Source organism: Rhodococcus sp. NPDC059968 (assembly GCF_042738615.1).
Taxonomy (GTDB): Bacteria; Actinomycetota; Actinomycetes; order Mycobacteriales; family Mycobacteriaceae; genus Rhodococcus_F.
This window is the reverse complement of record NZ_JBHWUE010000023.1, coordinates 57,672-111,961: the sequence shown is the minus strand read 5'-3', so window position 1 is coordinate 111,961 and position 54,290 is coordinate 57,672. Positions and strand designations below refer to the sequence as shown.

55 protein-coding genes and 1 pseudogene (1 of these 56 only partly in view) are annotated in these 54,290 nt (G+C 68.0%); 19 read left to right on the top strand and 37 right to left on the bottom strand.

Annotated features, from left to right (window positions below):
- Positions 1-317: 317 nt before the first annotated feature.
- Together ACFWAY_RS20295 and ACFWAY_RS20290 are read right to left on the bottom strand one after the other, a co-directional pair.
- A pseudogene (locus ACFWAY_RS20295) lies at positions 318-839 on the bottom strand (TIM barrel protein); the annotation flags it as partial.
- A 5-nt stretch (positions 840-844) separates the two neighbouring features.
- Positions 845-1,900 carry a Gfo/Idh/MocA family oxidoreductase gene (locus ACFWAY_RS20290; protein WP_378511844.1) on the bottom strand — a complete coding sequence of 352 codons (1,056 nt, stop codon included), beginning with the start codon at positions 1,898-1,900 and terminating at the stop codon, positions 845-847.
- Positions 1,901-2,087: 187 nt separating this feature from the next.
- Between ACFWAY_RS20290 and ACFWAY_RS20285 the strand changes: the two genes are divergently transcribed.
- Positions 2,088-3,068, top strand: a complete 981-nt coding sequence (locus tag ACFWAY_RS20285) for a LacI family DNA-binding transcriptional regulator (RefSeq protein WP_378511848.1) — start codon at positions 2,088-2,090, stop codon at positions 3,066-3,068.
- 15 nt (positions 3,069-3,083) lie between these two features.
- Here the strand turns inward: ACFWAY_RS20285 and ACFWAY_RS20280 are convergent, their stop codons facing one another.
- Complete coding sequence (locus ACFWAY_RS20280; protein ID WP_378511843.1) at positions 3,084-3,449, bottom strand: VOC family protein; 366 nt, start codon at positions 3,447-3,449, stop codon at positions 3,084-3,086.
- A 9-nt stretch (positions 3,450-3,458) separates the two neighbouring features.
- Positions 3,459-4,379, bottom strand: a complete 921-nt coding sequence (locus ACFWAY_RS20275; RefSeq protein WP_378511842.1) for a LysR family transcriptional regulator — start codon at positions 4,377-4,379, stop codon at positions 3,459-3,461.
- 154 nt (positions 4,380-4,533) lie between these two features.
- Between ACFWAY_RS20275 and ACFWAY_RS20270 the strand changes: the two genes are divergently transcribed.
- The 3 genes from ACFWAY_RS20270 to ACFWAY_RS20260 all read left to right on the top strand — a co-directional run bounded on the left by ACFWAY_RS20270 (position 4,534) and on the right by ACFWAY_RS20260 (position 7,602).
- Entirely contained in the window at positions 4,534-5,844 is a 1,311-nt protein-coding gene (locus tag ACFWAY_RS20270; RefSeq protein WP_378511841.1) for a CitMHS family transporter, read from the top strand.
- Positions 5,845-5,911: 67 nt separating this feature from the next.
- Positions 5,912-7,285 (top strand): acyclic terpene utilization AtuA family protein, encoded by a 1,374-nt coding sequence (locus ACFWAY_RS20265; RefSeq protein ID WP_378511840.1) that lies wholly within the window; start codon positions 5,912-5,914, stop codon positions 7,283-7,285.
- Positions 7,282-7,602: a hypothetical protein gene (locus ACFWAY_RS20260; protein WP_378454596.1), complete on the top strand. Its 321-nt coding sequence runs from the start codon at positions 7,282-7,284 to the stop codon at positions 7,600-7,602. Before ACFWAY_RS20265 ends, ACFWAY_RS20260 begins: the two co-directional genes overlap by 4 nt.
- A 4-nt stretch (positions 7,603-7,606) precedes the next feature.
- Here ACFWAY_RS20260 and ACFWAY_RS20255 read toward each other — a convergent pair whose 3' ends face one another.
- The 7 genes from ACFWAY_RS20255 to ACFWAY_RS20225 are packed head-to-tail and all read right to left on the bottom strand — an operon-like array spanning position 7,607 to position 14,028.
- Positions 7,607-9,001: an AMP-binding protein gene (locus ACFWAY_RS20255; RefSeq protein WP_378511839.1), complete on the bottom strand. Its 1,395-nt coding sequence runs from the start codon at positions 8,999-9,001 to the stop codon at positions 7,607-7,609.
- Positions 8,994-9,596: an energy-coupling factor transporter transmembrane component T family protein gene (locus ACFWAY_RS20250; protein ID WP_378511838.1), complete on the bottom strand. Its 603-nt coding sequence runs from the start codon at positions 9,594-9,596 to the stop codon at positions 8,994-8,996. Before ACFWAY_RS20250 ends, ACFWAY_RS20255 begins: the two co-directional genes overlap by 8 nt.
- A complete protein-coding gene (locus ACFWAY_RS20245; RefSeq protein WP_378454593.1) occupies positions 9,593-10,273 on the bottom strand; it encodes an energy-coupling factor ABC transporter ATP-binding protein in 681 nt (226 codons plus the stop codon). Before ACFWAY_RS20245 ends, ACFWAY_RS20250 begins: the two co-directional genes overlap by 4 nt.
- Positions 10,270-11,397 carry a thiolase family protein gene (locus tag ACFWAY_RS20240; RefSeq protein WP_378511837.1) on the bottom strand — a complete coding sequence of 376 codons (1,128 nt, stop codon included), beginning with the start codon at positions 11,395-11,397 and terminating at the stop codon, positions 10,270-10,272. Before ACFWAY_RS20240 ends, ACFWAY_RS20245 begins: the two co-directional genes overlap by 4 nt.
- Positions 11,394-12,515 (bottom strand): class I adenylate-forming enzyme family protein, encoded by a 1,122-nt coding sequence (locus ACFWAY_RS20235; protein ID WP_378511836.1) that lies wholly within the window; start codon positions 12,513-12,515, stop codon positions 11,394-11,396. Before ACFWAY_RS20235 ends, ACFWAY_RS20240 begins: the two co-directional genes overlap by 4 nt.
- Positions 12,512-13,096 (bottom strand): biotin transporter BioY, encoded by a 585-nt coding sequence (locus tag ACFWAY_RS20230; protein WP_378454590.1) that lies wholly within the window; start codon positions 13,094-13,096, stop codon positions 12,512-12,514. Before ACFWAY_RS20230 ends, ACFWAY_RS20235 begins: the two co-directional genes overlap by 4 nt.
- A 41-nt stretch (positions 13,097-13,137) precedes the next feature.
- Positions 13,138-14,028, bottom strand: a complete 891-nt coding sequence (locus ACFWAY_RS20225) for a DMT family transporter (RefSeq protein ID WP_378511835.1) — start codon at positions 14,026-14,028, stop codon at positions 13,138-13,140.
- Between the two features lie 83 nt (positions 14,029-14,111).
- On the opposite strand from ACFWAY_RS20225, the gene ACFWAY_RS20220 reads away from it, so the two are divergent.
- Positions 14,112-15,050 carry a LysR family transcriptional regulator gene (locus tag ACFWAY_RS20220; protein WP_378511834.1) on the top strand — a complete coding sequence of 313 codons (939 nt, stop codon included), beginning with the start codon at positions 14,112-14,114 and terminating at the stop codon, positions 15,048-15,050.
- Between the two features lie 41 nt (positions 15,051-15,091).
- Here the strand turns inward: ACFWAY_RS20220 and ACFWAY_RS20215 are convergent, their stop codons facing one another.
- On the bottom strand, positions 15,092-16,093 hold the full coding sequence (locus tag ACFWAY_RS20215) for a sugar phosphate isomerase/epimerase family protein (RefSeq protein ID WP_378511833.1): 1,002 nt from the start codon (positions 16,091-16,093) through the stop codon (positions 15,092-15,094).
- A 50-nt stretch (positions 16,094-16,143) separates the two neighbouring features.
- Complete coding sequence (locus ACFWAY_RS20210; RefSeq protein WP_378454586.1) at positions 16,144-17,322, bottom strand: Gfo/Idh/MocA family protein; 1,179 nt, start codon at positions 17,320-17,322, stop codon at positions 16,144-16,146.
- Positions 17,323-17,596: 274 nt separating this feature from the next.
- Between ACFWAY_RS20210 and ACFWAY_RS20205 the strand changes: the two genes are divergently transcribed.
- A complete protein-coding gene (locus ACFWAY_RS20205) occupies positions 17,597-18,034 on the top strand; it encodes a PIN domain-containing protein (protein WP_378511832.1) in 438 nt (145 codons plus the stop codon).
- Between the two features lie 116 nt (positions 18,035-18,150).
- On the opposite strand, the gene ACFWAY_RS20200 is transcribed toward ACFWAY_RS20205, so the two are convergent.
- Both ACFWAY_RS20200 and ACFWAY_RS20195 read right to left on the bottom strand, forming a co-directional pair.
- A complete protein-coding gene (locus tag ACFWAY_RS20200; protein ID WP_378511831.1) occupies positions 18,151-19,218 on the bottom strand; it encodes a LacI family DNA-binding transcriptional regulator in 1,068 nt (355 codons plus the stop codon).
- Between the two features lie 77 nt (positions 19,219-19,295).
- Entirely contained in the window at positions 19,296-19,427 is a 132-nt protein-coding gene (locus tag ACFWAY_RS20195; RefSeq protein WP_378511850.1) for a hypothetical protein, read from the bottom strand.
- Positions 19,428-19,538: 111 nt separating this feature from the next.
- On the opposite strand from ACFWAY_RS20195, the gene ACFWAY_RS20190 reads away from it, so the two are divergent.
- Positions 19,539-20,792 carry an acyl-CoA dehydrogenase family protein gene (locus ACFWAY_RS20190; RefSeq protein WP_378511830.1) on the top strand — a complete coding sequence of 418 codons (1,254 nt, stop codon included), beginning with the start codon at positions 19,539-19,541 and terminating at the stop codon, positions 20,790-20,792.
- Here the strand turns inward: ACFWAY_RS20190 and ACFWAY_RS20185 are convergent.
- Complete coding sequence (locus tag ACFWAY_RS20185) at positions 20,750-21,793, bottom strand: helix-turn-helix domain-containing protein (protein ID WP_378454582.1); 1,044 nt, start codon at positions 21,791-21,793, stop codon at positions 20,750-20,752. The genes ACFWAY_RS20190 and ACFWAY_RS20185 overlap by 43 nt on opposite strands.
- 302 nt (positions 21,794-22,095) lie before the next feature.
- Between ACFWAY_RS20185 and ACFWAY_RS20180 the strand changes: the two genes are divergently transcribed.
- On the top strand, positions 22,096-23,592 hold the full coding sequence (locus tag ACFWAY_RS20180; protein ID WP_378511829.1) for an aldehyde dehydrogenase family protein: 1,497 nt from the start codon (positions 22,096-22,098) through the stop codon (positions 23,590-23,592).
- Between the two features lie 368 nt (positions 23,593-23,960).
- Here ACFWAY_RS20180 and ACFWAY_RS20175 read toward each other — a convergent pair whose 3' ends face one another.
- Positions 23,961-24,659, bottom strand: coding sequence for a GntR family transcriptional regulator (locus tag ACFWAY_RS20175; RefSeq protein ID WP_378511828.1), 699 nt, complete (start codon positions 24,657-24,659; stop codon positions 23,961-23,963).
- A 93-nt stretch (positions 24,660-24,752) separates the two neighbouring features.
- On the opposite strand from ACFWAY_RS20175, the gene ACFWAY_RS20170 reads away from it, so the two are divergent.
- A complete protein-coding gene (locus ACFWAY_RS20170) occupies positions 24,753-25,871 on the top strand; it encodes an AbrB family transcriptional regulator (protein WP_378511827.1) in 1,119 nt (372 codons plus the stop codon).
- 207 nt (positions 25,872-26,078) lie between these two features.
- Here ACFWAY_RS20170 and ACFWAY_RS20165 read toward each other — a convergent pair whose 3' ends face one another.
- Positions 26,079-26,567, bottom strand: a complete 489-nt coding sequence (locus ACFWAY_RS20165; protein WP_378511826.1) for an FBP domain-containing protein — start codon at positions 26,565-26,567, stop codon at positions 26,079-26,081.
- Positions 26,568-26,826: 259 nt separating this feature from the next.
- Between ACFWAY_RS20165 and ACFWAY_RS20160 the strand changes: the two genes are divergently transcribed.
- The 3 genes from ACFWAY_RS20160 (at position 26,827) to ligD (ending at position 30,016) form a co-directional block, all read left to right on the top strand.
- The gene (locus ACFWAY_RS20160; RefSeq protein ID WP_378511825.1) at positions 26,827-28,437 is read left to right on the top strand and encodes a serine/threonine-protein kinase; all 1,611 of its coding nucleotides are present in this window, start codon (positions 26,827-26,829) and stop codon (positions 28,435-28,437) included.
- Positions 28,438-28,495: 58 nt separating this feature from the next.
- On the top strand, positions 28,496-28,930 hold the full coding sequence (locus tag ACFWAY_RS20155; protein ID WP_378454576.1) for a PAS domain-containing protein: 435 nt from the start codon (positions 28,496-28,498) through the stop codon (positions 28,928-28,930).
- Positions 28,931-29,044: 114 nt separating this feature from the next.
- The gene (gene ligD / locus ACFWAY_RS20150; protein WP_378511824.1) at positions 29,045-30,016 is read left to right on the top strand and encodes a non-homologous end-joining DNA ligase; all 972 of its coding nucleotides are present in this window, start codon (positions 29,045-29,047) and stop codon (positions 30,014-30,016) included.
- Between the two features lie 399 nt (positions 30,017-30,415).
- Here ligD and ACFWAY_RS20145 read toward each other — a convergent pair whose 3' ends face one another.
- From ACFWAY_RS20145 to ACFWAY_RS20100, 10 genes are all read right to left on the bottom strand, one after another.
- A complete protein-coding gene (locus ACFWAY_RS20145) occupies positions 30,416-31,633 on the bottom strand; it encodes a VWA domain-containing protein (RefSeq protein ID WP_378511823.1) in 1,218 nt (405 codons plus the stop codon).
- Complete coding sequence (locus ACFWAY_RS20140; protein WP_378511822.1) at positions 31,630-32,280, bottom strand: SRPBCC family protein; 651 nt, start codon at positions 32,278-32,280, stop codon at positions 31,630-31,632. Before ACFWAY_RS20140 ends, ACFWAY_RS20145 begins: the two co-directional genes overlap by 4 nt.
- A gap of 12 nt (positions 32,281-32,292) precedes the next feature.
- On the bottom strand, positions 32,293-33,180 hold the full coding sequence (locus ACFWAY_RS20135; RefSeq protein WP_378511821.1) for an AAA family ATPase: 888 nt from the start codon (positions 33,178-33,180) through the stop codon (positions 32,293-32,295).
- A complete protein-coding gene (locus ACFWAY_RS20130; protein ID WP_378511820.1) occupies positions 33,177-34,070 on the bottom strand; it encodes an XdhC family protein in 894 nt (297 codons plus the stop codon). Before ACFWAY_RS20130 ends, ACFWAY_RS20135 begins: the two co-directional genes overlap by 4 nt.
- Positions 34,071-34,098: 28 nt before the next feature.
- Positions 34,099-36,501, bottom strand: coding sequence for an aerobic carbon-monoxide dehydrogenase large subunit (locus tag ACFWAY_RS20125; RefSeq protein ID WP_378454570.1), 2,403 nt, complete (start codon positions 36,499-36,501; stop codon positions 34,099-34,101).
- Positions 36,498-37,082: a (2Fe-2S)-binding protein gene (locus tag ACFWAY_RS20120; RefSeq protein ID WP_378454569.1), complete on the bottom strand. Its 585-nt coding sequence runs from the start codon at positions 37,080-37,082 to the stop codon at positions 36,498-36,500. The genes ACFWAY_RS20125 and ACFWAY_RS20120 overlap by 4 nt, the downstream gene beginning before the upstream one ends.
- Before the next feature lie 2 nt (positions 37,083-37,084).
- Positions 37,085-37,990 carry an FAD binding domain-containing protein gene (locus ACFWAY_RS20115; protein ID WP_378511819.1) on the bottom strand — a complete coding sequence of 302 codons (906 nt, stop codon included), beginning with the start codon at positions 37,988-37,990 and terminating at the stop codon, positions 37,085-37,087.
- A gap of 74 nt (positions 37,991-38,064) precedes the next feature.
- The gene (locus tag ACFWAY_RS20110) at positions 38,065-39,207 is read right to left on the bottom strand and encodes an XdhC family protein (protein WP_378511818.1); all 1,143 of its coding nucleotides are present in this window, start codon (positions 39,205-39,207) and stop codon (positions 38,065-38,067) included.
- Positions 39,208-39,258: 51 nt separating this feature from the next.
- Positions 39,259-41,070 carry a DUF4873 domain-containing protein gene (locus ACFWAY_RS20105; protein WP_378511817.1) on the bottom strand — a complete coding sequence of 604 codons (1,812 nt, stop codon included), beginning with the start codon at positions 41,068-41,070 and terminating at the stop codon, positions 39,259-39,261.
- Positions 41,067-41,993, bottom strand: a complete 927-nt coding sequence (locus ACFWAY_RS20100; protein WP_378511816.1) for a diiron oxygenase — start codon at positions 41,991-41,993, stop codon at positions 41,067-41,069. The genes ACFWAY_RS20105 and ACFWAY_RS20100 overlap by 4 nt, the downstream gene beginning before the upstream one ends.
- Before the next feature lie 125 nt (positions 41,994-42,118).
- Here ACFWAY_RS20100 and ACFWAY_RS20095 point away from each other — a divergent pair, with 125 nt between their 5' ends.
- Complete coding sequence (locus tag ACFWAY_RS20095) at positions 42,119-42,736, top strand: TetR/AcrR family transcriptional regulator (RefSeq protein ID WP_378511815.1); 618 nt, start codon at positions 42,119-42,121, stop codon at positions 42,734-42,736.
- A gap of 23 nt (positions 42,737-42,759) precedes the next feature.
- On the opposite strand, the gene ACFWAY_RS20090 is transcribed toward ACFWAY_RS20095, so the two are convergent.
- From ACFWAY_RS20090 to ACFWAY_RS20080, 3 genes are read right to left on the bottom strand one after another with little or no spacing between them, the layout of a single operon-like run.
- The gene (locus ACFWAY_RS20090; RefSeq protein WP_378511814.1) at positions 42,760-44,574 is read right to left on the bottom strand and encodes a zinc ribbon domain-containing protein; all 1,815 of its coding nucleotides are present in this window, start codon (positions 44,572-44,574) and stop codon (positions 42,760-42,762) included.
- 3 nt (positions 44,575-44,577) lie between these two features.
- Positions 44,578-44,784, bottom strand: a complete 207-nt coding sequence (locus tag ACFWAY_RS20085; RefSeq protein WP_378511849.1) for a hypothetical protein — start codon at positions 44,782-44,784, stop codon at positions 44,578-44,580.
- Entirely contained in the window at positions 44,726-45,163 is a 438-nt protein-coding gene (locus ACFWAY_RS20080; protein WP_378511847.1) for a recombinase family protein, read from the bottom strand. The genes ACFWAY_RS20085 and ACFWAY_RS20080 overlap by 59 nt, the downstream gene beginning before the upstream one ends.
- Positions 45,164-45,376: 213 nt before the next feature.
- On the opposite strand from ACFWAY_RS20080, the gene ACFWAY_RS20075 reads away from it, so the two are divergent.
- Both ACFWAY_RS20075 and ACFWAY_RS20070 read left to right on the top strand, forming a co-directional pair.
- Positions 45,377-45,940 carry an SRPBCC family protein gene (locus tag ACFWAY_RS20075; protein WP_378511813.1) on the top strand — a complete coding sequence of 188 codons (564 nt, stop codon included), beginning with the start codon at positions 45,377-45,379 and terminating at the stop codon, positions 45,938-45,940.
- Between the two features lie 41 nt (positions 45,941-45,981).
- Entirely contained in the window at positions 45,982-46,332 is a 351-nt protein-coding gene (locus ACFWAY_RS20070) for a VOC family protein (RefSeq protein WP_378511812.1), read from the top strand.
- A gap of 6 nt (positions 46,333-46,338) precedes the next feature.
- Here ACFWAY_RS20070 and ACFWAY_RS20065 read toward each other — a convergent pair whose 3' ends face one another.
- The 3 genes from ACFWAY_RS20065 to ACFWAY_RS20055 form a co-directional block, all read right to left on the bottom strand.
- Positions 46,339-46,821, bottom strand: coding sequence for a sigma factor-like helix-turn-helix DNA-binding protein (locus tag ACFWAY_RS20065; RefSeq protein ID WP_378511811.1), 483 nt, complete (start codon positions 46,819-46,821; stop codon positions 46,339-46,341).
- A gap of 125 nt (positions 46,822-46,946) precedes the next feature.
- On the bottom strand, positions 46,947-47,408 hold the full coding sequence (arfB, locus tag ACFWAY_RS20060; protein WP_378454559.1) for an alternative ribosome rescue aminoacyl-tRNA hydrolase ArfB: 462 nt from the start codon (positions 47,406-47,408) through the stop codon (positions 46,947-46,949).
- Positions 47,405-48,397 (bottom strand): alpha/beta hydrolase, encoded by a 993-nt coding sequence (locus ACFWAY_RS20055; protein ID WP_378511810.1) that lies wholly within the window; start codon positions 48,395-48,397, stop codon positions 47,405-47,407. The genes arfB and ACFWAY_RS20055 overlap by 4 nt, the downstream gene beginning before the upstream one ends.
- Before the next feature lie 172 nt (positions 48,398-48,569).
- On the opposite strand from ACFWAY_RS20055, the gene ACFWAY_RS20050 reads away from it, so the two are divergent.
- Together ACFWAY_RS20050 and ACFWAY_RS20045 are read left to right on the top strand one after the other, a co-directional pair.
- A complete protein-coding gene (locus ACFWAY_RS20050) occupies positions 48,570-49,652 on the top strand; it encodes a DUF1524 domain-containing protein (protein WP_378511809.1) in 1,083 nt (360 codons plus the stop codon).
- 104 nt (positions 49,653-49,756) lie between these two features.
- Entirely contained in the window at positions 49,757-50,053 is a 297-nt protein-coding gene (locus ACFWAY_RS20045) for a response regulator transcription factor (RefSeq protein WP_378511808.1), read from the top strand.
- 5 nt (positions 50,054-50,058) lie between these two features.
- On the opposite strand, the gene ACFWAY_RS20040 is transcribed toward ACFWAY_RS20045, so the two are convergent.
- Complete coding sequence (locus ACFWAY_RS20040) at positions 50,059-51,345, bottom strand: lactate 2-monooxygenase (protein ID WP_378511807.1); 1,287 nt, start codon at positions 51,343-51,345, stop codon at positions 50,059-50,061.
- A 103-nt stretch (positions 51,346-51,448) separates the two neighbouring features.
- Here ACFWAY_RS20040 and ACFWAY_RS20035 point away from each other — a divergent pair, with 103 nt between their 5' ends.
- Positions 51,449-52,222 carry a VOC family protein gene (locus tag ACFWAY_RS20035; RefSeq protein ID WP_378511806.1) on the top strand — a complete coding sequence of 258 codons (774 nt, stop codon included), beginning with the start codon at positions 51,449-51,451 and terminating at the stop codon, positions 52,220-52,222.
- A 33-nt stretch (positions 52,223-52,255) separates the two neighbouring features.
- Here the strand turns inward: ACFWAY_RS20035 and ACFWAY_RS20030 are convergent, their stop codons facing one another.
- The gene (locus ACFWAY_RS20030) at positions 52,256-53,185 is read right to left on the bottom strand and encodes an alpha/beta fold hydrolase (RefSeq protein WP_378511805.1); all 930 of its coding nucleotides are present in this window, start codon (positions 53,183-53,185) and stop codon (positions 52,256-52,258) included.
- Positions 53,186-53,234: 49 nt separating this feature from the next.
- Positions 53,235-53,852, bottom strand: coding sequence for a TetR/AcrR family transcriptional regulator (locus ACFWAY_RS20025; RefSeq protein WP_378454552.1), 618 nt, complete (start codon positions 53,850-53,852; stop codon positions 53,235-53,237).
- A gap of 87 nt (positions 53,853-53,939) precedes the next feature.
- Between ACFWAY_RS20025 and ACFWAY_RS20020 the strand changes: the two genes are divergently transcribed.
- Positions 53,940-54,290, top strand: the beginning of a protein-coding gene (locus ACFWAY_RS20020) for a cytochrome P450 (protein WP_378511804.1). 1,008 nt of this gene lie beyond the right edge of the window; the window shows 351 of its 1,359 coding nt (coding positions 1-351); it begins with the start codon at positions 53,940-53,942; its stop codon lies off the right edge, out of view.

Sequence of the window (54,290 nt, the reverse complement as noted above, 5' to 3'; positions counted from 1 at the left end):
CGCCCCAAAGCGTCGCGGTCCACGGTCTCGGCGCGGCCGAAGTTGTGGATCACCTTCGCCGTCGGCGAGCCTGTGTCCGGGTGCCGCTCGTTGTGTGCGAGCTGCAGATACGACACGACCGAGCCGTCTTTGTTCTTCCGCCGCGTCTCCCGCAGGTACATACCTACACAACACCACATCGCATGCGGCTTCACCAGCCGACACGCCGAAAGTCGTGTGCCTACAGATTTTCGCGTTCCACCCACCCTGCACCGCTCTGACCTGCACCTTCATTCCACGGCATGCACGAAAATGCCTACGAACTGCGGAAGTCCGGTCATACGCAGGTGGGGGCTGTCGACCGCCTGGACGAGAGCGAGAGTGTCGGCCGCGGACGCGAATGGGGTACCGGGATGATCGACGGCGAGGTTGAGATTCTCGAGTGTGAACACCCGCCCCGCCTGTTCACCGAGTTCGGCGACCTTCCGCAGAGTGTCGGCGGCGGTGAGCCACATTGTGGGCGTGACCGTTTCGACCGGCCGGACGGGTAGTCCCCGGTTGTCGAGTCCGGTTCCGTGCAGATTCAGCCGCGGGCAGTCGAGCCGTTTCGCGACGTCGAGGGACTGGAGCGCCGTGGTGAGCAGGGCCTCGATGCCGTCGGGTTCGGTGAGGTTACCCTCCAGATAACCGGTCATCGAGGAGAATTCGGCGCCGCTGGCGGCGAGAGCGTCGATGTCCTTGGTGGACCAGTCCCAGATCTCGACCTGGAGTCCGCGCTCGGCGATGCGGTGTACGCGGTCCAGGAACGGCAGGTCGAGGTAGAGCATTTCGGCGCTGGCGGCGAGCGCGTACGTGGCCATCGGTGTCACGCGTCCAGGTCGACGGCGGAGCCGGTCTCGACGCTGCGGATGGCGGCGAGTGCGATCGACAGCGCGGTGCGGGCGTCCTGGCCTGTGACGACGGCCGGTGTGTGGGTGCGGATCGCGTCGACGAAGGCGGTCAGTTCCCCCACGTACGCGGAGTGCAGGAGGTCGGTGTCGCGGCGCGCGGTGTCGGCGTGCAGTCCGTCGGGACCGTAGTAGGTCATGTCGGTGCTGAGCCCACTGCCTGCGGTGACCATGCCGCCGGAGCCGAATACCTCGGCGCGCACGTCGTATCCGTACAGCGCGCTGAAGCTCGCCTCCGCCGTGGCGATGGCACCGTTGTCGAATTGGACGGTCACCACCGCGGTGTCGAGATGACCGGCGTTCTTGGCGTCCGGTCGCACCAGGGCGTCCGCGACCGCGTGCACCCGCACCGGTCGTGCGCCGGGGTTGAGGAAGCAGAGGGTGTCGAAGTCGTGGATGAGCGTCTCGAGGAAGATCGTCCACTGCGGAACGCGTGCCGGATCGGCGGTATAGGGGCCGGGATCGCGGGTCAGCGAACGCAGCAGCTGCGGGGTTCCGACCTTCTGCGCGTCGATCGCGGCGCGGGCGGCGGCGAATCCGGGAGCGAATCGGCGATTGAATCCGACCTGCAGGACGATGCCGGCGTCGGCGGCCGCCGCGATGGCGCGGTCGGCGTCGGCGAGGGTCACTGCCATCGGCTTCTCGACGAACACGTGCTTGCCGGCGGCCGCGGCCGCGACGACCAGGTCCGTGTGACTCCGCGCGGGGGCGGTGATCAGCACCGCATCGACGTCGTCGCTGGTGAGGACGTCGTCGACGGAAGTGGTGGCGAGCGGCGCTCCCAGCGTGGTGGCGAGACGCTGCGCGGACTCGCCGACGGGGTCGCTGACCGCGACGAGCGACGCCCCGGGGACCAGGCGGGCCACGATCTCCGCGTGATTCGAGCCGATGCGTCCGGCACCGATCGTCGCGATGCGTACCGGGTGGGGAGCGGGCGCCGCCGAGTGGACGGTTGCGGCTTCGGTGAGTGACATGGGTGTGCTCCAGTGCAGTGGAAGGGTGGAGGCCGAGGCGAACTAGTACGTTCTAGTTCAAGACCGTAGAACTCATGCGATCATTGGTCAAGAGCAGCTTCGAGCGGAACAGCGCGGGGCCCGGAGGACAGGAGCCGTGCACGTGGTCGAACCGGTGGCGGGATCGACCGGTGGCGCTCGTCCGACGATGGGCGACGTCGCACGCACGGCAGGGGTCTCCACCGCGCTCGTCTCGATCGTGATGCGGGGCGTCCCCGGCGCGAGCGAGGCCACTCGCCGGCGGGTGCTCGAGATCGCCGACGAGATGGGCTACGTGCCGGACCGTCGCGCACAGAAACTGCGCCAGGCCAGTTCCCGGTTGCTCGGCGTCGTGTTCGAACTGCAGCAGCCGTTCCACGGCGATCTCGTCGAACAGATCTACGCGGCGGCCACCCGCCGGGGTTACGACGTGATGCTCAGCGCGGTCGCCCCGAGCCGTGCCGAGCAGGTCGCCGTCCAGGCGCTGATGCGGGAGCGCTGCGAGGCGGCGATCCTCCTGGGCTCCCGATTCGACGCCGACGCGCTCGGCGCGCTGGCCGACCGCGTGCCCTCCCTCGTCGTGGCACGCGCAAGCGGCCTGCCCGGTGTCGGTGCCGTGCGGGGCGACGACGTCGCCGGCATCACCCTGGCCGTCGACCACCTCACCGAACTCGGGCACCGGAACATCGCCCATATCGATGGCGCCGACGCGCCCGGCGGCGCCGACCGGCGGGCCGGGTTCCTGGCTGCGATGGACCGGCACGGACTGTCGGCTTCGGCAACGGTCGTGGCCGGCGGTACAACGGAAACTGAAGGTGCACAAGGCATGCACGAACTTCTGGGGATGCCTGCTCCCCCGACCGCCGTCGTCGCCTTCAACGACCGGTGCGCCACCGGCGTGCTCGACCTACTGGTCCGCCGGGGCCGGGACGTGCCCGCGGACGTTTCCGTCGTGGGCTACGACGACTCCCGCCTGGCGAGGATTCCGCACGTGCAGATGACGACGATCTCGCAGGACGCCACGCACATGGCCGAAGCCGCCGTCGACGGAGCGCTGGCTCAGATCGCCGGCAACAAGGCAGTCGACCTCGTGCTCGCGCCGCACCTCGTCCGCCGCGCGACCACCGGCCCTGTCGCACTCCGCGACTAGATCCTCTGCCCGATGCTAGGACGACGACCACACACCGAGTTCGTTGCCGCTCGGGTCGGTGAAGTGGAAGCGGCGCCCGCCGGGAAAGTCGTAGGGGCCGTTGACGACGGTGCCGCCCGCCGCCCGCACCGCATCCACCGACGCGTCGAGATCCACCGAGTACAGCAGCACCAACGGTCCGCCTGCCGGCTTCCGGTCCGGCACCTGCAGCAGGCCTCCGACCTCCTCCCCGTCCGCACCGACGATGCCCGCGTACTGCGGGCCGTAGGCATTGAACTCCCAGCCGAATGCCGAGCGGTAGAACGCTTCCGCGTCTGCGAGGTCCGTGACCGACAACTCCACGTAGTTCAGTCGATGGTGATCTGCGCGAGAAGGTGACATGCCGGAACTCTAGCCGCAATCAGCTCCTCGATCGGGGGTTCTTTCGGCGAGAAGCATGTTCACGAAACCGCGGGTGCTCGCCGTCTGGGGTCGGCCGGCGACCTGAACCAGCGAGATGGTGCGTTCGACCGTCGGCTGCAGCGGTATGTGGACGAGACCGGCGAACGAGATCATGGGAAGCACGAGTTCGGGCACCGCGGTGACACCGAGCCCGGCCGCCGCCAATCCTGCTACCGCGCCGATGTTCTGCGCCTGCATGACAGGTCCGAGTTCGATGCGTGCGTCCTCGACGGCCCGGCGGACGGGCGCCGCGATGCTGCTCTCGGGTCCGAACGCGATGAACGGTTGCCCGGCGAGATCCGACCATCGGAGTACCGGCCGATCGGCGAAGGGATGTGTCGGCGCGACGGCGCAATAGAAGGAGTCGCTCGTCAGGACGTCCTGCTGCAGGCCGGGCAGAATCCCTGAGGTGGTGACCAGGGCGAGGTCGACCGTGCCCGAGTACACGGCGTCGAGAACCTCCTGACGCAGTCCGTCCCGGATCTGCAGCCGCACGTCGGGGTGGCGCTCGCGGAAGTTCACCACGTAGGGAGGAAGGAACGTGGCCGCGAGCGACGGCAGGCACGCCACCGTCACGATTCCGCGGTCGCCGGTGACGAATCGTTCGATCTGCGTGAGCCCGTCGTCGAAGTCGTGGAGCATCCGCCGGGCGTGCTCGATGATCTCGTGCCCGTGCGTGGTCAGCTCGACCCGGCGGGTGGTGCGTTCGAACAGCGTGACGTCGAGTCTGCGCTCGGCCTCGGCGACCGAGCGGCTCAGCGAGGACTGAGACACGTCGAGTGCGTGGGCCGCCGAGGTGAAGCTCGCATAGTCGGCGATGGCGACGATGCTCCTCAGGTGAGAAATCCCGAGATTGATGCTCATGCGCATCAGTATGGCCGGTATTCATGCGCTGGGCTGCCGTACCCCTCGCCAAGCTGCATCTACGCATTCATGCGTTGAACTCATAAATCGATCATTCATTGATATTTGACGCGCAATTGTGAGGCGCGCGACACTGAGACTCCATTTCGAAGGAGGTCACATGGTTGCCGCGCTCGGGTTCGCCACGATCGCTTGTTTCCTGGCGCTAGCGTTCAGCCGACGAGTTTCGGTGCTCGTCGCGCTGATCCTCGTCCCCGTCGCATTCGCGATCGTGGGCGGATGGGCACCCGACCTCGGGGAGATGGTGGGCGACGGTCTGCTGAAGGTCGCGCCCGTCGCCATCATGATCGCCTTCGCGGTCCTGTATTTCAGTCTGATGGTCGACGTGGGACTGTTCGACCCGGCGATCCGCCGGATCGTCCGGTGGGCAGGTGGCAATCCCACCAAGATCGCCGTCGGAACCGCGGTGCTGACCCTGCTCGTCGCGCTCGACGGCGACGGAACCTCGACCTTCCTGATCACCATCTCGGCGTTGCTGCCCATCTACCAGAGACTCGGGATGCGCCCGGTCGTCCTGACCGGCATCGTCTGCCTGGCCGCGGGACTGATGAACATGATTCCGTGGGGCGGCCCGACCGTCCGCGCCATGGCCGCGCTCGACCTGACCAGCGCCGACATTTTCACGCCGGTCCTGCCCGCGATGGGGGCCGGGGTCCTGTGGGTCCTGTTCGCCGCCTACATGATCGGCCGCACCGAACGAAAGCGGCTCGGCGTCACCGAACTGGCGTCTCCCGGCGCCGGTGGTCCCGGCACGCCGCACGTCTCCGACGCGCCGGTGCGCACTGGCCGCCAACGGGCGGTGATGGCGTTCAATACGGTGCTCACCCTCGTTCTGATCGTGATCCTGCTGTTCCAGCTCGTGCCGCTGGAGGTGGCATTCGCCATCGCATTCGCACTTGCACTCGCCGTCAACCGCCCGAAATGGGACGACCAGCAGGCCCTGTTCGCGAAGCACGGCGGCAACGTCACCATGGTGGTGGCGATGATCCTCGCGGCGGGCGTGCTCACCGGAATCCTCAACGGCACGGGAATGATCACCGCGATGGCGCAGACCTTCGTCTCCTGGATTCCGCAGTCCGCCGGCTCCCTGATACCCGTCATCACCGCGGTCACGTCGATGCCGCTCAGTCTGGTCTTCACCCCGGACGCGTACTACTTCGGCGTCGTCCCGGTGCTCGCGGAAACCACCGCATCGTTCGGAGGCGACCCCGCGGAGATCGGCCGCGCCGCCATCCTCGGCCAGATGACCACCGGATTCCCGCTCAGCCCGCTGACCGCCGCGACGTTCATCCTGATCGGACTGAGCAAGGTGGACCTCGGCAAGCACCAGCGGTTCATCTTCGGCTGGGCCTTCGGGACCACCATCGTGATGACCGTCGTGGCCCTGCTCACCGGGGCCATCTCGTTGTAGTCGTCCACGACACCGCCGCACGCCGGCCCACCCACCACACATCGAACGAGCAAAGGACTTCGAGCCCGTGACACCATCGAGCACCCGCGGCAGCGCCTCGCGGAGCGTGCGACTCGGCGCAGGATCCGGGTTCTCCGGGGATCGCATCGACCCCGCCGAGAAACTCGCCCGGCACGCCGACCTCGACTACCTGATCTTCGAATGCCTCGGCGAACGCACCGTCGCCGCCGGAAACTCTCGCCGGCTCGAGAACCCGGACGAAGGATACGATCCGCTCCTCGCCGCACGCATGCGCGCGGTTCTCCCGCACACGCTCGCGTCCGGGACCACGGTGATCACCAATGCCGGTGCCGCCAACCCTCTCGCCGCTGCCGAACTGGTCTCCGGCATCGCGTCCCGGTTCGCCGACCGGCAGGTGCGCATCGCTGCGATCACGGGCGACGCGGTGCTCGAGCAGGTGCTGCGCCACGACCCCGTCGTATGGGAAACCGGGAGACGCCTGTCGGAGCACGACGAGGCACTCGTCTCCGCGAACGCATACATCGGGGCGGACGCCGTGATCCCCGCGCTCGAACTGGACGCCGACGTCGTCGTCACGGGGCGTCTGGCCGACCCCTCCCTCTACGTCGCCCCACTCGCCCACCATTTCGGATGGGACCTGGCCGATCACGAAACCATCGGCGCCGCAACCGCGATCGGACACCTGCTCGAGTGCGCCGGACAGCTCACGGGCGGCTACTACGCGGATCCCGTCACCAAACCGGTGAAGGGTATGGCCGATCTCGGCTTCCCGTTCGCCGACGTCCTCGCCGACGGATCGGCGACATTCGGCAAACTCGACGGATCCGGCGGCATACTCACCGAACGAACGTGCGCCGAGCAACTCCTGTACGAGGTGGGAGACCCCACGTCGTACCTGACCCCCGACGTCACCGCGGACTTCGGCAACGTGTCGTTCACCAGTGTCGGACCCGACCGGGTCGCCATCACCGGCGCGACGGGGCGACCCCGCCCCGAGCAGTTGAAGGTCACCCTCGGCTTCCGTGGCGGCTGGCTCGGTGAGGGCCAGATCAGTTACGCGGGTCCGCGCGCCTACCCCCGCGCCCGGCTCGCCGCGGATATCGTCACCGAACGACTCGTCGACGTGCACGGTTTCACCGAGGACGCGGTCTCCGTCGAATACATCGGCGCCGGTGCGGCTTTCCGCGGACTCGACATGGACACCGATGCCCACGAGGTTCGCCTGAGAGTGACCGCCCGCGCACGCACCCGCGACGAAGCCGACCTCGTCGGCTGGGAAGTGGAAAGTCTGTACACCAACGGGCCGGCGGGCGGCGGCGGTGCCCGGCGGTCGGCGACCGAGGTACTCGCGATCCGCTCGTGCACCCTGCCCCGCGACCTCGTGTCCACCCGGGTGCATCTCACGGAGGTGACGAAATGACGACGCCCGCAACTGTCCAGAAGATCGACACGCTCGCAGACGTCCGTGCCGGAGACAAGGGGGACACGCTCATCCTCGCTGTGCTGGCCCGGGACCGCGCCGCCTACCGTCATCTCACCCGGAGCCTGACCGAGGACGTCGTCGCCGCCCACTACGGTGAACTGATCACCGGCCGGGCCCGGCGCACCTGCCAGCCGAACCTGATGGCGATGGTGTTCGAGTTGCCCGGCGTCCTCGGCGGCGGCGTCACCGGTTCACCCGCACTCGACGGACACGGCAAGACGCTGGGCTACCACCTGCTGAGCCTCGAAATCTGACGGGCTAGGCGGGATTCCGGTTACGGGAAGCTGCCAGGGTGGCGGCGAGCGCCTGACGATCGAGCTTGCCGCGCGGCGTGCGCGGCAAGCTGTCGACCGCGAGAACCTGAACCGGCATGCTCGGGCTGGGTAACGTGGCGCGCAGATGCCGCCAGATCTCGCTGGAACTCGGCCCGTCGCCGGCCACCACGATCGCGGCGGCCGGTGCCTCGCCCATCCGGCTGTCGGGCACTCCGATGCACGCAGCTTCCGAGATCCCGGGAAGCGCGGTCAACGCCGCCTCGATGGCGGCCGGTTCCACATTGAGTCCCGCCCGGATCACCGTGTCGCTGTCGCGGCCGAACAACTGCAGGCTGTTGCCCGCCACCCGGCCGCGGTCCCCCACCGTCATCCACCCGACGGCGGGGCCGTTCACCACGCCGTCTTCGGTGAGGTAGCCGTCGAACAGCATGTTGCTGCGCACGTGAACCAGGCCCTCGCGGATCTCTGCGTCGACGCCGTCGAACAGTTCGCCTGCCGCATGCTCGTCGGCGGCGCCGAGACCCCGGTCGAACGACACGAAACTGAGTTCGGATGCGCCGTAGAAGTGCACGAGCGACGCATTCGGCAACACCTCCTGCAACGCCTGACGCCCCGTGCGCGGCCACCGGGCCGCCGACGACAGCACCTCGCGGACGCTGCCGACCGGACCGATCCCCGACCGCACCACGTCCCAGGCGATGGTGGGTACCGAGTACAGATGTGTGGCCGCGTCGCGCAGCGAGTGCGTGACCGGTCGCAGATCCACCGTCGCCCCGCGAGTGAGGCCGTGCAGCGCGCCGTACAGGAAATGCGTGTGGTCGAGAACGCCGGGCACCGCCACGCGATCCCCGCTGCCGATGTCGAACGTCGCGTCCGAGCGGTCGAGGGTCGTGGCCCACGATCGCTGGTTGCGCACGAACAGCTTCGGCTCACCGGTGGTGCCGGACGTGATGCCGACCAGCAGTTCGGTGTCGGGATGCGCCCGGTCCGCGGCGCCGTCGGATTCGAGGCTCTCCGCCGTCTCGACGGTCCCGTCGAATCCCAGTCTCCGAAGCCTGGTGTGCTGGTGCGACGCGGCCACCACGGCGCCGGGTTTCGCGAGTTCGAGCACCCGCTTCAGCTGCGCGGGCAGGAGATGCCGGTGCAGCAGCACGACGCTGACTCCCGCGTGCATCGCCGCCGTCACGACCACCAGCGACCCGACATCCGACGTCGGCAGCACAGCCACCCGGTTCATGCCGTCGAGCCCGGCTGCGGCGCGAGTGACCCGCGACCAGAACCGGCCGTAGTCGACGGTTTCGCGCGCGGACACGACCGCTGTCGTCTCCGGGTTCTCGGCGGCCCGTCGGGCGACGCGCTCGGCGAGCAGCTCAGTCATCGTCGACTCCCCGTGCGACGAGGGCGTCGCCCATCGCGTCCGCGGTCCGGAGGGCACGGACCAGAACGGGGGTGGCCAGCGCCGTCATCGACCATTGCAACCCGCGCGCCTTCCGCGCCTGCGCCACCTCCTGCACGATCCCGGTCAGCAGCGGGATACACCGGATCGCCAACGCGAGCAGGAGCCCGATCCGGTCCGGATCGACCCCGAACCTCCGCAGGGGCCCGAGTGCGCGCGACACCGTGTCGAGCATGTCGGTGACCCGGGTGGTGAGCGTGACCAACGCGGCGAGCGCCACCGAGATCAGCAGCACCCCGCACACGACGACCGCCCGCGCGGGCGACGTGATCAGCACCTGGAAGATTGCGATGATCAACAACATCCACACCACCGGACGAAGCTGCGCCACGGCGACCCGCCACGGAATGGCGGCCACCGCGAACAGCAGTCCCACCACCAGGAGGACGACACCGACCTCGAGCGGGGTGCGCACGAACACGGTGGCCGTGACGATCGACGCGATCAACAGCAACAGTTTCACCCCCGCGGGCATCCTGTGCAGGAGCGAGTCGCCCGGACGGTACAGGCCGATCATTCGACCAACTGCCGGTACGCGGGGACGGCGTCGTCCGGGCTGCCGTCGAACGCGACGAGACCGTCGTCGATGACGATGACCCGCTCGAAACTCTCCAGCAACGCCAGTTGGTGGGTCACGACGATCACCTGCTGGTCCATCGAATCGAGCGCTTCGGCGACGACGCGGGCGTTCCGTAGATCCAGCAGCGTGGTCGGCTCGTCGGCGATGATCACCTCGGGCCTGCGGATGAGGACGGCGCCGATGGCGAGCAGCTGCTTCTGGCCCCCGGACAGCAGGTGCGCGGGGTGATCGGCGTGCTGGTCGAGCCGGAACCGCACCAGGATCTCCTCGACGCGCGCGGCGATCTCTGGCTTGCTCAGACCGGACCGGCGCAGCGAGAACGCCAGGTCCTCGGACACCGTGGGCATGACGATCTGGGTGTCGGGGTCGGTGAACACGAACCCGACCTTGCGGCGCACCTGGGCGCCCTTCCTGGCGGCGTCGACACCGTCGACCGTGACGGTGCCGGAGGTGGGCTTCAGCAACCCGTTGATCATGCGCGCCAGGGTCGACTTGCCGGAGCCGTTGGATCCGATGATGCCGACGCGGCGCTCGGAGAAACGGAGGTCGACGCCGCGCAGCACCGGGCGGTCCCCGAAGGCATGGGTCACCGAATCGAAGACGATCTCACTCACGACACGCGCTCCACGAGCATCGCGATGCCCTGCCCGCCGCCGATGGCGCAGGCCGCGAGCCCGAGCGCGGGTCCGTCCTCGCGCAGCATCTGACTTGCCAAGCGCACCAACAAGATCGCCCCCGAGGCGCCCCATGGATGTCCCATGGCGATGGCGCCGCCCTGTGGGCAAATCACGGATTCGTCCAGGCCGAGTTCGTCCGACACCGCCAGCACCACCGACGCGAAGGCTTCGGTGATCTCGACGACGCCCAGATCCGCCACGTCGTGTCCGGTCCTCTTCAGGAGTTTGCGGATCGCGGGTACCGGTCCGAGCCCGGGCAGCGCCGGGTCCGATCCCGCGACGGCGGAGCCGAGGATCCGCAACGCCGGCAGTCCGGCGGCCAGCGACTCGGTCGTCACCGCCAGCACCGCGGCGCCGTCCGAGATGCCGCAGGAATTCCCCGCCGTCGCCGTCCCGCCGGCACCGAAACTGGGGCGCAGCCGCGCGAGCCTGGCCTCGGTCATGCCTGCCCGAATGCGCTGGTCCCGCTCGATGCCACCGACTGGCACGATCTCCGACGAGAAGTCGGCGGCGGCCGCGAGCGTGTGCGACCGCGCCGCGTACGCGTCCTGCCGCTCACGGCTGATGCCGCGCACCCGCGCGAGATCGTCCGCGGCCGCTCCCATGTCGGGGTCGGGGAAGCCTTGCGGCGCAAAGGGAGCGCGGGTGTAGCGCACCGGATCGGCGCCCGACACCGGCGGCCAGAACCGCCACGGCGCCGTGCTCGCCGATTCGACGCCACCAGCCAGAATCAGATCGTCGACGCCGCTGCGCACGCGGAGCGCGGCCTGCATCACCGCGTCGAGGCCGGAACCGCACTGCCGGTCGACGGTGACACCGGGGACCTCCACACCCAGCCCCGCCTGCAGGGCCGCGACCCGCGCGGGATCGCCGCCCGGTCCGAGGCAGTTGCCGAGGACGACGTCGTCGATCTCGGCGTCGATGCCCGACCCCCGCAGCGACGTCAGGACGTCGCGTAACACCGGGGCGGCCAGATCGGTGGTGGTCAGATCGGCGAACCCGTGCCCGGCATTGCCGATCGGCGTCCGACGCGGCGCCACCAGGACAGGGACAGAGCTCATGCCAGCCAGTCTCTCACTCGGCCTCGGGCGACCTTGCCACTGGCGGTCCGCGGCATCGACTCGATCGGCACCCAGCGGCGGGGCAGGGCTTCCTTCGTCAGCGTCCGGCGTGCTCGCGAACGGACGTCACCGATCTCCGCGGTGCCGTCGAGCTCCAGGACGGCGGTGACGGTCTCGCCGAGCACCGAATGCGGCGATCCGACGACGGCCGCCGCGGCGACACCGTCGAGCGTCTCGAGGATGCGCTCGACGTCCTCGGCGACCACCGTGGTGCCGCCGACGTTGATCGCGGATTCACCCCGGCCGCGCAGCGTCAGCTCACCGTCGTCACCGAGTTCGGCCAGGTCACCGACCCCGAACCAGTCCGGGGCTCCGATCACGCTGTACGGCGACCGGACGTACAGCAGACCGTCGCGGATGTCGGCGTCGACACCGTCCAGCAACCGGAGCGGTTCGGGCACCCGGCGCGCCGCGACGAGGGAGAGTTCCGCGGCGCCGTAGTACTCGACGATCTCGATGCCGTCCGCCACCGCGCGGGCGCCGTCGTCCAGGGCGGTGCCGGCGACGATCGCCGTGCGCAGCTTCGGGGCCTTCCCCACCACCTCACGAAGGACGGCGGGAACGGCGTGCACGACCGTCGCCCGGGACGGGTCGTCGGTGACGCATGCGCCCCGCCACAGTGCGTGCACTGCGGCGAACAGGTGCATCGTGGCGTGCAACGGCCCGGTGATCAGCACGTGGTCCGTCGTTTCGATGCCGGTGATCGCGGTGAAGGCGGGGAAGCTGTCGAACCAGGAGGCCGCGGTGCGCGCGAGCGGACGCGGCTTGCCGGTGGAGCCGGACGTCGCCACCAGCAGAAAAGCGGACGGCGGAATCACCGTGCGGTCCGGTCTCGCGTCGGGGTTCTCGACGATCACCGCCGTCCCCTGCCGCTCCGCCGCGCAGACGCAGATCAGGGCATCCGGGACCGGCAGCGTCGACGCGTCGTAGGCAGGCGCACCCGAGCCGTGCTCGAGGATCCATCGGTCGATGGCACCGTCGAGTTCGGCATACGTGTAGGTGCGGTCTTCGAAATCGAGAGCAGGCTGATCGCCGGAGCCGCCGAGTTCGAAACTCACGTACGGATCAGGCCGGGGTACGCGCGATGCACGCTCTTGGCGACCACGGTCGCGACGACGACCTTGAGCAGGTCGCCGGGGATGAACGCGAAGTTGGTGGTGATGGCGGCGCCGACACCCAGATCGGTGCGGAGCAGGAGTCCGACGGTGCCGAAGACGTAGATGACGACGATCCCGCCGAGGGCGTTGATCAGGAGACCGAGCGCGATCGGGTACTTCGGGAGGATCCGAGCGGTGAGGAGGCCGATGACCAGCGTCGCGGGAATCCAGCCGATGAGGTACCCGGCGCTGGGGCCTGCGAGCGCGGTCAGTCCGGTGCGGCCACCGGACAGCAGGGGCAGGCCGATCAGGGTCAGTGCGATGAAGACCGCGACAGCGGCTGTGCCCTTGCGAGCCCCGAGCACCGCGCCGGCGAGGATGACCCCGAGCGTCTGCAGCGTGATCGGCACTCCGCTGAAGCCGACCGTGATGGCGCCGGGCAGTCCCAGCGCCGCGATCAGCGCGGCGAACACTGCGATCTGCGCCATGTCCCGCGCTGAAATACCGAGCCTCGACACCCGAGCGCTCCCGACCTCTGCCATGACGACTCCTCTTGCTTCAAACTTGAACGACGTTCAAGGTATCAGGTCGGCGCGGACAACGGTGCGGCCGACTCCGCGACCTCGCCCTCGTCGGGCGCCGTTCGCGCCCCGGCCCGCGCTGCTCCGATCCCCGCCGCGACCACGAAACAGATCCCGGCCACGGCCGCGTGGTCCGGCACCTGGTGCAACACGACGAGCCCGATGATCAATGCGAACGCCGGTTCCAGGCTCATCAGGGTCCCGAACGCCGCGGTGTTCAGCCGGCGCAGGGCGAGCATCTCCAGCGTGAACGGCACTACCGGCAGCAGTATCGCCAATCCCAGCCCGATGATCAACAGGTCCGGCGTCATCTTCGCGAGCATCGACGGTCCGCCCACCGCAGTCGCGACCAACCCGGCGACCGGCATGGACACCGCGAGCCCGTTGAGACCGGCCACCTCGTCGCCCACGCGCTGGGTGAGCACGATGTAGAGAGCCCAGCACGCGGCCGCGCCCAGCGCGAACAGGATTCCCACCGGGTCGACGCCGCCCGCCCAGGGTTGCGTCAGCAGCAGCACCCCCACGGCTGCCAGCGCCGGCCACTTCAGCCGGCCTCGTCCGTGCAGAACAGCGACGCCGAGGGGCCCGAGGAACTCCAGCGCGCTGGCGGTGCCCAGCGGGATCCGGTCCACCGCCGCCATGAACAGCAATGTGACCGCTGCCGTCACCACCCCGAGCAGGACGCATGCGCCGAGGGACGAACGCGTGAACGCCTTCGGACGAGGGCGAACGATGAGGACGAGCAGGACTCCCGCCCACGCGAGGCGCAGCCAGGCGGCACCCTCGGCACCGACGCGCTCGGACACGCCGACGGAGATCGCGAGTCCGCTCTGCACGCACAGCATCGAGGTCAGCGCCATCGTCGCGCCGACGTGGGTCGAGTTCCTGGTCATGCATGCATTGAATGACACGTCGACCGTTCACGTCCACGTGACTTTCATGGACAAACCATTCAGATATCGCGAACAATGCGAGGGTGGATACCCGACGCCTGCATCTCCTGCTCGAGCTCTCCCGTCTCGGCTCCATGCGTGAGGTCGCCGAGACACACCGGCTGACCACCTCGACCGTCTCCCAGCAGATCGCGGCACTCGCGAAGGAGACGGGTGCCCAGCTCGTCGAACCGACCGGCCGCCGGGTGCGGCTCACTCCGGCCGGTCGCCGGCTGGCCGACCACGCCGTCACCATCCTGGCGGCGGTCGACGCCGCCCGACTCGACCTCGACCCCCACGCCGAGCCGGTCGGCACCCTGCGCGTCGGGGGTTTCGCGACGGGCATCCGGGTGTCGCTGCTCCCGGTCGTCGCCGAACTCGCACGCACCCACACGCAGGTGGACGTGGTGATCAGCGAATACGAGCCGGTCGAGGCGTTCGCGTTGCTCGCCGACGACGAACTCGATCTCGCACTGACCTACGACTACAACCTGGCACCGGCATCCCCTGGCGCCGCTCTCGAGGCAGTCCCCCTGTGGTCGACCCCCTGGGGACTCGGCGTCCCCGCGCGCGGCGACGACGGACCCGCAGACGTCGTGGCCTATGCCGGTTCACCCTGGATCGTGAACTCCCGCAACACCGCCGACGAGGACGCCGTCCGCACCCTCGCCTCGCTCGCGGGTTTCACACCGCACATCGCCCACCAGATCGACAGCCTCGACCTCGTCGAGGACCTCGTCGCCGCCGGCTACGGCGTGGGCCTGCTGCCCGCCGACCGTCCCACCCGCGCCGAGGTCACCGTCCTCCCGCTGGCCAACCCGAAGGTCGTGCTCACGGCCTACGCCGTGACCCGCCGTGGGAGGTCGACCTGGCCGCCGCTGCGGCTGGTCCTCGACCGCCTGGCCGCCGTCACCCGGAACGACGATCAGCCGACGCGACATGACCCGCCAGGCGGATGCACGACGCCCCGCCTGCGGGAGTAGGCAGGCGGGGCGGTTTATCGCGGGAGTGCGCAGGGCGGTTTCTAGCGGGATGCCACGGCGGAAGCCGCGTCCTTCAGGGTGCGGGCCGCAACCTGCAGTCCTTCGAGCTGTCCCAGTTCGACGTCCTCGTGTTCGATGTTGACCGCCATGTCGGGGTCGACCCGCTGCAGCGCGGCGAGGAAACGGGACCAGAAATCGACGTCGTGTCCGCGACCGACGGCGACGAAGTCCCACGCCGAGTCCTCGGGCCACTTGTTGACCACGTGCTTGCCACCGAGCCCGGTGGGGTTCTGGTCGGCCGGGATGCGGGTGAACCGGTCATCGAGAACACCGTAGATCTTGCAGTTCTCGTTGATCCGGGTGTCCTTCGCGGCGGCGTGGAACACGAGGTCGCCGAGCCAGTCGACCGCGGCGACCGGATCGATGCCCTGCCAGAACAGATGCGACGGGTCCATCTCGGCGCCGACGTTCGTCGCACCGGTCTTCTCGACCAGGCGCTTCAGCGTCGGCGGGTTGAACACCAGGTTCTGCGGGTGCATCTCGATCGCGACCTTCACGCCGTTCTCACGGGCGAGCGCGTCGATCTCCTTCCAGAACGGCACCGCGACCTGATCCCACTGGTAGTCGAGGGAGTCGAGATAGCCGCTGTCCCAGGTGTTCACGTGCCATGCCGGCCACTGGCCGCCGGCGTGCGCGGCGGGCAGCCCGGACATCGTGACCACCCGGTCCACACCGAGCAGGCCGGCAACCTTGATCGCGTTGCGCAGGTCCCCGGCGTCCTCGGGGCCCACCTCGGGGTCCGCGTGCAACGGGTTGCCGTTGCAGTTCAGGCCGGCGATGGAGACGCCGGTCTCGTCGAAGACCTTCAGGTATTCCTGCGGTGACACCTCGCCCGAAAGGAGTTCCTTGACGGGCAGGTGCGGGGCGGGCAGAAATCCGCCCGCGTTGATCTCCGCGCCCTCGAGTCCGAGGGACGCGATGGTCTCCAGCGCTTCGCGCAGGCTGCGGTCGTGCAGGACGGCGGTGTACACACCGAGTTTCATGAGGGTTCCTTGCGTGGTGGGAAGAAGTTGCGGTTCAGGGGGTTTGCGGTTCAGCCGATCTTGACGGCTGCCCCGTCGGCGCGGGCGGACTCCGCGACGGCGGTGACGATCTGCATGCCGCGCAGGGCGTGCGCGAAGGTCGGCAGCGGGCCGAGGACGTCGATGCCGGCGATCTGGTCGAGGAACGCACGGGCCTGGTAGGCGAAGAACTCCGCCTTGCCGTGGCCGACGCCGCCGGCATCCATCGGCAGGCCACCCTGGATGTACGGGTGCTGCGGTCCGATGATCACCCGTCGCTGACCGTTCACGGTGCGGTCGAGGCCGTCGCTGGACACCGAGAATTCCGCGGCGCGAGCCAGGTCGAACGCCGCGGAGCCGGACGTCCCGAACAGCTCGAAACCGAGTCCGTCCGGAAGCTGGTGCGCGACACGGGAAGCGGAGAACGTGCCGACTGCGCCGTTCTGGAAGCGCGCCGTGAACGTCGCGAGGTCCTCGTTCTCGACGGGCGCCATCTCACCCGTGGTCTCGGCCTTGGTGTGGCCGTAGGTGACTCCGGCGGGCACGGGACGCTCCGTGATCACCGTGGCGAAGGTCGCGCCGCTGATCTCGACGATCGGGCCGCACACGAATTCGGCCATGTCGAGCAGGTGGCTGCCGACGTCCGCGAGCGCACCGGTTCCGGGACCGCCGCGGTATCGCCAGGTGATCGGCGAAGCGGGATCGAGACCGTAGTCGCACCAGTAGTGCCCGTTGAAGTGGATGATGTCGCCGAGGCGGCCCGTCGCGAGTTCGTCGCGGATCGCCTGGATGGCCGGCGACCGGCGGTAGGTGTACCCGACCGTGGCTATCGTGTCGGCTTCCGCGGCGGCGGCGACCATGGCCTCGGCGTCCGCGATGGACCCGGCGAGCGGCTTCTCGCACAGCACGTGCTTCCCCGCAGCGAGGAGGCCCTCGACGATCTCACGGTGCAACTGGTTGGCGACGACGACGCTCACGGCGTCGATGTCCGGCGATTCGGCGATGGCCTGCCAGCTGTACTCGGCCCGCTCGTACCCGTACCGCTTCGCGGTGTCGTCGGCGACGGCCTGGTTGGTGTCGGCGATCGCGACCAGACGCACGTCGGGGCGGTCGGTTCCGAACAGCGTCGACGCCATGCGATATCCGGCGGCGTGTGCTCGTCCGGCCATGCCGCCGCCGATGACGGCGACACCGATCGAGTTGGAAGTCATGTGTGGAAGCCTTTCGGTGTGATGTTGACCCGGCGGGAGTGCACGTCGGCTACCCGCAGACACCCGCACGGATGAGTGAAGACGCCCTCCGGCTAGTTCGGTCTATTTAACCGGTCTAGTACGACTACTATGAGCTGAGTCACGACACCCTGTCAAGCCCCGACCCGACGGGGCGGCAAACGCGCCGTACCCCTTCACGAACACCCTCCACCGCGCACACTGAATAAACTTTCACTGAACTTGATTTCAATGAATGCCAGTTCAGGAGGGGTGCATGCAGACCATCGTCGCAGAGGGAGGTGTGTCCGGGACCGCGACTGCAATCGCATTGCGCCGCATCGGTTCCGACGTCACCCTCTGCGAAACACACCCCGACCCTCGGGTCGCTGCCCATCAACCTCGCAAGCCTGCGGAACTACACTTCGGACTCCTTGTCGCGACCACCGCGCAGCAGCGAGCTCAGCGAGCTCAGCGATTGCAGCGGCTGATCGCCGTGGAACGCAAGTTCGAACCCCTACCCGTCGACGCAGGTGTCGCCCGAAGCTACGGGCAGCTGGCCGCAGCAGCGCGAGCGTACGGCCGCCAACCTCAGCCCCGAGCCCTCGATCTGATGATCGCCGCCACCGCGCACGCGAACAACGCCCGACTCGTCAACCGCAACGCGGACGATCTTCGCGGCATCGAACACCTGCTGGATGTCGACACCCTCTGAGGACAACCCACGATCGAGGTGGGGTTGCGGTTACTGGGACCCGCTCAGTTTGCCTGAGCACCCTGCCCTTGCCGGCCGAGCAACCCGGCCCGCCGAACATTGACGGCCGTCGCAGGTCAGGACACGCCCGACCGGGCCCCTTCCACCGGTGCGGGCGCGGGCCCGGTGGTACGACGCACGACGAGCCGCGGCCGGAGGACGGTCGCGACCGATTCGGTCCTCCCCCGGTCCAGCCGTTGGATAACCGCGTCGACCGCGGTGGCGGCCTGCTCCCGCGGTTGCTGATTGACCGACGTCAGATCGATGTGCGCGAGCTGGGCGAGCACGCTGTCGTCGTATCCGGAGACCGAGACGTCTTCGGGGATCCGCACGCCCCTGCTCCGTAGTTCGCCGATCAGCCCGATGGCACTCCGGTCGTTGGCCGCGATCACCGCGGTGGGAAGCTGCGACCGCCCGAGCAGAGTCTCCGCGGCGACCGTTCCGGCACTGTCGGTGAAGTCGCCCTCGACCACGTCGATATCGAGTCCGTGACGACGCATCGCACGGGTGTACCCCGACCTCCGGTCGGCCGCAATCGTGCCCGTACCACCGCTGAGGTGCGTGATTCGGCGATGCCCCAGCTCCACGAGATGGTCGACGACGGTGCCGATCCCCTTGCCGTCCGCCGTCCGCACGACGTCGACGGCGCCGTCACCGACGCGGCGACCGACCACGACCACCGGTACCCGTTCCCCGAGCGTGTCGAGAACGTCGGTGCCGAGTTCGGTGCCGAGCAGGATCAAGGCTTCGCACCGGAAATCGAGCAGCGTTTCGACGACTTTCGGTTCGGCGTGCGTGGGAGTCAGCGCACCGAGCACCACCTCGTACCCGTGCTCGTCGGCGGCGGCGACGATGTACTCGACCATCTCGGCGTGGAAGCTGTTGCGAATATCCGCCGACACCCCCACGAGGTGGGTCCGCCGGAGCGACATCAGTGCGGCCGTACGGTTCGGTCGGTACCCGAGCTCGTCAGCGACGTCGAGGACCCGTTTCCGCGTCTCGGCACTCGGTCCGGGCACACGCCGAAACACCATGGAGACCAATGCCTTCGACACGCCCACGCGGTCGGCGATGTCCTGCATGGTGACGGCCTGCCGGGGCATCGGAACGGAACCGCCGCTCCGGGCGTCGTCGTCGCTTCGCATGTGCAGACCCTTTCGCTCACCGAGCACGAGGCCCACCCAGAGTATCCGACATAGACCGAAGTACTAGACCGGGCTACCTACCCGAACAGTCCGGGTGTCACGACGAGAACCAGCCAGCAGAGCGCGGGCGCAACCGCGACGACGACCACGGCAGCGTTGAGGAGGAGCTGGCGGTAGAACGCCCGTCGATCAGGTCCTGGCACAACCATCCAAGAGTCTTGTCGCAACGGTCCAATGTCGAGGGCGGGCGCGGGACCACTATTGAGGTGTCACGCCCGGACGTGTCCGGGGTCACACAATCGACGGAGGATCTGATCCCCATGGCAATCGACTTCGACCTGAGTCCAGACCAGGCGGCCCTGCAGAAGGCGGCGCGAGCCTTCGCCGACGAGCGGCTCAGTCTCGTTGAAGGCGTCATCGCCCCACTTCCGACGCCCGAGGCGCGCTTCGCGGCGATCAAACCGTTCTATCAGGACATGGTGCATGCCGGATTCCTCAAAGCGCTGCTGCCGGTCGAGTACGGCGGCACGGCTATGCCGTCGCTCGATTTCGCCTTGGCGGCAGAAGAACTCACCCGTGCCGACATCAACGTTCCCAGTGCGCTGCTCGGCACCGGATTGGGGCTGCAGCCCATCATCCACTTCGGAACCGCGGATCAGAAGGCCAGGTTCCTGCCACCCTTCGCCGGCAGTGAACCGTTACTCGCGGCGTGGGCGTTCACCGAGACCGCCGGCGGCGCGAACTTCGACAATGCGGATGCCTCGGCAGGTGTGCAGACCTTCGCGCGCCTGGACGGCGACGAATGGGTGATCAACGGGGACAAACACTTCACCACCAATGGTTCGGGGTGGGACGGCAACGGTGCCGCGCTGATCAGCGTTCTCTGCCGTACGGATCCGACGCTTCCCTTGAACGAGTCGATGGCCGTGATCGTCGTGCCCGGGGACACACCCGGGGTCGCTGTCGAGTCCTATATCGACACCATGGGGCACCGTGCCACGGCATCACCTCGTATCACGTTCACCGATGTTCGCGTGCCGGCCTCGAACATCATCGGAAAGCCCGGTGACGGCATGGAGATCATCCGGAAGACGTTCAACTGGACCTCGTCGATCATCGGGGCCGCGTGTGTCGGCCGGATGCGGGCGGCATTCGACTACGCCTTCACCTTCGCGAAGAGCGACAATCGTTCGGGCCCGGTCCCGATCATCGACTACCAGAACGTCGGTTACATGCTGGTCGACATCAAGACCCGCATCGAGGCCGCTCGATACTTCACCTGGAAAGCATGCGACCTCTACGACAAGACCGGCGGCGCCGACGAAGAGCTCGGCCACATGGTCAAGATCTACGCATCCGAACTTGCGGTACAGGTGGTGTACGACACGATGCGTGTGGTGGGAGTGAACTCCTACGGAGACCAGACACCGATCGCCGGAATCATGGAAGACGTCCTGTGCTTCCCGCTCTACGACGGGGGCAACATGGGCGTTCGGCGCCGGCAGCTCCACGCCCTGATGAAGCGGTCGGACTACGATCCGATGCTGTCCGCCGCCGGAATCGTGGCAGGGTGACCTCGTACGAACGGCCGGCCATCCGCTGCTCTGCTCGTGACGCGATATTCCGTGGGGGTGCAACCGAGGCAGTTCTGAAACGTGCGGGTCAGGTGCGAGCTGTCGTAGAAGCCCCATCGCGCAGCGATCTCGCTCACGGTCACCGAGTCGGGCGCCACCGCCAGGTCCTGCATCGCCCCCTGTAGGCGCTCGTCCCGAACACACTCCGCGAACGTGGCGCCGACCGCCTGGAACAGGCGGTGCAGCGTTCGCACCGAGACGGCGGCTTCGCGCGCAGCGGCCTCCGCGGTCACCCGGCCCAAAGGGACGGCTGAGCGAATGTAGCGGCGGACGACCTCGCGGAGCGCCGCATCGCGACCTTCGGTGCGAGTTCCACCAGCCGGGGGCTCGGTCACTGCGGCGAGAACATCCGTGAAAGAACGCTCGAGGGCTCTCACAATGGTCTGGTCGAAGGCGGGGCGCTCCCGCCAGAGGGACGACATCATTGCCCCGACGACGTTTCCCGGTCCGCTCGTCGTGTCGATGGCACGCGCCGTCGCCCCGACCCCCCGCACGTTCGCGCTCCACTGATCCCGGGGAATGCGAAATGACAGCACCCGCCACCTGGCCGCGTCGTCCGGCTCCCGGAACTCGAGGGAGTACGGGCGCGTCGTGTCGAACACGGCATAGCTGCCCGGATGGACGACGCAACGGCGTCCATCCTGCTCTCCGTAGCACGTTCCCTCCAACTGCAGGTTCACGAACAAGGCATCCAGGGGCGCGCGGCGAACTTCCCTGGGACCGTGAGTCAGTAGCTGTGTGCACGAGGAGATCTCAGCGCAATTGGTCTCGACCAGCGCTTCCGAGCGCACCCACCCGGGAATCCCGTCCGGGGTCGCGCTACGGGCAGTCTGGGCACGCCCACGCTGCGGCGACAGTGGAGTGAAGGCTTCACACACGACGTCACCCCAGTAACTCGCCTGATCACGAGTACTCAGACCTGAGGTGGACCAATAGGGCATGACACCTCCCGGTTTCTGGGCAGGGTCACCGGTGCTGGGCAATCAGAACCGGTGCCTGTTGCACTCCAAATTCTGCGCGTTCCGACGGGGTTGTCAAGAAACTGTCCGGTTTCCACACAGATGACGTTCGGCACGGAAGACTAGCGTCGTTCACGAGCCGGCGAATTGCGAACTGCACTGCGGTTCCCGGCAATTGACGATCTTCCGCGCGGAGCGAGAGCCGCGCCACCGTTGCGAGACCACCGATCACATCCCTGCCCACCATCGGCCGACAGGCCGGATACACCATCGAGGAGCACACAATGACAACGACATCACCCGCACTGTCACCCGAAGTCTCCGCCTTCCTGGCGAGCCCTGTTCTCCACCTGATCGACGGCCGGCATGTTCCGTCCGCATCCGGCGAAGTCTTCGCCACCGTCAATCCGTGCAACGGTGACGCCTTGGCACAGGTCGCGTTCGGCGGCGACGAGGACGTCAACCGGGCGGTGTCGGCTGCTCGCAGAGCACTCGACGGACCGTGGGGACGCATGACTCCGGCACAGCGAAGCAAGATTCTCTGGCGGGTCGGTGATCTGCTGGAGGAGCGGGTCGAGGAGTTCGCGCTCGTCGAAGCGCTCGACAATGGAAAGCCTCTTACCTACGCACGTCTGGTCGATGTTCCCCTGTCCGCCGATTGGTTCCGCTACATGGCGGGCTGGCCCACGAAGTTGGAGGGCAGCACAATTCCGGTCACCTCCACCGCAGCGCCCGGCGATTACCTGGCGTACACCGTGCGCGAGCCGGTGGGCGTCGTCGCCGCGATCGTCGCCTGGAACTTCCCGCTGCTGCTGGCGGCCTGGAAGCTGAGCCCCGCACTCGCCACGGGCAACACCGTCATCCTCAAGCCGGCGGAACAGACCCCACTCAGCGCGGCGCTGCTCGGCGACGTGCTCCGCGAGGCCGGTATCCCCGACGGTGTGGTGAACATCGTGCACGGTGACGGAGAGAACGTCGGCGCCGCACTCAGCGCTCATCCCGGCGTCGACAAGGTCTCGTTCACGGGGTCGACCGAGGTGGGACGGCACATCGTCGGTGCCGCGCGCGGCAACCTGAAGAAGGTGACCCTCGAACTCGGCGGCAAATCCCCCAACATCGTCTTCGACGACGCCGACATCGACGCCGCCATCGAAGGTGCGGCAATGGCCATCTTCTTCAACCAGGGCGAGGCCTGCGAGGCCGGGTCACGGCTGTACGTGCAGTCCACGGTGTACGACCGGGTCGTCGAAGGGGTCGCCGAGATCGCCTCCGCGTTGAAAGTGGGCGACAGCCTCGACCCGGACACCCAGATGGGTCCCGTCGTATCGGAGAAGCAACTCGATACCGTTCTCGGATACCTGGACAGCGGCAGGGCCGAAGGTGCCACCGCCGTGACAGGCGGGCGACGGAAGGGCGACGTCGGCTACTTCGTCGAGCCGACAGTGCTCGCCGACACCACACCGAACATGCGGGTGGTGAAGGAAGAGATCTTCGGACCCGTCGTCACCGCGATACCGTTCGACGACATCGACGACATCGTCCGGACCGCCAACGACACCGACTACGGTCTCGCCGCGGGCATTTGGACGTCGGATGTGTCGAAGGCCCACAACGTCGCGGCGGGTATCAAGGCCGGCACGGTGTGGATCAACAGCTACCACGTGCTCGACCCGGCCCTGCCGTTCGGCGGGTACAAGCAGTCCGGTTGGGGACGTGAGCACGGTGCGGCAGTCCTCGACGCATACACCGAGACGAAGACCGTGATCCTCAAGAAGGGGTGATCTTGCACGGGCAGATGCCGTCGCTCCGACCGCGGCATCTGCCCGCGGCGACATCCATCATCACTGAGCACGATCCTCCACCCCCGCGCCATCGCGACGCGACCACACGACCAGTCGACCGAACACCGCCCCGAATAGGAGCAGAGCGACAAATTCCCACAGGCGAGACGCGTCGTCGGGAAGGGGGAGAACAACGACAGCGAACACCGGCAACGCGACGATGTAGGACACAACGATTTTCCAGAGCTGATGCATGAACGAATTCCCGTAGGGTCGGAAGGTCCGTCCAGCATCCGACTGTGAGGCGGCGACCACCAGGCACCACAGGGGTGGGTGAGGCTCACCCCGGGTCGCGATCGCGGCGCCGACTACGCGGTGACCAGGTCGATGGCGACGGCTGACCCCCGCGGATCGACGACCGCGTCGAGGATGGTCTTCTGCGTCTGGGTGAGGTGCTCGGCGCAAGCCGCGGCAGCCGCCGGGCCGTCGCCGGCGAGGATCGCACGGCACATCGAAACGTGCTCCGCCAACGAGACGTCCAGACGGTCCGGGTGGGAGTGGGCGATGTTGCGCAGTCTCTCGGTGTGCGGCCGTAGTTCGGCAATCGATCGGGCCAGTTGCGAGTTCCGGGTGTGCGCGATCACGGCCTGGTCGTAGGTTTCCGTGAGTTCGTAGAAACGATCTCGCCGGGAGTCGGACGGATCCTCCTCGGAGATCGCCCCGAGCGCTTCCGCTACCTCTTCGAACTGCTTCCGGGCCGCGGTGTCCCGGGCGACGGCCTCGGCGACCATGCGCGCCGCGGCCGCCTCGAGCAGGATGCGTAGCTCGAACAGGTCGCGAACACTCTTGATCGAGATTGGAGCGACCCGTGCGCCCTGCCGGTCGGTGAGCGAGACCAGCCCCTCCCCCTCGAGCCGAAGGAAGGCCTGACGCACCGGGGTGCGAGACGCCGAGAACCGCGTGCCCACGTCGATGGCACTCAACGACTGTCCCGGGGACAGGGTTCCGTTCAGGATGCCCTGCCTGAGCTGCACGTATACCTGTTCGCTCTTGTTCTCGCCCGCCATGCATACATCCTAACGTCCGCCGCAGTATGAGCTAAGGTATACACTAATGCGCACCATAGAACAGGGACAGCATCCCGGAGTAGGCGTGCATACGTGAACGACGTGCAGACCCCCGAACGATCCGTGCCGACGCGCGCGTCCGAACTGCGCCGTCGCGGACTCCGATGGGCTGCACTGATCGCACTCTCGGTCGGCGGCTGGGTACTCGGCGAGAGCATCGGACTGACCGCGGCGGGCCTCTTCTCGGCCCTGATCGTCGCGGCGACCCTGGCCGTCACCGGATGGGGTCCGTCCCGAGTGCCGCGCCCGCTGGGAAAGCTTGCGCAGGGCGTGCTGGCGAGCGCGGTCGGGCTGATGGTGCATCGGGACACGATCACCGCTCTCGGCTCGATGTGGGTGCCGGTGGTCTCGATCGCCGCCGCGACCCTCGCGCTCAGCGTGGCGGCCGGCGCCCTGCTCGCTGTGCACCGCGACGTGGACGCGGTGACCGGATCCCTCGCCATGACCGCGGGCGGCGCCACCGGACTCGTTGCGATGGCACGCGAACTCGGCGGCGACGACCGGGTCGTCGCAGTGGTGCAGTATCTGAGGGTGGCGCTCGTCGTCGTGTCGATGCCGATGATCGTCACGTTCGGCTTCCGCGCGGATACCGGTGCGGAAACCGTGACAGGCACCGATGGCGGCGGGTCCGAATGGTATGTGGCCGTGCCATTCCTGGCACTGTTCATCGTGGGCGGCACCGTCGTGGCGTCGCTCGTGCGACTGCCCGCACCCGCGACGCTGGGGCCGCTGGCCGTGAGCGCCGGGTTCGAACTCGGGGGCTGGAGCGACGCGGTCGCGGTTCCGCCGATGCTGATGACGGCCGCATTGATTCTCATCGGCTGGCAGGCCGGGCTCGCGTTCGACCGGGCGAGCCTGCGGGCGATCGGACGAATCCTGCCGTACGCCGCGCTGCTCACTCTCCTGGTCGGGGCGGCGTGCGCCGGCTTGGGCGTCCTACTCTCCCACCTCACCGGTGCGAGCCTCCTCGAGGCCTATCTCGCCACCACACCCGGTGGTCTGGCGGCGGTGCTGGCCGTATCGGCATCCACCGCCTCCAACGTCACGTTCGTCGCGGCCGCCCAGGTGTTGCGCCTGGTCATCATGCTGGTGACCACCCCGATCATGGCGAAGGTATTTGCCCACTTCAGTTCTCGGCGACGACGAGCGTAGCCGGGATCCTCTCCGGACGGGACGGTCCGGCCTGAGTCCGGGCCGTCTCGACCGGAGAGGAGTCCCGTACACCCCGAGTTTCGTTGCAGTGTCTGCGAACTCGGGGTGCGTCGGGGAGCGGGTTCCTCGAATGTCGGCGCATGGCATCTACCTCCGATTCTTGTGAGCAGCTATCGAGCTGCATGGCGGGTCGGCGTCGGGTCGCGGTTAGCCGTAGACCCTCGAGATGAAGGCGTCGAGGTTGTCGCGGACCCGCTCGATCCTCTCCTCGGGCTCGAGATCCTCGCGGTACTGCCTGCCCAGCGCGGGCGACTTCTTCCGGCGCGCGTAGAGCGAGCAGGCGAGATCGGCGCAGATGTAGGTGCCGATCGAGTTGCCCCGGCGACCGGATTCACCCGACTTGCGCGCCGTCATCAGCGAGACGCCGCCATTGGCGTGCGTGGTCATGCAGACCGTGCACATTTGCGCGCGGCGATAGCCGCCCGTTTCGTAGCGCAGCGCGACGCCGACGAGACCACCGTCCCGCGGCACGACGACGTAGCAGCGGCCGGGAAACGACGGGTCACTCCAGCCGAGGAAGTCGAGGTCGCCCCAGGGCCGGTCGTCCAGGTCACGAGGGACCGGTAGGCGCTTGGCGTCGCCTTTGGAGCAGTTAATGAACGACGACCTGATGTCGCGTTCGGTGACGGGTTCCATGACGAGTTGAACTCCTTCTGTCGACGGGTTGGCAAAGCCACGCGACAATACGGTCACCGGCGACGTCGAGCAACGGATTTTCAAAACGCTCCCTGGCTGCATGGGGGAGGTGCGGTGGGTCTCGCGAGCATCCTCTGACGCACTGCACCTCCCTCGTTCGAGCCAGATCTCCCACTGCAGGAAACGAATTCGTCACCCCGGACCGGACAGCGCGGCAACCGCGTGTATCGTGCTGTTTCCGGCTTCGAGGGGAACGGGAATGGCGGCAGGTGCACGGGTCGGCTCGCAGTTCGGGCACTACCATCTCAGGGCTCTGCTCGGCCGAGGTGGAATGGGTGAGGTGTACGAGGCGTACGACACCACCAAGGATCGCACGGTCGCACTCAAGATCCTCGACGTCGACCTCGCGAAAGACCCCACCTACCAGCAGCGGTTCCGTCGCGAATCGCATGCCGCGGCCCGGTTGCAGGAGCCGCACGTCATTCCGATTCACGACTGGGGCGAGATCGACGGCGTGCTCTACATCGACATGCGCCTGGTCGTGGGACAGGACCTGCGTTCGCTGCTCCGGACGCGTGGCCCGATGGGTCCCGCACACGCGGTCGCGATCGTCGACCAGATCGCGGCGGCCCTCGACGCCGCGCACACCGACGGTCTCATCCACCGCGACGTCAAGCCGGAGAACATCCTCGTCACGGCCGGTGAGTTCGCGTACCTCGTCGACTTCGGTATCGCGCACTCGAGTTCCGACCTCCGCCTGACCACCCTCGGCAGCGCCGTCGGCTCCTACGCGTACATGGCGCCGGAGCGGTTCGACAATGCGCCGGTCGATGCGCGCGCGGACGTCTACTCGCTGGCGTGTGTCCTCCACGAATGCCTCACGGGGTCCATCCCGTTCCCCTCCAACAGCATCAGCAGCGCGATCCGAGCCCACCTCACGACGCCGGTGCCCCGCCCCAGCTCGATTCGACCCGACGTGCCCGCCACGTTCGACGACGTGATTGCCCGAGGCCTGGCCAAGGAACCCCGCGATCGGTACCCGACGGCCGGCGACTTCGCAGCCGCCGCCCGGGCCGCGTTGACCGTTCGCGAGCGGAAGACCGAAACCGACATCGCGACCCGCCCGGAACCCTCGCCGGGCATGCGGTCCGAACCGACGCGTGTCGACGACCGCGGCCGTCCCCCCGTCTACCCGCCGACCATGTTCCACAGCGGGCCGCCCGCGCAGCCCCCGGCGGCGCTGTACTACCCCGCGACGCCCTACGCCGCCCCGCCGCCGGCTCGACGGTCGGTGGCCGTGCCGGTGACGGTCACCGTGCTGGTGATAGCGCTGCTGGCCCTCGGCGGGGTGGTCGGATGGCTCGTGCTGGATCGGAACAATCCGGACGCATCCACTGTCGCCGCGGCAACCAGCAGTCGGGTACGGGTCCCGGTCACGGAGGACGTACCGGTCGCATCCGCGACGTCGGCGGCTCCGTCGACGGTCCCGCCTGCCGTGACGACGCCGAGAACGACGACGGCTCCCCCGCCGCCGATCGTCGGCGAGGTGTCGGGCGCCGACGGGCAGGGTTTCCTGCCCCCGTCCGATGCACGGTGCAACTACACCAACCCGGCGGTGTTCATCGGTCGCACCACGAAGTCCCTCGTCGTAGTCTGCGAGACCGGAGTGGGACGGTACTACTACCAGGGCGTACGCATCAGCGACGGCGCCGCCATCTCCGTCGACGACCCCGTCCCGAGCGGTTCCGGCTTCGTCGCCACCGGCGACGGCGGCACTCAGTACCGGCTGACCCCGTCCGCCCTGACCATCGTCAGCGGCGACGGCAGGATCCTCGCGACCGAACCGATGGTCGACTCCGCACACCGTTGAATCGCCGTCTGCGACGAACAACGGGACGAGCGGTCGGAATCGGTGAGAGTATAGGTCTGTGAGCGCACAGGCAGAGCATGAGGAGAGACGTCGCCCGATCCCGGACACTCCGTTGGGCTACCTCGAACAGCTACCCGCCCTTGTCCTGCTCGAACGCCTTCCGGTTCCCGTCCTCGCGGTCGAGAACGACGGCACCGTCGTCCACGCGAACAGTGCCTTCGAGGCGATGCTGGGTCATCCCGTCGCTTCACTGCGCGGGCACCCGGTGTCCGAACTCCTCGACCTGGACGAGGCCCCGACGGGTGCCGACGCGGTCGAACACCTCCGCGAATGCGCCACGACACCCGTCGACCTCGCACACCAGGACGGATCCCGAGTGCGTGCACTCGTCAGCCGCCCCATCCTCCGTCGGCAGGACGATCCGGTGACCCTCGTCTGCTTCCACGACGTCACCGAACAACTCTGGAACGGCGGCCGGGCGCCGGGCTTCTGACCCCGCCCCACAGACGCAAAGACATTCGCCGGAATCCCACGCAATTGCCCGGGATTCCAGCGAAACCGTCTGCAAACGGCGCGGCAGGGATCGAACGCGGGTTAGGTTGACTGCATGGCGACCGGTAAGAGCAAGGCTCCCGCTGTCGAACTGGAGGTCGGCGACCGAACCGTGCGGATCTCGCACCCGGAACGCGTCTACTTCCCCGCCACCGGTGCCACGAAGCTCGACCTCGCGAACTACTACCTGAGCGTCGGCGACGGGATCGTCCGCGCACTGCGCGAACGCCCCTGCATGATGCACCGCTTTCCGGACGGCCTGAGCGGCGAGAAGGTGCACCAGAAGCGGTTGCCGCACGGTGCGCCGGACTGGGTTCAGACGGTGCGGGTGACATTTCCGCGGTACAACCGCCACGCCGACGAACTGTGCGTGACGCACCCGGCGGACGTGATCTGGGCGGTACAGATGTCCACCGTCGAGTTCCATCCGTGGAACTCGCGGCGCGCGGACGTCGAACGTCCCGACGAGTGGCGGATCGATCTCGATCCGATGCCCGAGTGCGGGTTCGACACGGTGCAGCGCGTGGCCGGGGTGGTGCACGAGGTGCTCGACGAACTGGGTGCGACGGGCTGGCCGAAGACGTCGGGCGGAAGCGGCATGCACGTCTACGTCCGGATCCGGCCCGACTGGGAATTCGGCGACGTCCGGCGGGCCGCACTGGCCTTCGCCCGCGAAGTGGAGCGCCGGACCCCGCAGGACGTCACCACCACCTGGTGGCGCAAGGACCGGGATCCGCGCAAGCTGTTCGTCGACTACAACCAGAACGCCCGCGATCACACCATCGCCAGCGCGTACTCGGTGCGCGGTGTGCCCGACGCGACGGTGTCCACACCGGTGACGTGGGACGAGATCGACGACGTGGATCCGCACGAGTTCACCATCGCCACCGTCCCCGACCGCTTCGCGAAACTCGGTGACCTGCACGCCGGAATCGACGACGCCGTGTTCTCGCTCGAACCGCTGCTCGAGTGGGCCGACCGCGACGAGGCCGAAGGCGAATCGGATCCCGGTGGCGCGGAAGACTAGTCGACGGCTTGCCCGCAACGCGACACGCGCCCCGACCGTGCGGCCGAGGCGCGTGTCTCGCATGCCGAACTTTTCCCTACCGTGGCGGCGGGGGCGGTGGCGGCGGAGGCGGTGGAGGGTTGGGATTGCAGAGTTGGCAACCGTCGACCGGCGGTTTGGGAACCGGTGCGTGACAATCGTTCTGACATGGTCTGGCGCCGGCGATTTCGGCCGTTCCCACCAGGGAAATCGAGAGGGCTGCAAGGACCGCCCCGATGGCCGCCGCGATTCTGGCGGGAGTTCTGGTAGTCGACATGTGGGTTCCTCCTGTGAGCTGAAGAGCGGTGTGCACCGTCCATAGAGCTTCGGCGAAGGAAACGACAGGGGCCAGGCACCCTGGGGGTGGAATCGCACCACCCGCTATCCCATGCGGCTGATCACGTCCAGCACGTCGCGGAGCGCGGACACGGAGTGCGCGGGGAGGAAGGCATCGCAGAAGGGCAGCGCAGCCGCCATCGATCCGGCGAGCGGTAAGAAGTCGGGGTCACCGGCACGGGGGTTGAGCCACACCAGCCGATGGGCGCGACGGCGGACCCGGGTGAGGGCATGCGCCAGGCGCTTCGGGTCGTCGCTGTCCCAGCCGTCGGACGCGATGACGACGACTGCGCCGCGCAGCGCGTTGCCGTGCGGGGACGCGAGCAGTTCACTCACGCTGCCGGCGATGTGGGTGCCACCGAATCTGTCGACCACCTTGTCGTTCGCCTTGCGGACCGCGGTCTCGGCGCTGCGGTGGGCGAGCACGGGCGTGAGCCTCGTCAGCGACGTGGAGAACGCGAACACCTCCGGCCTGCCCGCGGTCTGTCGTTGCACCGCCGCCCGCATCAGATGGAGATAGATCGCGGCATACGGCTGCATCGACCGGCTCACGTCGCACAGCATCACGATGCGTCGCGGGCGGTTCCGCGCCCGGCTCCGCGCGAGGACCACCGGCTCCCAGCCCGTGGCCCTCGACCGGTTCATGGTGGCCCGCAGGTCGATACGCCGGCCGCGCCGATGCACTTCGCGACGCCGGGTGCGGCGGGACGGCCACGCGGCGGTGGCCTGCTCCAGCCAGGATCCGAGGAGCCGGAGGTCGCCGGCGTCGAATCGGGCGAAGGGTTCGTCCGCGCGAGCCACGAGCCTACTGGGCAGGGTGTCCGGCACGGCGGTGAGCGCGTCGTGAAGGTCGCCCTCGCCGCTGTCGTCGCCGCCGGTCATCATCGGTCGTGTCATCCAGGGCACGCCCTCGGCGTCCTGCGCCTCACCGGGCCGGTCGCGACCGTCGCGGACAGCGGCGAGGGCCGTCTCCCGTCCCGCAGCGGCCCGCCGCGCGTGCGGATCCACGGACAGCAGGGCGTCCTCGAAGACCGCGGAGAACACGGCGTCGAACGGCGCGAGGTCGTCGACGCGGTTGACGAGCGTCAGACGCGCCGACCAGTACAGCCGCGACCGCGAACGCGGCGGCGACAGATGCAGCGCCTGCACGAACACCGCGGGGCCACTCGCCGAAACCACGACGCCGCGGGAACGCAGCCGGGCCACGAGTGCCACCGCGAACGCCGCGAGATCGACGCCCCGCAGGACGCCCGACGCGCTCATCGCCTGCGGCGGCCCACCACGAGGACGACCACGATTCCGGCGAGGATCGCAGCGAGGATCGGGGCGTACCGTTTCCACGCACCCACACCGGACAGCGCCAGAAGGTCCAGCGGCGCCGGTTCGGCGGCAGGCGGGGCCACGGACAGCGTCGTGGTGCCGGTGGCGTCGGCCGACTCGGGCGCGGCCGCGGGCTGGTCGGCGGGTCCACCGGCGAGCTTCGCTTCCAGTGATTCCGCGAACTGCCCCATGAGTTTCTCCGACACCTGCTGGATCATCCCGCTGCCGAACTGCGCGAGTTTGCCGACGATCTTCATGTCGGTGTCCACGGTGACGCGGGTGCGGTCGCCTGCCTCGTGCAACTGGGCGGTGATGGTCGCGGACGCGTTGCCGGAACCGCGCGAGTCCTTCCCGCGGGCGTCGATCACGGCGCGATGCTCCTTCGGGTCGCGCACGACGAAGGCGGCCTTGCCTTTGAACTCGCTGGTCACCGGGCCGACCTTGACCTTCACCTTCCCCAGGAAATCGTCACCCTCCCGCCCGGTCATCTGGGCTCCGGGTAGCAGGGGGGCAACCTCCTCGAGGTCGCTGAGCACCTCCCACGCCTGCTCGATCGGGGCGCTGACGGTGAACTCGTTGGCGATCTTCATGGCAGTTGCCTCTCATCCGGTGGCCAGGCCGTGCGCGTAGTCGGCGAATGCGTCCTGAACTATTGTGCGGTCGTCCGGGGTCTTCGCGAGGGCACTCAGGCTCTGGATCGCGTCGTCGCGAACCAGATCGGCCACTCCCAGCGCCGCGAGTGCGGACACCCAGTCGATCGTCTCGGCGATTCCGGGCGGCTTGTCGAGATCGAGTTCGCGGGCCCGGCCGACGAAGCCGGTCGCGTGCTCGATGAGGGGCGCCGCAGCCGCGGGCACCGTGCGGCGCACGATGGCGGCCGCCCGCGCCGGCTCCGGATAGTCGATCCAGTGGTAGAGGCATCGTCTGCGCAGCGCGTCGTGGAGGTCGCGGCTCCGGTTGGACGTCAGCACGACGACGGGGTGATGTTCGGCCGTGAACGTTCCCAGTTCGGGGACGGTGACCGATGCCTCCCCCAGGAATTCGAGGAGGAGTGCCTCGAACTCGTCGTCGGCTCGGTCTATTTCGTCGATCAGCAGTACGGGCGGGGTCGGCCCCCGATATCGCACGCAGTGGAGGATCGGACGTTCCAGCAGGAATTCCTCGGTGAACAGGTCGTCCTCGGTGAGGCCGTCCCCCCGCGATTCGGCCAGCCGGATGGTGAGCAACTGCCGCTGGTAGTTCCAGTCGTAGAGGGCCTCGTTCGCGGTGAGACCCTCGTAGCACTGCAACCGGATCAGCGGGGCGCCGAGGACGGTCGCGAGAGCCTTCGCCGCGGTGGTCTTGCCGACTCCGGGTTCGCCTTCGAGCAGGAGCGGGCGGCGCAGGGCTGCCGCGAGATACAGGGCCGACGCGGTTCCGAAGTCCAGGAGGTAGTCCTCGGCATCGAAGCGCCGGACCACGTCCGCCACGTCCTCGAACGCCGCGGTCATACCGCTCCCGTCTGCTGCGCGAACGATGCCCGGCAACCCGGCCCGCAGAACCAGAAGTCCTCACCGTCGCGCCGCAGGTGGGCGGTGCCCGGACCCACGACGACTCGCATCCCACACACCGGATCGATCCCCTCTGTCACCGCCGCCCGCGGACGCGAATCGCCCTCGGGTGCGCGAAGTCCCGCGGTCCGCAGTTCCTGCACCAACTCCGCCGCGATCGACACCGCGATCTCCGCCGACGTCCGCGCCCCGATGTCGAGACCGACGGGGGTGTGCACCCGCGCCCGTTCGGACTCGGTCAGACCGAGGGTGTCGAGGATGGCCCCACCGCGTGTTCGGCTGGCGACGAGCCCGACGTACCCGACCCCCGCGTCGAGCGCCGCACGGATGACCACGGCTTCGGGCCCACCGTGACCGGCGAGCACCACGGCCGTCGTGCCGGAGAACTGCTCGATCCCGGCGTCGTCGTGCTCGACGGTGAATCCCAGCAGTTCCGATATGCCCGCCAATGCCTGCGCGATCGGAGTGGTGCCGAAGATCCGCACCAAGGGGGGTGGCAGTTGCGGCTCCAGGAAGATCTCCATGGCACCGCCGGACAGGCACGGATTCACCACGACGGACGCGCCCGGCATCTCGGGGAACTGCACCGCCCCGTCGGGGAGAACCCGCAACAGCACGCTCTCGTTGGTCGCCAGCACGCCCAGGGCGGCCGTGCGCACCGAATTCTGCGCGCACTGACCGCCGACGAACCCCTCGATCGTCCCGTCCTGCAGGAGGATCGCCTCGTCACCGGTATGACTGGACGTGGGCGGCTGCGCCCGAACCACGGTCGCATGGACGAATGGCCTGCGATCGCGCGTCAGTTGCGCCGCACGCTCTTTCAGATCCATCGGGCCTCCTCGCAGCCGAGCGCGGCATTCAGATCGGGGGTGTCGCGCGGCCCTGCATGGCCTCCCACACCCGGGACGGGGTGAGCGGCATGTCGGCGTGCCGGACACCGAACGGGGCGAGCGCATCCACGACCGCGTTCACCACGGCCGCGGGCGATCCGACCGTCGCGGACTCGCCGATGCCCTTCGCTCCGATCGGGTGATGCGGCGACGGGGTGACGGTGAAGCCGGTCTCGAGCTTGGGAACCTCGAGCGCGGTGGGGATCAGGTAGTCCATCAGTGATCCGCCGAGGCAGTTTCCGTCCTCGTCGAATTCGATGATCTGCATCAACGCCATGCCGATGCCGTCGACGATGCCGCCGTGAACCTGCCCCTCGATGATCATCGGGTTGATGCGCGTGCCGCAGTCGTCGACGGCGAGGAACCGCCGCACCTTCACCACGGCGGTGCCGGGGTCGACGTCGACGACGCAGAAGTACGCGCCGTAGGGGTACGTCAGATTCTCCGGGTTGTAACAGATCTGCGCGTCGAGTCCGCCCTCGATGCCCTCCGGCAGGTCGCCGGCGCCGTGTGCCCGCATCGCGATGTCCTGGATGGTCACCTTCGCCGACGGGTCGCCCTTCACATGGAATTCGCCCTTCTCCCATTCCAGATCCGCGACCGAGGCCTCGAGCATGCCCGAGGCGATGATCTTCGCCTTGTCCCGCACCTTGCGGGCCACCAGTGCCGCGGCCGCCCCCGACACCGGCGTCGACCGGCTGCCGTACGTGCCGAGCCCGAACGGCGTGTTGTCGGTGTCGCCGTGCACGACGTCGATGTCGTCCGGCGGGATCCCCAGCTCCTCCGCGACGATCTGCGCGAACGTCGTCTCGTGACCCTGTCCCTGGGTCTGCACCGACAATCGCAAGACTGCCTTGCCCGTCGGGTGCACGCGCAGTTCGCAGCCGTCGGCCATGCCCAGTCCCAGGATGTCCATGTCCTTGCGGGGCCCGGCACCGACGGCTTCGGTGAAGAACGCCATGCCGATTCCCATCAGCTCGCCGCGTTCGCGGCGTTCCTTCTGCTCCTCCCGCAACTGCTGGTAGCGGATCATGTCCATGGCCTTGCGCATGGTGGTCTCGTAGTCACCCGAGTCGTACACCCATCCGGTCTTGCTGGTGTACGGGAACTGTTCCGGCCTCAGCAGATTCTTCAGCCGGAGTTCCGCCGGATCCATCTTCAGATCGAACGCCAGGCAGTCGACGAGCCGCTCGACCAGATACACGGCCTCGGTGATGCGGAACGAGCAGGCGTACGCCACCCCGCCGGGCGCCTTGTTCGTGTAGACGGCCGTCATCGCGCAGTGCGCGGCCTCGATGTCGTAACTGCCGGTGAAGACGCCGAAGAAACCGGCCGGGTATTTGATGGGCGCCGCCGTGCCGTTGAACGCACCGTGATCGGCCAGCACCTTCGTGCGGATCGCGAGCATCTTGCCCTCACGGGTCGCCGCGATCTCGCCGACCATGATGTAATCGCGGGCGAAGCCCGTGCTCATCAGGTTCTCGCTCCGATCCTCCATCCACTTCACCGGTTTACCCGTCACGAGCGACGCCACGATGGCACACACGTATCCCGGGTAGATCGGGACCTTGTTGCCGAATCCCCCGCCGATGTCCGGGGACACCACCCGGATCTTGTGCTCCGGGATCCCCGAGACCAGGGCGTAGACCGTCCGGTGCGCGTGCGGCGCCTGGGACGTGGAGTACAGGGTGAGCTTGCCGGACACCCGGTCGACGTCGGCGATCGCACCGCACGTCTCCATCGGCGCCGGATGCACCCTGGGGTAGACGATCTCCTGCTTCACCACCACGTCCGCCTTCGCGAACACGGCCTCGGTCGCGGCGGCATCGCCTGTCTCCCAGTCGAAGCAGTGATTGTCCGTCTTGCCCTCGAGGTCGTCCCGGATCACCGGCGCATCCGGCGAGAGCGCGGCGCGCGCGTCGACGACCGGATCGAGCATGTCGTACTCGACGTCGATCAGTTCCAGGGCGTCGCGGGCCGAATAGCGGTCCTCGGCGATGACGAACGCGACCTCCTGGCCCTGGAAGCGCACCTTGTCGGTGGCCAGCACGGCCTGCACGTCGTTGGACAGCGTCGGCATCCACGCGAGGTTCTTCGCGGCGAGGTCGGCTCCCGTCACCACCGCAGTCACCTTCGGGTGTTCCTGTGCCGCAGTGGTATCGATGCTCACGATCCGCGCGTGCGCGACCGGCGACCGCAGGATCGCCAGGTGCAGCATGCCGGGGAGGGTGATGTCGTCGACGTAATTTCCGAGCCCCCGGATGAAGCGGGGATCCTCCTTGCGCAGCATGCGGCCGTGGCCGCAGGGCTTCTTGTCGTTGTCGACGATGTCGGCGCCGCCCGACGGCGGACGGGATTCGACGGTGGTCATGACTTACTTCCCGTGGTCGCGTGTTCCTCGACTGTCATCGGTGCGCCCTCGGCGCCCCGCGTCTTGTCCTCCTGGACCTCCGCGTCGAAGTCGCCGGCCGGTTCCGGCTCGGCGGCCTCGCCCGCCCGATGGTCCGCCGCCCACTGAATCGAGCGCACGATCGTGGTGTACCCGGTGCAGCGGCAGATCTGCCCGGAAATCGCTTCCCGGATGGTGGCCTCGTCCGGGCTCTCCTCCCGGTCGAGCAGTGCCCGCGCCGTCATCATCATGCCGGGCGTGCAGAACCCGCACTGCAGTCCGTGGCATTGCATGAAGCCCTGCTGGACGGGATCGAGTTCGCCGTCGTGTTCGAGGCCCTCGACCGTGCGGACGTCGTGCCCGCCCGCCATCGCGGCGAGCATCGTGCACGACTTCACCGGATCGCCGTCCACGGTGACGACGCACGTACCGCAGTTGCTGGTGTCGCAGCCCCAGTGGGTCCCGGTCAGGCCCAGCTGGTCGCGGAGGAAATGGACCAGCAGCATGCGCGGTTCCACCTCGGCGCTCACTGCTTCACCGTTGACGGTCATGTTCACCTGCATGGCTATGCCTCTTCTCCGGTCGGCTCGTGCTCCACGTCGCTGCGGAGCACCCGGTCGACCGCTGTACGGAGTGTGCGGATCGTGAGTTCGGATGCGAGGTGGCGTTTGTACTCGACGGTGCCGCGTGCGTCTCGGACGGGCTCGCAGGCCTGCGCGGCCATCCGCCCGGCCTGGGCGAACGCCTCCTCGGACGGGGGACGTCCGGTCAGGTAGTCGGCGACATCCGAGAGTCCGGACGGATCCGGGTTGACCGCGGTCAGGCCGACCGCTGCCCGGGCGATCTCGCCGCCCTCCACCGTGACGGCCGCTCCGGCCGCGGTGACCGCCCAATCCCCGGTCCGCCGTTCGACCTTGGCGTACGCGCTGGAGCTGTGGCCGTGGACCGGTATCACGATCTCGATGAGCATCTCGTTGTGTGCGAGCGCCGTCTCGTACGGTCCGACGAGGAACTCGGACATGGGGATCTCGCGGCGCCCGCCGGGCCCACGCACCACGCACGTGGCGTCGAGAACAGAGCAGACAGTGGTGAGGTCCTCGGCCGGATCCGCCTGGCACAGCGATCCGCCGATGGTTCCGCGATTGCGGACCACCGGGTCGGCGATCACCTTCTCCGCGTCGCGGAAGAGGGGGAACGCCGCCGCGAGCTCGTCCGATTCGAGCAGCCGGCGGTGCCGTGTCATCGCACCGATCCGCAGTCTCGACCGGTCGGTGGTGATGTAGCCGAGTTCGCCCTCGAGGTCGTTGATGTCGATGAGGTACTCGGGATTGGCGAGGCGAAGTTTCATCATGGGGAGCAGGCTGTGGCCGCCTGCGACGAGGCGGGCTTCGTCGCCCAGCCGGTCGAGCAGGGCGATGGCGTCCTCGACGCCGGTTGCACGCTCGTATTCGAAGGATCCTGGTACTTGCATTGTGACCTACCTCACAAACGTGGATCCTTCCAGCCTGCGCAAGAACCTGTTGCACGTCAACCCCGGTGAACTCCCTACTCGACGCAGGAATCGACGGGTTCCTCATGGTGGATCCGACCACTCGACTCCGCCAGCGGACGCCCCGTGCCACCCCACCGGCGGGCGATGATCTCGGCGGCGATCGACACCGCCGTCTCCTCGGGTGTCCGGGCGCCGATGTCCAGGCCGATGGGGCTCGACAGCCGGTCGAGTTCGGTGTCGGTCAGACCGGCCTCGCGCAGGCGTTCGCGCCGGTCCAGGTCGGTTCTGCGTGATCCCATGGCACCGATGAATGCGACGTCCGGGAGGCGCAGCGCCGTCTCTAGGAGAGGGACGTCGAACTTGGGGTCGTGGGTGAGCACGCAGATCACGGTCCGGCCGTCGATGGCCTGGGCCTCGGCCTGGGCAGCGAGATACCGGTGCGGCCAGTCCACCACCACCTCGTCGGCCGTCGGGAAACGCGCGTGCGTCGCGAACACCGGACGGGCGTCGCAGACCGTGACCCGGTACCCCATGAAGGCACCCTGCCGGGCCACCGCGGCGGCGAAGTCGATGGCCCCGAACACGAGCATGCGCGGTCTCGGCGCGTAACTGGCGACGAACACCTCCATGCCCTCGCCGCGACGCTGACCGTCGGTGCCGTACGTCAGAACTGTGCTGCCGCCCGCCGCGAGGAGGCCCCGGGCGTCGTCGGTGACCGCGGAATCGGCCCGGTCCGAGCCGAGCGAACCGCTCACGTGCTCGGGCCGGACGACCAGCCGGCGCCCCACCCGAGCCGCATCGGGATGCGCCACGACGGTCGCCACCGCGACGGGCAGGTGGTTCTCGATGTCCCGGGTGATCTCACCGAGCTCCGGAAAATTGTCCCGCGACACGGGCTCGACGAAGATGTCGATGATTCCACCGCAGGTGAGACCCACCTCGAACGCGTTCTCGTCGCTGATCCCGTACCGCTGCAGCACCGGCGTTCCGGACGCCGTGACCTCGGTCGCGAGTTCGTAGACCGCCCCCTCGACACACCCGCCGGACACCGAACCGGACGCGCTGCCGTCGGGCGCCACGACCATCGACGCCCCCGGTGGTCGCGGCGCGGAACGGAACGTGCGGACCACCGTCCCGACGCCCGCCGTTCCACCCGCGGTCCACACCGCCATCAGGTCCGCCAGCACGTCGCGCATCAGCACCCTTCCCGCTCGAGTCCGACGTGTGATACACGCTCGCCTCCAAGCCTATTCCGCCGAGGCGAGTTTGGCCCGGGAGACGGGAACCTCGACTTCGACCGGCGCCAGCCGGAACGGGGGCGTCCCCACCCCCGCGATCCGGAAGTGGCCCCACGGGTCGCGCTCGGCCAGCGCCGCGGGCACTTCGGGACCGTCCCCGATCGTGAGGAACAACGGGGTGCGTTTGCGTTGCTTCGCCGCGTCGACGCCGTCGCCGACGACTCGGCCGTACCAGTGGTAGAGCCCGTCCAGCGGTTCGATGTGACCGTTCAGGAAGACCTCGACGGCCACCGTCAGGTCGCCGGACGTGAGCACACCGGGCCCCCGGTACTGCGTGTCGTCCTCGCGCGCCGCGAGCGAACTCAGCTCGAAGTGCCGGTCGTCGGGGGTGCGCATGCGCCGCCAGTAGGACGCGCTCGAACCCGGCCACGCCGCCCGATTGCGGCCGGTCGAATCGAGGTACCAGCTGTCGCACCCGCCCGAATTCCACACCGAGCCCGCGAGTTTGCGGTGGACCACCCGGTTGAACTCGCGCTGCGCGCCCGCACGCACCTCGATCCGCGTCGCGTCGCGCTTCTTCATCAGCGCCAGGCATCGGGTGATGTAGTGCGCCTGGGCCTCGATGACGAAGACGATCGACTGATTGCCACCCCCGGAATTCGGCCCCATCATGAGAAAGAAATTCGGGAACCCCGACACCGCGACACCGAGGTACGCCTCCATCCCGTCGCGCCACGCCCGCTGGATCGTCAGCCCGCGGCGGCCCACGATGTGCTCGTTCTCGAATCGGTCGCCGACCGCGAATCCCGTGCCGTAGACGATGACGTCCGCCTCGTGCATCCTTCCGTCCTCGGTGCGGATCCCGCGTTCGGTGAACTCCGAGATGCCCGACGTGACCAGATCGACGTTGCCGCGTTGCAGTGCGGGGTAGAAATTGCTGGACACCAGAATTCGCTTGCACCCGATGGTGTAGTCGGGGGTCAGGGTGGCACGCAGCGCAGGGTCCTGCACCTGCCTCCGCAACAGCCCCCGGGCAGCCGACTCCAGCACCGTCATCAGTCGCGGGTGCAGGAAACCGGCGATCAGCGATTCGTGGCTCCAGTAGATCGCACCGCGGTAAGCCTTCTGGACTCCAGGAACAGCCTTGAACACCGCCTTCTCACCGGCCGTGATCGGACGGTCCAGCTTCGGCAGGATCCAGTGCGGAGTCCGCTGGAATACGTCCACGTGCGCGGCCGTCTTCGCGACCTCCGGAACGAACTGCACGGCACTCGCTCCGGTACCGACGACCGCCACCCGCTTACCGGTCACGTCGACCGAGTGATCCCACTCGGCGGAATGGAATGCCACACCCGAGAACGACTCCCGGCCGGGAAAATCCGGGACGCTGGGTTTGTGCAGCGGACCCGGACCGGCGACGACGATGCGGGGGTGATAGACGGAACCCGACCGGGTCTCCACCCGCCACCGGTCGGTGGTCTCGTCGAACTCGTAGGAGACCACCTCGGCGCCGAACCGGATGTGTGGTGCCAGATCGTAGTCGCGGACCACCCGTTCGATGTAGTCGAGAATCTCGGGTTGCCGCGCGTACATCCGGGTCCATTTCCGGTTGGGCGCGAAGGAGAACGAATACATCAGCGACATCACGTCGCAACCACATCCGGGATACGTGTTCTCCCGCCACGTTCCACCCACCCGATCGGCCTTCTCGAGAACGACGAAGCTCTCCTCGCCCGCCTCCTTCAGCTTGATCGCCATGCACAATCCGGCGAATCCGGTTCCGACGACGAGGACGTCCGGCTCGGTGATCCCGGGTGTCACAGAAATCCCCCGCGCCGCCACAGCGCGCGGGACGTCGCTCGCATCAGGCCGTTCTCCTCGAGGAACGCGGCCAGCGACTCGAACCCGCGTCGTTGATTCTCGCGAAAGTTCGGATTTCCCAGCGCCTGTCGACGCGCCTCCTTCGGATCCAGACCCGCCCGCTCGTACATGACCGGGTTGGTGAACAGCCGCTGGAACAGCGGGCCGCCGATCCCCTGCGCCGTTCCGACCCACAGCCGGTCGATCCGGTGGCCTTCCGCGACGCGGCGACGCACCCCCTCGCGCGCGAATCGGATGTGCCGGGACTCCTCGGTGACGTGGATCCGCATCAGCCGGGAAATCATCGGCTGCAACTGCGGATCCTCGAGGACGCGCCGCTGCGTGGCGTCGAAGATCTCCTCGCCGATCAGCGCGGCCACCCAGAGCATGGTTCCGCGAAATGTCTTGGGCAGCACGTTGACCACGACTGCCTGATACCACCGGAGCTGGAAGGGCTTGGCGCCCATCTGCTCGATGGCGCGCCCGAACATCGTCATGTGCCTGCACTCGTCGCCCATCTCGGTGAGCATGTACCGGGTGTGCAGCGAGCTCGGATCGTTGTGTAGCAGCGCGCGCAGGAGCGCCTGGTTGAGGATGTTCTCGAACCAGATTCCGACGCTGAGGATGTTCGCCGATTCCTGCCGGGACAGCTCGATGCGCTGTGCCTCGCTCATCCGGTCCCACATCTCGGTTCCCCACAGGGACAGGACCTGCGGCGGCAGGAAGTACTTGCCGTCCTCGAGGGGCGCGTCCCAGTCGATATCGACCACGGGGGCGTACGAACGCTTGACGGAGCCTGCGAGGAGCCGCCCGGCGACTTCCTCCCGATCGATCGTGTGTGAACGCTGAGACATCGCTGATCCCTTCGTCGAGCGCGATTCCATCTCGTTGCCGTTTATAGGTAAAACGTAAACCCGGCCGTGACGCAGGTCAATGGTTATCTGTGACTCGAGTTCACATTTGTGGCTTCTGTTTGCGCCCACCCCACCCGAACAGCACAATCAGGGCCGTGAGGACGCAGCCGACGACACCGACCCCCGGCGAACTCCGGGAACGGATCCTCGACGCGGCCGAGGAATGCCTGATCGAACTCGGTTACAGCACCCGGCTTCACGCGGTCATCGCGGAGCGAGCGGGACTGTCCCGGCCCACGCTCTACAAACACGTCGGCGATCAGTCCGCCATTCTCGAGGCCCTCTTCCAGCGGGAGATCTCGCGGTTCTTCGTCGTGCTCGACCCGGTGCTGCGGGGACGGCAGAGCCAACTCCAGGTGCGATTCGTCGACGCCGTCGTGTTCGCCGTCCAGTACGCACGCGGACACCGGTTGCTGCAGAAGGGTTTGCGCGACGACCCCGACGTGGTGCTCCCCTGGTTCACACTCGAGGCGAAGCCGATGATCGAACTCGGGGCGCGACTGCTCACTCCCCACTTCGAGCGGCTGTTCTCTCCCGACCAACTGTCGGGCGTGAGCCCCACCGCCATCTCCGAGTGGGCGTTCCGCATCATCGGCTCGCTCATCATCACGGAGGGGATCGTGGACACGTCCGACGAGCGGGCTCTGCGCGAGTTCGTCCGGTCCCTGCTGTCGATCGCCTTCATCCCGCAACCGGGCGTGCATATTCCTTGATGCGTATATACGTGGCAGCGCATCTACAGCGTCTGCATAGATCTCATGCTTCCTACCACTGACGTGGCTGGCGTTGGAGATGTATGTACTTCACGGCTACCCGTAACACCCTGCGGTGTTGCGAGTTCTACCGGGTCCCACACCGACGCTTGTGGTGCAGGAACAGTCTTTGTCTGATTCACCCCCACCGACGATGTCGCGGCGGGAGCACTGCGACGGACACGGCGATGCCGCGGCCTGCTCGGAGTGGGACACATCTTGTCGCGGCATCGGCGCACCGGCGCATGCTCGATCACCCGGATCTGCGGATTCCGGCCGCGCTTCCGAACGGCTTTTCCGCGTCCCAGCAATGCTCGTTTGGCCAGGTTCACGGCGGCCACATGGTCACGGTTTCCGCCAATTTTGCACCCCGAACACCATGCGGTGTGGTATCCGCCGGGGCGAGAGAGTGGTTCGTTGCAGCCCGGACACTGCGCGGAGGATCCGCGTGCCGGTACGGACACCACCACCGCACCGACACCGGCGGTGGTGTGCGTGAGGGCGTCGACGGCTTGGCGGCGGGCCGATTGCGCGGCCCGATTGTTGTTGACGCGCCCGTGCCCGCGGGTTTCGAGGGTGGTGAGGTCTTCCACCGCGATCACCGTCGCGCCCGCCGCGGCAGCGAAGTCGGTAACCTGGGAGCTGAAGTGAAACGCCATTTCCCGGTTGATCTTCCCCCGCTTGATGCCCACCGCCTCGCGGTGGGCATCGAGGACGGCGATCTTCGCATCGAGTTGTGCTCGGACCTCGGGGGGAGCGGTCGCGGCGAGCCGGCGCAGGCGAGCAGCTTTGCGGTGCAGCAGTTGACCCTCGGTTTGCAGGCGCGCCAGTTTGATCCCAAGGCCGCGATCGTCGTAGGTCCAGCCCTGGTAATCAGACACCAGCCCGTCCGGGGTTTCGGTGGTGATGGCGGCGGCGCCGAGAGTGGCCGGGGACCAGTCCACGCCCACCGCGCAAGTTCCCGAGGTCACATCAGCGGCGGGGACCGTCTCGGTGGCCGCGCACCGCAACAGCAGACCTCGGTGGTCGAGATGAAGGGTCGGGAGATGCCACTCGCTGATCGGCCGCCCGTGCAGGTGCGGTGGGATCGCGGCGGTCAACCGGACTCGTCGCCACTGCGCGCGTCCCGTCGGGGCGACGGTGGTGGGGAGTTTCACCGTCAACGTCATGACGGTGTCTGTGACGGTGAGGTGTGCGAGTTGTCGATCCGCTGCGGACAGCCGAGCCATCGCCGAGGTCTTCGGTGGTGCTTGCATGTCGGTGATCCGCAACCGGCCGGCGAGTGCCCCGCCCTCGCGGCGGGCGCGCGCGGTGAGCTGCCGCACCACGCCTCGGGCGAATCCGGCCGGGAGGTACTCCGCCGCAGTGGTGGGTGCGGCGAGGCGGCTGGTGGCCGGGTCGAACCGGGCCGACAGCGACGCGATGGCGGTGTCTCGGTATGCCAGGGTCCGCAGCGTCGCCACCGCTTGTGCGGTCACCACCCGCGTGACACGCGACGGGACGTAGACCCCGTCCGGGTAATGCGGGGTCCAGCCCAGACGCGCAGCAGCGACATGACCCTGTATCGGGAGCTTGCGGCCCTGGCGGTCCACGCCGGCGGCCAGGACATCGAAGGTGGCCGGTTGCCACAGCCGCGCCAGCATCTGCGCTTCGGCGCCCGAGATCAGGTCGAGCAACCACCCCACCCGGGTGTCGACGTCGTCGAGCCCGATCGGCTCACCGGTGATGTCATCGACCGCCAGGTAGGGGCGGGTGGTGAACGAGAACTGCCGCAGCGCAGTGTATCCGGCGTTGGCCATCAGTTAGTCCTCTCCAACCGTGCTGCCGCATCGCCGACGAAGTCGACGTTGATTCCGCTTCGGCCGCAATTGATAGTAGCGGCCGGAAAACGAGGCGAGTAATGCCATGAAGTCGTCCATCAGCTCCTCTACCAGCGCCTTGTCCCCATGTTCACGCAGGACCTCGACCGTAACGCCGACCACCGACAGGTAACGTTCGATCCATGCCACCGGAGAATCGCGCCAACCGATCTCGCCACACCACTCGCACCACCGTGAACCGGCCCTTGGCTGTGTCGTCGAGCATCCGATTCAGTCCCGCTCGGGTCTCCCGCAGACCGGAACCACGATCCTTGTAGACCCTGTACACGGTGCCGGTGGCACTCTCACGAAGCACCTTCTCTTGATTGGCAAGCGAGGATTCCTGACCGGTAGAGCCGGACACCCGGCCATACAATGCTTCCGCCCTGTCGGCCCGAACGCTCTCCGGTGTAGGTCGACCCAGGTAGATGTCGAGATCCTCCCGCTCGAATACTCGCTGATCGGAACTTGTACGCCGAGACGGAAACCGGCCGTCCGACGCGGCCGTCCGGACCCCCACCACCGACATGTTCAGGTATGCCACCGCCTCGCCGCCTCGCCGATGCGCATGATCCAATAGTGAGAGGAAGGACTAGGAAGTTTTAGGGAGTGCGGTAACAGTTGAGAGCCTGCACCGCGAACCGTTCGACGAGTTCGACGCGTGGCTGCAGCCCTACCGCCGACTGTGGGCGAATCACCTCGATGCGCTCGAGCGGCACCTCGAATCGAAGGAGACCCCGTCATGACCGAATCAGACGCACGACGCGACTACCGCCCCGGCCCACTGCGGCACGTCGAAGCACGACCCGACGGCACCCGATGGGCTCTGACCTTCGTTCGCGACTTCACCCACTCGCCGGCGGCGCTGTGGACCGCGCTCACGGATCCCGGCGAACTTCCGCAGTGGGCGCCGTACACCGCGGACCGGAACCTCGGAACGGTCGGTCCCGCGACCCTGATCATGGTCGACGGGCAGGACCGCACCGAACTCGACGGCACCGTGACCCGGGCCGAATCACCTCACGTCCTCGAACACGCGTGGGGCGACGACGTCCTGCTCTGGACGATCGAGGAAACCGATGCGGGCACCCGACTGACCTTGCGCCACACGGTCGACGACCAGCGAACCGCGGCGATGACGGCCGCCGGGTGGCACATGTGTCTGGACGTCGCCGACAGCCTGCTCGACGGCAATCCGATCGGACCGATCGTCGGCGCCGAGGCGATGAACTACGGCTGGCGCGAACTCAACGAGCAGTACTCCGAACGCCTCGGCGTCGAACCGATCGATCCGACGCTGCAGTGAAATCGGAGACGGGCGTCCGCCGCTCCCCGTACCGTTGACGCATGGGACTGCAATGGGAAGCCGTGGTGGTCAACGCTCTCGATCCGACAGCCCTGGGACGCTGGTGGGCCGAGGCCCTGGGCTGGGGCTCCGTGACCGACTCCGACGGCGACGTCCACATCCGGCCCCGGGCCGACAGTCACCCGGAGATCCTGTTCGTGGCGGTTCCGGACCGGAAGCAGATACCGAACCGGCTGCATCTCGACTTCCGGCCCGACGATCAGCAGGCCGAGGTCGCGCGGCTTCTCGGGCTCGGTGCCCGGCACGCGGATGTCGGTCAGGGCGAGCAGAGTTGGGTGGTGCTCGCCGATCCCGAGGGCAACGAGTTCTGCGTCCTGTCCGGCCGGCGCTGACGCCGATCAGGCCACCCTGGCCCGCAGGGTCCGCAGCGCCTCGTGCTGCACGACGAGGACCCGGCCCACCTGGAGCCCGAGCACGCCCGCGGTGTCGTGCACCGACAGCCCGTCGATGACCCGCAGCAGGACGATCTCCCGGGCGGTGGCGTCGAGATGGTGCAGCAGCCCGGCCACTTCCGCCGGAATGTCGGGACTTCCGGCCGTGCCGCCGTGCGCATCCGAAACGGTCCGGCTCACGACGCGATACACCTCGCGGATCGGATGATCACTGCGCGCGAGAGCCGGAAGTTCGCGCGCCACCGCGAGTAGTGCTTCGTGAGCCACCTCGTCCGCCGGACGCGTGACCTGCGTGGAATCCCCCACACGGGTGCGGCAATAGCGCACCACCTGCGGCCACAGCGTCGTCATCACCCGATCGACGGCCTTGCGATCCCCCGCCGCGGCAGCCGTCGCTGCCGAATGTAATTCCTCGTCAAGCACACTCATGTGACCCTCGATCCCCCGACCTCGCCGCCTCCGGTCGTCCGGCACGGCGCTTCCGTACTCATCTTCCGGCACACGAGGGGTCACCACATCCGGGAGGTTCCCCATTTCCCGGCGCGTGAAACCCCCTACATGTCCGGCTTCCTCCGCAGGTTCTTGGTCTGGCCGCGTTGCTTCTTGGCGTCGAGTCTTCGTCGGTGCGAGCCCTTGGTTGCCTTGGTCGGGCGCCGGGTGCGGGCTTCCGCCAGGACAGCGGCGCGCAGCAGCGCCGCCATCCGAGCCCGGGCCGCGCGCCGATTGCGCAGCTGCGAACGGGTTTCGGACGCCGTCACGGTGACCACCCCGTCAACGAGCCTGTGTCCCAGCCGAACCTGCATGCGTTCGAGTTGCGCGGGCGACAGAGTCGACAACGTCCACAGGTTCACCCGCAACTCCACCCGCGAGTCCGTGGTGTTGACTCCCTGACCGCCGGGACCGCCTGCGCGGGAGAACCGCCACTGCAACTCGGCGGCCGGAACGACGAGCGACCGCGTGATCTCGAGGTCGTCGGTGACCTCGCCACCGGGAAACACCGGAGGAACTTCGCTCACACTCCCAGCGCCCGAGCCAGCACCGGCCAGGAATCGTGCAGGTCGTCCTGCCAGTATCCCCACGAGTGTGTGCCCGAGTTACGGAAACTCGCGGTTGCAGGTATTCCCAGTTCCCCCAGGCGGTCCGTGAATCGATGGGTACAGTAGTTGGTCACCGCTTCGATGGGACCACCCGCGTAGATCTGACGCGCGAGCGTAGCGACGTTCCCGTCGATCCCAGGTCCGTCCAGGGTCTCGTGTCGCCCCGGCAGACCGTTGCCGTTGGAGAGGAACAGTTCCGTTCCGCGCAGTTCGGCGGCGTGAACATAGGGATCGTTCGCCGCCCACGCCGGATCGTCCGCCTTGCCGTACATGTTGGCCGGGTTGCCGTAGCCGTAGTTTTCCATGGTGATCTTGATGAGGAGCTGACCGAGCGGATCACTGGTCAGAGCGCAACCGCTGTAGGCAGCCACGCCGCGAAACAGGCCGGGGGCGGCGATCGCCAACTGCAGAGCGGCAGTACCCACCCGTGACATGCCGGCGAGCGCGTTGACTCCGTTGGTGCCGAGGGCCGCGTCGACGACCGGCGGAAGTTCCTGAGTCATAAAGGTCTTCCACTTGTTCACCCCCATCACCGGGTCGGGGCTCTTCCAGTCCGTCCAATACGCGTTCTCGCCGCCGGACGGGCTGACGACGTTCACGTTCTGGTCGGCCAGGAACTCTTCGACATCGGTCTTCTCCCGACGGACCTGACCGTCGAGGAAGTACAGCGTCGGCCTCGGCGCGCTCGTGTCGGCGGGGCGCTGCACGTACACCGGAACAACCCGCTGCATCGACGCCGAGAAGACGTGCAACGTCAGGTGTCTCGGATCGATCACGGTGACGTGATCGAGCGTCGACCCGTTCGGCGCCACCGCGGAACCGAGCGCCTGACCGGTGTCGACGATCGGATCGGCGGCCGCGGCGACGGTGCCACCGAGGCAGAGAGAGACCACGGTCACGGCCGTCACGGCCGCTGTTCGCAATTTCCCCCGAAAGATTTGTCGTGTCACGACCGTGTACCGCCCTCCACCCGCACGAATTCCGGTCCCGGGCATGCTAACAGTTCCCGCGATACCGAGTAACGGAAGAGCCTTTCCGCGCGATGAACATTCGACCCCCCACGTTCATTGAAGGACCGGCATGACGTTTCCCCCGCCCTCATCACCTGCCACACGCAAGAAGTGGCCCTGGATCACGGGCGGGATCGTCGTAGTCGTGGCCGCGGTCTCGTTCCTCAGCCCCGGACAAGACGACCAATCGGCCCAGGCCACAGCGGTATCCGCGTCCGTGACACCAACGGTCGCCGATTCGACGACCGTGCGTGTCGCGTCGAGTTCGTCGACACCGGTACCGGTTTCGTCTGCGCTCGCTCTCTCGCCGGTCGAACCCGCCGCCGACGCGACCGCCGCGCTGCAGCAACTCGCCGGCCTCGAGATCAAGGGACGCGCACCGAAAACCGGCTACGACCGGGATCTCTTCGGCCAGGCGTGGACCGACGACGTCACGGTCGAGGGCGGCCACAACGGATGCGACACGCGGAACGACATCCTCGGGCGCGACCTCGAACAGGTCGTGTTCAAGGCGGGCACCCGCGACTGCGCGGTACAGACCGGAACGCTGCTCGACCCGTACACCGGCAACACCATCTCCTTCCTCCGCGGTGAGGGCACGTCGAATGCCGTGCAGATCGATCACGTCGTCGCGCTCTCCGACGCCTGGCAGAAGGGGGCGCAGCAGCTCGACACCGCGACCAGGGCGAACTTCGCGAACGATCCGCGGAACCTGAAAGCCGTCGACGGCCCCACCAACCAGCAGAAGTCGGACGGAGACGCCGCAACCTGGCTGCCCCCGAACAAGAGCTACCGGTGCACCTACGTGGCCGATCAGGTGGAGGTCAAGGCCGCGTACGGGCTGTGGGTGACCCAGGCCGAGCACGATGCGATCGCCCGGGTTCTCCAGGACTGCGGAGCCGCGACGCCTGCCGTCGCTCCCGCTCCGAGCACCGCCACGGTCCCGGAAGCGGTCCCAGCACCCGCACCCGTTCCCGCTCCGGCACCCGCGCCCGCACCGGTCCCGTTCGTCGACACGGCACCGCCGAGCGACGTCTACTACAAGAACTGTTCGGCGGCCAAGACGGCCGGTGCCGCGCCGGTCCACATCGGCGAGCCGGGCTACGGCACCCACCTCGATCGCGACGGCGACGGCGTCGGCTGTGAGAGCTGATCCGGGCCTGGCGCGACACGCGCCGCCGCCACCAGTTAACCTGAACTGCCTGCAGGGACGTCGGGTACCTGTAGCTCTGTACATGTCAGAAAGATGAGATCGGCATGACCACTGCACCCGACGCACTCGGGCACCCCCCACATACGGACGAACCGGCAGTCGCCCGCGCGTATTCGAAGCCGGCGTTGTCGGCGCGCGAAATCGAGGTTCTCCGCCACTGGTTGCGCGGCGACTCCAAGCTCGCCGTCGCCGCCGACCTCCACATCGCCCTCGGAACGGTCAACACACACCTGACCCGCATCCGCGAGAAGTACGCGCTGGTCGGACGTGATGCGTCCACCAAGACGACGCTGCTGGTGCGGGCCCTTCAGGACGGGATCATCACGATTGCCGAACTCTGACGGGTCTACGCCCTGCGCAGTGCGTCCCGGTCGATCTCGGCCACCGACGTCAGGCCACTGAGACCCATCGTGAGGTCGAATTCGGCGATCACGTTGGCGGTGGCGTCCCGCGCACCGGCCTGACCTGCGAGGGCCAGTCCGTACAGGTGGGGCCTGCCGAGCGTCACCGCGTCCGCACCGAGGGCGAGGGCCTTGAAGACGTCTGCTCCCGTGCGGATTCCGCTGTCGAGGAGCAGCGTCAGCCTGCCGTCGACGACGGGCGCGATGTCCACGAGCGCGTCCAGCGACGACACGCTGCCGTCCACCTGCCGCCCACCGTGATTCGACACCACGATGCCGTCCACCCCGGCGTCGAGCGCGCGCCTGGCGTCGTCCGGGTGCAGCACGCCCTTGAGGAGGATCGGCAGCGACGTCCTGCTGCGGAGGGTCTCGATATCGGCCCAGCTCAGTGACGGCCGGGAGTAGATGTCGAGGAACGTCTCCACGGCGGCCCGCGGTTCCGGCGACCGCAGGTTGTCGAGGAAGCGGCCCGGGAAGCGCCGGGTCATCGACACCAGCGACCGGATCGCGCCGAGTGTCACCTCGACGTCCGCCTTGCCTGCGGCGGCCTTGATCCGTTCGTGCACGATCCGGCGGAACACCGGATCGGACGTGTACTGCGCGATCCCCTGCCCCTGCGCGAACGGCAGCGAGCCGAGGTTGAGGTCTTCCGGGCGCCAGCCGAGCATGGTCGTGTCGAGGGTGACGACGACGGCGTCCGCACGAATGTTCTCGGCGCGCTGGAGCAGGCTGTCGACGAGATCGTCGTCCGTGCTCCAGTACAGCTGGAACCACCGGGGGGCGTCGCCCATCGCCGCCGCACTCTCCTCCATCGGTGCGCAGCCCTGATTGGAGAAGATGTACGGCACACCCAGTTCGGCGGCCGCGGCGGCGATCGCCACATCCGCCTCGGGACTGGCCAGTTCGGCCGCGCCCACCGGGGCGAGCAGCACCGGGGCCGGAATCCTGCGCCCGAACAACTCGACCCCGATGTCGCGCTTCGAGACGTCACGCAACACCCGGGGAACGATCTGCCACTTGTCGAACGCATCGCGGTTGGCCTGCATCGTGCGACCCAGCCCCGCGCCGCCGTGGACGTACGCCCACCCCTTTGCGCTCATCTTCCTCTTCGCGCGTCGCTCCAGCGTGTCGAAGTCGGTGGGAACGGAGGGTGTGCGACCGAGGACGCCGTCGCGGTAGATCAGATTCTGGCGGGCCCGGCCCGGGCTGTCCTGGTTCTCGCTCGCAGACATGCGCCGAGTCTTCCACAGGCCGGCACGAACCGACGGCAGGTCGCCGGGACGCGTAGGTTTGTGACCGGCACCACACCGACCCCCGACATCCTAGGAGACCGAGATGCCCGACCGTCCGTCCCTCACCGGCGCTCCCTGCTGGATCGATCTCACCAGTTCCGACCCACGACAGGTCATTCCGTTCTACACCGGACTGTTCGGGTGGAGGTCCGACACCAACGAGGATCCGCAGTACGGCGGCTACTCCATCTTCAGCATGAACGGCAAACCCATTGCGGGCCTTGGCCCCCAACAGCAGGGCAACCCGTACGGCAATGTGTGGACCACGTACATCGCGTCCGAGGACGCGGAGGCCACCGCGGCGAAGGCCGCCGAGGCGGGCGGCCAGGTGATGATGCCAGCGATGGTCGTGGGCGACCAGGGCACGATGGCCATCCTCGGCGATCCGGCCGGCGCCGTCATCGGCGTGTGGCAGGCCGATGGGCACGACGGCTTCGGTCTCGTGGACGAACCCGGCGCGCCCGTCTGGCACGAAACGCTGTCGCGAAACTACGCGGCGGCGCTCCCCTTCTACGCGGACGTGTTCGGCTGGACCTATCAGACTCTCGGCGACACAGACGAATTCCGGTACTCACAGGCAAACCTCGGCGACCGCACCGTGGCCGGAGTCATGGACGCCGACTCGTTCCTCCCCGAAGGCGTCCCCTCGTTCTGGCAGTTCTACATCGGCGTCGAAGACACGGATGTAGCCGTCGCGAAGGTCACCGAACTGGGCGGCAGCGTCCGGCGCGAACCCGAGGACACACCATTCGGGCGGCTCGCATCCGTCGCCGACCCCCTCGGCGCCACCTTCCAGATCACGACCCTGCAGTCCTGACCCGGTGACGGTGGCGCGCACACCGCGCCACCGTCACGCCGGGCCGAACGGTGCCTGCGCCTCCTTGGCGTCCCAGATGTCGAGGAGCGAGCGGAGAATCTCCTCCGACATGCCCAGGCCCCCGAGATGGCTTTCCCCGTGCATCGTGTGGAATTCGGCGTCGGGAAGAAGCGACACCATATGCTGCCCGTGCCGGAGCGGAATGATGTGGTCGCAGTCGCCGTGCCACCACCGCACCGGGGTCTTCACCGCGTTCACCCGGAATCCCCAGTCCCGCGCGAACAGGACGAGGTCGGCGAACGGTGCACTGAGCTGCTTGCGGCCGCCGTTCAGCAGATCGTCGAGGAACATCGCCTTGAACTCCGGCCGCGCGAGCAGACGGCGGTCGCCCTCCGGAGACAGCCGCCCGTACAGGTCGATGATCGGCGACGCGAACGGCCTCGCCAGCCTGATCACGGAACTCGCCGCCAACCCGACGGGGACACCTCCCGCCGACAGCACCGGTGCCGCCAGGACGGCGAGATCCATCAACCCGCTGCGGATCGCGTCGGGACCCTTCGTCGGCGCGACTCCCCCGAGGATGCCGGTCGCGACCACGCGGTCGGGCATCGCGTACGCCGCGGCCAGCGTATAGGGGCCGCCGCCGGACAGGCCGACCACGGCCATCTGGTCGATGCCCAGCGTGTCGGCGACCGTGCGCAGGTCTTCGGCGAAGTCGATCACGGCGCCGTAGCGGTGCGGCGTCGACGATCCGACCCCCGGCCGGTCGATCCCGATCAGCCGGACGTGCTCGCGTTCGGCGAACGCGCGCGCCTCCATCGGCACCTGACGACGCGCTCCGGGTGTGCCGTGCAGCCAGAACACCGCCCTGCCCTGTGCCGAACCGAACTCCGCGAAGCCGAGCCGACGCCCCTCGCCTACCGCGACCGTGCCCTCCAACTGCGGGCGTGCGATGTCCACCATGCCCACAGCTTCGCACGTGATACCCGTCACGTTTCCGACCGGGACCCGCTCAGCGGTGTGCGGTGGACGTGAACTGGTAGGTCGCGGCATCGACGATCTGCTCGGGAGACACCTCGATCTCGCCGTTCAGCCACGCCGTGATGAGTTCCGCGAGCCCACCCACGAACAGCAGCGCGGTGATCTCGTCCTGCGGCGACGACCACGCCCGGTCGCCGTAGAGTTCCTTCGATTCCTCCGCGACCAGCGAGGCGAACGCCCGCAACAACTCGCGCCGTCGCGTCCGCAGCGGTTCGGCGCCCGCCGATTCGATGATCGACACCCGCCCTTTCCGCGGGTCCGCCGTCAGGATGTCGACGAACGTCGCGATCGCCGCCCGCGCCCGCACCTCGGGGTCGCCGGTCACGGTCTGGAGGGTGACCCGCGCGGCCTCCCCGATCTCCGCGGCGATGCCCTCGATCACCTGTACCAGCAGGTCGTCCCGGCTGCGGAAGCTCTCGTAGAAGTAGCGTTCCGTCAGTTTCGCCTCGGCGCAGATCGCGGTCATGGTCGCCTTCTCGCCGCCGACGGTGCCGAACACCTGCAGTCCCGCCTCGAGCAGGCGCGCGCGGCGGTCCGCGGCCCGTTCCTCCGAACTTCGACCGCGGTACTGGCGCGCCGGCTGACTCATGACTCGATGTTGACAGACCCACTGGTGTGACGCACACTACACACATCTGACAGAGGGTCCTGTCACATACGCCGACGAGGAGGGCCGATGCCCAAAGTTCTCGCTGCTCCCCCACCGCAAAGCACCCTGCAACCCATCTCGGGCAACGCCGGATTCCCCGTCATCGGACACTCGCTGGACTACTTCCGCGACCCGATGGGACTGCTGCAGAGTCGCTGGGATCGCTACGGCCCCGTGTCGTGGCTGAGCATGGCCGGCAAACGGTGGGTCACCGTGCTCGGACCGGACGGCTGCCAGACGGTGCTGCAGAACAAGGACCGGGCCTTCGTCAACAGCGACGGATGGAGCGTGCTGATCGGGCCGTTCTTCCACCGCGGGCTGATGCTCCTCGACGGCGACGAACACCTCGCCCACCGGCGAATCATGCAGCAGGCCTTC

Bases quoted from the DNA above. Each gene is read 5' to 3' on its own strand.
- ACFWAY_RS20290 (WP_378511844.1), bottom strand. From the start codon at position 1,900: ATGTCACTCACCGAAGCCGCAACCGTCCACTCGGCGGCGCCCGCTCCC.
- ACFWAY_RS20285 (WP_378511848.1), top strand. From the start codon at position 2,088: ATGGGCGACGTCGCACGCACGGCAGGGGTCTCCACCGCGCTCGTCTCG.
- ACFWAY_RS20280 (WP_378511843.1), bottom strand. From the start codon at position 3,449: ATGTCACCTTCTCGCGCAGATCACCATCGACTGAACTACGTGGAGTTG.
- ACFWAY_RS20275 (WP_378511842.1), bottom strand. From the start codon at position 4,379: ATGCGCATGAGCATCAATCTCGGGATTTCTCACCTGAGGAGCATCGTC.
- ACFWAY_RS20270 (WP_378511841.1), top strand. From the start codon at position 4,534: ATGGTTGCCGCGCTCGGGTTCGCCACGATCGCTTGTTTCCTGGCGCTA.
- ACFWAY_RS20260 (WP_378454596.1), top strand. From the start codon at position 7,282: ATGACGACGCCCGCAACTGTCCAGAAGATCGACACGCTCGCAGACGTC.
- ACFWAY_RS20255 (WP_378511839.1), bottom strand. From the start codon at position 9,001: ATGACTGAGCTGCTCGCCGAGCGCGTCGCCCGACGGGCCGCCGAGAAC.
- ACFWAY_RS20250 (WP_378511838.1), bottom strand. From the start codon at position 9,596: ATGATCGGCCTGTACCGTCCGGGCGACTCGCTCCTGCACAGGATGCCC.
- ACFWAY_RS20240 (WP_378511837.1), bottom strand. From the start codon at position 11,397: ATGAGCTCTGTCCCTGTCCTGGTGGCGCCGCGTCGGACGCCGATCGGC.
- ACFWAY_RS20230 (WP_378454590.1), bottom strand. From the start codon at position 13,096: ATGGCAGAGGTCGGGAGCGCTCGGGTGTCGAGGCTCGGTATTTCAGCG.
- ACFWAY_RS20225 (WP_378511835.1), bottom strand. From the start codon at position 14,028: ATGACCAGGAACTCGACCCACGTCGGCGCGACGATGGCGCTGACCTCG.
- ACFWAY_RS20215 (WP_378511833.1), bottom strand. From the start codon at position 16,093: ATGAAACTCGGTGTGTACACCGCCGTCCTGCACGACCGCAGCCTGCGC.
- ACFWAY_RS20210 (WP_378454586.1), bottom strand. From the start codon at position 17,322: ATGACTTCCAACTCGATCGGTGTCGCCGTCATCGGCGGCGGCATGGCC.
- ACFWAY_RS20205 (WP_378511832.1), top strand. From the start codon at position 17,597: ATGCAGACCATCGTCGCAGAGGGAGGTGTGTCCGGGACCGCGACTGCA.
- ACFWAY_RS20200 (WP_378511831.1), bottom strand. From the start codon at position 19,218: ATGCGAAGCGACGACGACGCCCGGAGCGGCGGTTCCGTTCCGATGCCC.
- ACFWAY_RS20195 (WP_378511850.1), bottom strand. From the start codon at position 19,427: ATGGTTGTGCCAGGACCTGATCGACGGGCGTTCTACCGCCAGCTCCTC.
- ACFWAY_RS20190 (WP_378511830.1), top strand. From the start codon at position 19,539: ATGGCAATCGACTTCGACCTGAGTCCAGACCAGGCGGCCCTGCAGAAG.
- ACFWAY_RS20185 (WP_378454582.1), bottom strand. From the start codon at position 21,793: ATGCCCTATTGGTCCACCTCAGGTCTGAGTACTCGTGATCAGGCGAGT.
- ACFWAY_RS20180 (WP_378511829.1), top strand. From the start codon at position 22,096: ATGACAACGACATCACCCGCACTGTCACCCGAAGTCTCCGCCTTCCTG.
- ACFWAY_RS20175 (WP_378511828.1), bottom strand. From the start codon at position 24,659: ATGGCGGGCGAGAACAAGAGCGAACAGGTATACGTGCAGCTCAGGCAG.
- ACFWAY_RS20165 (WP_378511826.1), bottom strand. From the start codon at position 26,567: ATGGAACCCGTCACCGAACGCGACATCAGGTCGTCGTTCATTAACTGC.
- ACFWAY_RS20160 (WP_378511825.1), top strand. From the start codon at position 26,827: ATGGCGGCAGGTGCACGGGTCGGCTCGCAGTTCGGGCACTACCATCTC.
- ligD (WP_378511824.1), top strand. From the start codon at position 29,045: ATGGCGACCGGTAAGAGCAAGGCTCCCGCTGTCGAACTGGAGGTCGGC.
- ACFWAY_RS20145 (WP_378511823.1), bottom strand. From the start codon at position 31,633: ATGAGCGCGTCGGGCGTCCTGCGGGGCGTCGATCTCGCGGCGTTCGCG.
- ACFWAY_RS20140 (WP_378511822.1), bottom strand. From the start codon at position 32,280: ATGAAGATCGCCAACGAGTTCACCGTCAGCGCCCCGATCGAGCAGGCG.
- ACFWAY_RS20135 (WP_378511821.1), bottom strand. From the start codon at position 33,180: ATGACCGCGGCGTTCGAGGACGTGGCGGACGTGGTCCGGCGCTTCGAT.
- ACFWAY_RS20130 (WP_378511820.1), bottom strand. From the start codon at position 34,070: ATGGATCTGAAAGAGCGTGCGGCGCAACTGACGCGCGATCGCAGGCCA.
- ACFWAY_RS20125 (WP_378454570.1), bottom strand. From the start codon at position 36,501: ATGACCACCGTCGAATCCCGTCCGCCGTCGGGCGGCGCCGACATCGTC.
- ACFWAY_RS20120 (WP_378454569.1), bottom strand. From the start codon at position 37,082: ATGCAGGTGAACATGACCGTCAACGGTGAAGCAGTGAGCGCCGAGGTG.
- ACFWAY_RS20115 (WP_378511819.1), bottom strand. From the start codon at position 37,990: ATGCAAGTACCAGGATCCTTCGAATACGAGCGTGCAACCGGCGTCGAG.
- ACFWAY_RS20110 (WP_378511818.1), bottom strand. From the start codon at position 39,207: ATGCGCGACGTGCTGGCGGACCTGATGGCGGTGTGGACCGCGGGTGGA.
- ACFWAY_RS20100 (WP_378511816.1), bottom strand. From the start codon at position 41,993: ATGGAATCGCGCTCGACGAAGGGATCAGCGATGTCTCAGCGTTCACAC.
- ACFWAY_RS20090 (WP_378511814.1), bottom strand. From the start codon at position 44,574: ATGGCCAACGCCGGATACACTGCGCTGCGGCAGTTCTCGTTCACCACC.
- ACFWAY_RS20080 (WP_378511847.1), bottom strand. From the start codon at position 45,163: ATGTCGGTGGTGGGGGTCCGGACGGCCGCGTCGGACGGCCGGTTTCCG.
- ACFWAY_RS20075 (WP_378511813.1), top strand. From the start codon at position 45,377: ATGACCGAATCAGACGCACGACGCGACTACCGCCCCGGCCCACTGCGG.
- ACFWAY_RS20070 (WP_378511812.1), top strand. From the start codon at position 45,982: ATGGGACTGCAATGGGAAGCCGTGGTGGTCAACGCTCTCGATCCGACA.
- ACFWAY_RS20065 (WP_378511811.1), bottom strand. From the start codon at position 46,821: ATGAGTGTGCTTGACGAGGAATTACATTCGGCAGCGACGGCTGCCGCG.
- ACFWAY_RS20050 (WP_378511809.1), top strand. From the start codon at position 48,570: ATGACGTTTCCCCCGCCCTCATCACCTGCCACACGCAAGAAGTGGCCC.
- ACFWAY_RS20045 (WP_378511808.1), top strand. From the start codon at position 49,757: ATGACCACTGCACCCGACGCACTCGGGCACCCCCCACATACGGACGAA.
- ACFWAY_RS20040 (WP_378511807.1), bottom strand. From the start codon at position 51,345: ATGTCTGCGAGCGAGAACCAGGACAGCCCGGGCCGGGCCCGCCAGAAT.
- ACFWAY_RS20035 (WP_378511806.1), top strand. From the start codon at position 51,449: ATGCCCGACCGTCCGTCCCTCACCGGCGCTCCCTGCTGGATCGATCTC.
- ACFWAY_RS20030 (WP_378511805.1), bottom strand. From the start codon at position 53,185: ATGGTGGACATCGCACGCCCGCAGTTGGAGGGCACGGTCGCGGTAGGC.
- ACFWAY_RS20025 (WP_378454552.1), bottom strand. From the start codon at position 53,852: ATGAGTCAGCCGGCGCGCCAGTACCGCGGTCGAAGTTCGGAGGAACGG.